43 protein-coding genes and 1 tRNA gene (2 of these 44 running past the window's edge) are annotated in these 57,671 nt (G+C 43.5%); 17 read left to right on the top strand and 27 right to left on the bottom strand.

The genetic code is table 11. The features are described from left to right. The 3 genes in view from PJIAN_RS07690 to PJIAN_RS07680 are tightly spaced (at most 15 nt apart) and all read right to left on the bottom strand, a layout consistent with a single transcriptional unit that may run on beyond the window. On the bottom strand, positions 1 to 100 hold the 5' portion of the coding sequence (locus tag PJIAN_RS07690; protein ID WP_068703732.1) for a PaaI family thioesterase. Its footprint begins 299 nt before the window's first position; the window shows 100 of its 399 coding nt (coding positions 1-100); its start codon is at positions 98 to 100; the stop codon falls past the left edge of the window. Between the two features lie 15 nt (positions 101 to 115). Then, entirely contained in the window at positions 116 to 685 is a 570-nt protein-coding gene (locus PJIAN_RS07685) for an indolepyruvate oxidoreductase subunit beta (protein WP_068703730.1), read from the bottom strand. A gap of 12 nt (positions 686 to 697) precedes the next feature. After that, entirely contained in the window at positions 698 to 2,293 is a 1,596-nt protein-coding gene (locus PJIAN_RS07680) for a thiamine pyrophosphate-dependent enzyme (protein WP_068703728.1), read from the bottom strand. Between the two features lie 485 nt (positions 2,294 to 2,778). Here PJIAN_RS07680 and PJIAN_RS07675 point away from each other — a divergent pair, with 485 nt between their 5' ends. Continuing rightward, positions 2,779 to 5,508, top strand: a complete 2,730-nt coding sequence (locus PJIAN_RS07675) for a DUF5916 domain-containing protein (protein ID WP_084252320.1) — start codon at positions 2,779 to 2,781, stop codon at positions 5,506 to 5,508. Here PJIAN_RS07675 and PJIAN_RS07670 read toward each other — a convergent pair whose 3' ends face one another. After that, complete coding sequence (locus tag PJIAN_RS07670; protein ID WP_068703726.1) at positions 5,509 to 6,366, bottom strand: ATP-binding protein; 858 nt, start codon at positions 6,364 to 6,366, stop codon at positions 5,509 to 5,511. It abuts the gene before it with no gap. A 138-nt stretch (positions 6,367 to 6,504) separates the two neighbouring features. Between PJIAN_RS07670 and PJIAN_RS07665 the strand changes: the two genes are divergently transcribed. The 3 genes from PJIAN_RS07665 (at position 6,505) to PJIAN_RS07655 (ending at position 8,719) form a co-directional block, all read left to right on the top strand. After that, positions 6,505 to 7,386, top strand: a complete 882-nt coding sequence (locus PJIAN_RS07665) for an AraC family transcriptional regulator (RefSeq protein ID WP_068703724.1) — start codon at positions 6,505 to 6,507, stop codon at positions 7,384 to 7,386. 143 nt (positions 7,387 to 7,529) lie between these two features. Then, entirely contained in the window at positions 7,530 to 8,243 is a 714-nt protein-coding gene (locus PJIAN_RS07660) for a pirin family protein (protein WP_068703722.1), read from the top strand. 20 nt (positions 8,244 to 8,263) lie between these two features. Then, positions 8,264 to 8,719: a DoxX family protein gene (locus PJIAN_RS07655; protein ID WP_068703720.1), complete on the top strand. Its 456-nt coding sequence runs from the start codon at positions 8,264 to 8,266 to the stop codon at positions 8,717 to 8,719. 61 nt (positions 8,720 to 8,780) lie between these two features. Here the strand turns inward: PJIAN_RS07655 and PJIAN_RS07650 are convergent, their stop codons facing one another. Next, a complete protein-coding gene (locus PJIAN_RS07650; RefSeq protein ID WP_068703718.1) occupies positions 8,781 to 9,332 on the bottom strand; it encodes a DUF1697 domain-containing protein in 552 nt (183 codons plus the stop codon). A 3-nt stretch (positions 9,333 to 9,335) separates the two neighbouring features. Then, complete coding sequence (locus tag PJIAN_RS07645; RefSeq protein ID WP_068703716.1) at positions 9,336 to 9,764, bottom strand: acyl-CoA thioesterase; 429 nt, start codon at positions 9,762 to 9,764, stop codon at positions 9,336 to 9,338. An 85-nt stretch (positions 9,765 to 9,849) separates the two neighbouring features. On the opposite strand from PJIAN_RS07645, the gene PJIAN_RS07640 reads away from it, so the two are divergent. Next, the gene (locus PJIAN_RS07640; protein WP_068703714.1) at positions 9,850 to 10,245 is read left to right on the top strand and encodes a DUF4258 domain-containing protein; all 396 of its coding nucleotides are present in this window, start codon (positions 9,850 to 9,852) and stop codon (positions 10,243 to 10,245) included. Positions 10,246 to 10,314: 69 nt separating this feature from the next. Here PJIAN_RS07640 and PJIAN_RS07635 read toward each other — a convergent pair whose 3' ends face one another. Then, the gene (locus PJIAN_RS07635; protein WP_068703712.1) at positions 10,315 to 10,902 is read right to left on the bottom strand and encodes a rubredoxin-like domain-containing protein; all 588 of its coding nucleotides are present in this window, start codon (positions 10,900 to 10,902) and stop codon (positions 10,315 to 10,317) included. A gap of 181 nt (positions 10,903 to 11,083) precedes the next feature. Continuing rightward, entirely contained in the window at positions 11,084 to 12,334 is a 1,251-nt protein-coding gene (locus PJIAN_RS07630) for a glycoside hydrolase family 28 protein (protein ID WP_068704646.1), read from the bottom strand. Positions 12,335 to 12,656: 322 nt separating this feature from the next. Here PJIAN_RS07630 and PJIAN_RS07625 point away from each other — a divergent pair, with 322 nt between their 5' ends. Continuing rightward, a complete protein-coding gene (locus tag PJIAN_RS07625; protein ID WP_068703710.1) occupies positions 12,657 to 15,638 on the top strand; it encodes an outer membrane beta-barrel protein in 2,982 nt (993 codons plus the stop codon). Between the two features lie 186 nt (positions 15,639 to 15,824). On the opposite strand, the gene PJIAN_RS07620 is transcribed toward PJIAN_RS07625, so the two are convergent. The 4 genes from PJIAN_RS07620 to PJIAN_RS07605 form a co-directional block, all read right to left on the bottom strand. Continuing rightward, positions 15,825 to 16,721 (bottom strand): hypothetical protein, encoded by an 897-nt coding sequence (locus PJIAN_RS07620; RefSeq protein WP_068703708.1) that lies wholly within the window; start codon positions 16,719 to 16,721, stop codon positions 15,825 to 15,827. Between the two features lie 4 nt (positions 16,722 to 16,725). Continuing rightward, on the bottom strand, positions 16,726 to 17,421 hold the full coding sequence (locus PJIAN_RS07615) for a hypothetical protein (protein WP_068703706.1): 696 nt from the start codon (positions 17,419 to 17,421) through the stop codon (positions 16,726 to 16,728). 139 nt (positions 17,422 to 17,560) lie between these two features. Further along, positions 17,561 to 18,478: a nitroreductase family protein gene (locus tag PJIAN_RS07610; RefSeq protein WP_068703704.1), complete on the bottom strand. Its 918-nt coding sequence runs from the start codon at positions 18,476 to 18,478 to the stop codon at positions 17,561 to 17,563. 202 nt (positions 18,479 to 18,680) lie between these two features. Continuing rightward, on the bottom strand, positions 18,681 to 19,211 hold the full coding sequence (locus PJIAN_RS07605) for a hypothetical protein (protein ID WP_153802516.1): 531 nt from the start codon (positions 19,209 to 19,211) through the stop codon (positions 18,681 to 18,683). Between the two features lie 315 nt (positions 19,212 to 19,526). On the opposite strand from PJIAN_RS07605, the gene PJIAN_RS07600 reads away from it, so the two are divergent. Next, on the top strand, positions 19,527 to 21,965 hold the full coding sequence (locus tag PJIAN_RS07600) for an endonuclease MutS2 (protein ID WP_068703700.1): 2,439 nt from the start codon (positions 19,527 to 19,529) through the stop codon (positions 21,963 to 21,965). Positions 21,966 to 22,111: 146 nt separating this feature from the next. On the opposite strand, the gene PJIAN_RS07595 is transcribed toward PJIAN_RS07600, so the two are convergent. Next, entirely contained in the window at positions 22,112 to 23,593 is a 1,482-nt protein-coding gene (locus tag PJIAN_RS07595) for an HU domain-containing protein (RefSeq protein WP_068703695.1), read from the bottom strand. Positions 23,594 to 23,887: 294 nt separating this feature from the next. On the opposite strand from PJIAN_RS07595, the gene PJIAN_RS07590 reads away from it, so the two are divergent. The 6 genes from PJIAN_RS07590 (at position 23,888) to PJIAN_RS07565 (ending at position 29,556) form a co-directional block, all read left to right on the top strand. Beyond that, entirely contained in the window at positions 23,888 to 24,415 is a 528-nt protein-coding gene (locus PJIAN_RS07590; RefSeq protein ID WP_068703692.1) for a nitroreductase family protein, read from the top strand. Positions 24,416 to 24,482: 67 nt separating this feature from the next. Next, positions 24,483 to 25,019, top strand: coding sequence for a GNAT family N-acetyltransferase (locus PJIAN_RS07585; RefSeq protein ID WP_068703690.1), 537 nt, complete (start codon positions 24,483 to 24,485; stop codon positions 25,017 to 25,019). 12 nt (positions 25,020 to 25,031) lie between these two features. Continuing rightward, positions 25,032 to 25,667: an endonuclease III gene (nth, locus tag PJIAN_RS07580; RefSeq protein ID WP_068703688.1), complete on the top strand. Its 636-nt coding sequence runs from the start codon at positions 25,032 to 25,034 to the stop codon at positions 25,665 to 25,667. A 204-nt stretch (positions 25,668 to 25,871) separates the two neighbouring features. Then, positions 25,872 to 26,276: a GxxExxY protein gene (locus PJIAN_RS07575; protein WP_068703686.1), complete on the top strand. Its 405-nt coding sequence runs from the start codon at positions 25,872 to 25,874 to the stop codon at positions 26,274 to 26,276. 183 nt (positions 26,277 to 26,459) lie between these two features. After that, positions 26,460 to 28,169 carry a (E)-4-hydroxy-3-methylbut-2-enyl-diphosphate synthase gene (ispG, locus tag PJIAN_RS07570; RefSeq protein ID WP_236714389.1) on the top strand — a complete coding sequence of 570 codons (1,710 nt, stop codon included), beginning with the start codon at positions 26,460 to 26,462 and terminating at the stop codon, positions 28,167 to 28,169. Positions 28,170 to 28,287: 118 nt separating this feature from the next. Further along, the gene (locus tag PJIAN_RS07565) at positions 28,288 to 29,556 is read left to right on the top strand and encodes an Nramp family divalent metal transporter (protein ID WP_101750736.1); all 1,269 of its coding nucleotides are present in this window, start codon (positions 28,288 to 28,290) and stop codon (positions 29,554 to 29,556) included. 37 nt (positions 29,557 to 29,593) lie between these two features. Here the strand turns inward: PJIAN_RS07565 and PJIAN_RS07560 are convergent, their stop codons facing one another. Beyond that, positions 29,594 to 31,306, bottom strand: a complete 1,713-nt coding sequence (locus PJIAN_RS07560) for a reverse transcriptase domain-containing protein (protein ID WP_068703682.1) — start codon at positions 31,304 to 31,306, stop codon at positions 29,594 to 29,596. A gap of 575 nt (positions 31,307 to 31,881) precedes the next feature. On the opposite strand from PJIAN_RS07560, the gene serB reads away from it, so the two are divergent. Together serB and PJIAN_RS07545 are read left to right on the top strand one after the other, a co-directional pair. Beyond that, a complete protein-coding gene (serB, locus tag PJIAN_RS07550; RefSeq protein ID WP_068703678.1) occupies positions 31,882 to 33,102 on the top strand; it encodes a phosphoserine phosphatase SerB in 1,221 nt (406 codons plus the stop codon). Continuing rightward, positions 33,095 to 33,586 (top strand): GNAT family N-acetyltransferase, encoded by a 492-nt coding sequence (locus PJIAN_RS07545; protein WP_068703676.1) that lies wholly within the window; start codon positions 33,095 to 33,097, stop codon positions 33,584 to 33,586. The genes serB and PJIAN_RS07545 overlap by 8 nt, the downstream gene beginning before the upstream one ends. A gap of 82 nt (positions 33,587 to 33,668) precedes the next feature. Here PJIAN_RS07545 and PJIAN_RS07540 read toward each other — a convergent pair whose 3' ends face one another. Beyond that, entirely contained in the window at positions 33,669 to 34,922 is a 1,254-nt protein-coding gene (locus PJIAN_RS07540; protein WP_068703674.1) for a glycosyltransferase family 4 protein, read from the bottom strand. Between the two features lie 29 nt (positions 34,923 to 34,951). Next, positions 34,952 to 36,910: a glycogen debranching enzyme N-terminal domain-containing protein gene (locus PJIAN_RS07535; protein WP_068703672.1), complete on the bottom strand. Its 1,959-nt coding sequence runs from the start codon at positions 36,908 to 36,910 to the stop codon at positions 34,952 to 34,954. Between the two features lie 618 nt (positions 36,911 to 37,528). Between PJIAN_RS07535 and rbp the strand changes: the two genes are divergently transcribed. Continuing rightward, positions 37,529 to 37,855, top strand: coding sequence for an RNA-binding regulator (gene rbp, locus PJIAN_RS07530; RefSeq protein ID WP_068703670.1), 327 nt, complete (start codon positions 37,529 to 37,531; stop codon positions 37,853 to 37,855). Positions 37,856 to 38,049: 194 nt separating this feature from the next. Here rbp and PJIAN_RS07525 read toward each other — a convergent pair. The 5 genes from PJIAN_RS07525 to PJIAN_RS07505 all read right to left on the bottom strand — a co-directional run bounded on the left by PJIAN_RS07525 (position 38,050) and on the right by PJIAN_RS07505 (position 43,308). Further along, positions 38,050 to 38,123, bottom strand: a tRNA-Asn gene (locus PJIAN_RS07525). 183 nt (positions 38,124 to 38,306) lie between these two features. After that, complete coding sequence (gene truA, locus PJIAN_RS07520; RefSeq protein ID WP_068703668.1) at positions 38,307 to 39,074, bottom strand: tRNA pseudouridine(38-40) synthase TruA; 768 nt, start codon at positions 39,072 to 39,074, stop codon at positions 38,307 to 38,309. A gap of 6 nt (positions 39,075 to 39,080) precedes the next feature. Beyond that, positions 39,081 to 41,930: a LysM peptidoglycan-binding domain-containing protein gene (locus PJIAN_RS07515; RefSeq protein WP_068703666.1), complete on the bottom strand. Its 2,850-nt coding sequence runs from the start codon at positions 41,928 to 41,930 to the stop codon at positions 39,081 to 39,083. 51 nt (positions 41,931 to 41,981) lie between these two features. Next, entirely contained in the window at positions 41,982 to 42,608 is a 627-nt protein-coding gene (locus PJIAN_RS07510; RefSeq protein ID WP_068703664.1) for a SagB/ThcOx family dehydrogenase, read from the bottom strand. 172 nt (positions 42,609 to 42,780) lie between these two features. Further along, on the bottom strand, positions 42,781 to 43,308 hold the full coding sequence (locus PJIAN_RS07505; protein ID WP_068703662.1) for a helix-turn-helix domain-containing protein: 528 nt from the start codon (positions 43,306 to 43,308) through the stop codon (positions 42,781 to 42,783). Between the two features lie 157 nt (positions 43,309 to 43,465). On the opposite strand from PJIAN_RS07505, the gene PJIAN_RS07500 reads away from it, so the two are divergent. Beyond that, positions 43,466 to 44,266 carry a GIN domain-containing protein gene (locus PJIAN_RS07500; RefSeq protein WP_084252319.1) on the top strand — a complete coding sequence of 267 codons (801 nt, stop codon included), beginning with the start codon at positions 43,466 to 43,468 and terminating at the stop codon, positions 44,264 to 44,266. A 75-nt stretch (positions 44,267 to 44,341) separates the two neighbouring features. On the opposite strand, the gene PJIAN_RS07495 is transcribed toward PJIAN_RS07500, so the two are convergent. The 6 genes from PJIAN_RS07495 to PJIAN_RS07470 all read right to left on the bottom strand — a co-directional run. Beyond that, positions 44,342 to 46,318, bottom strand: a complete 1,977-nt coding sequence (locus tag PJIAN_RS07495; protein ID WP_068703658.1) for a retaining alpha-galactosidase — start codon at positions 46,316 to 46,318, stop codon at positions 44,342 to 44,344. Positions 46,319 to 46,344: 26 nt separating this feature from the next. After that, positions 46,345 to 50,115, bottom strand: coding sequence for a DUF3857 domain-containing protein (locus PJIAN_RS07490; RefSeq protein WP_068703656.1), 3,771 nt, complete (start codon positions 50,113 to 50,115; stop codon positions 46,345 to 46,347). 255 nt (positions 50,116 to 50,370) lie between these two features. Then, positions 50,371 to 50,697 (bottom strand): cupin domain-containing protein, encoded by a 327-nt coding sequence (locus PJIAN_RS07485; RefSeq protein WP_068703654.1) that lies wholly within the window; start codon positions 50,695 to 50,697, stop codon positions 50,371 to 50,373. 338 nt (positions 50,698 to 51,035) lie between these two features. Further along, positions 51,036 to 53,228, bottom strand: coding sequence for a beta-glucosidase (locus PJIAN_RS07480; RefSeq protein WP_068703652.1), 2,193 nt, complete (start codon positions 53,226 to 53,228; stop codon positions 51,036 to 51,038). Between the two features lie 156 nt (positions 53,229 to 53,384). Further along, a complete protein-coding gene (locus PJIAN_RS07475) occupies positions 53,385 to 55,718 on the bottom strand; it encodes a glycoside hydrolase family 3 N-terminal domain-containing protein (RefSeq protein WP_068703650.1) in 2,334 nt (777 codons plus the stop codon). A gap of 659 nt (positions 55,719 to 56,377) precedes the next feature. After that, positions 56,378 to 57,671, bottom strand: partial view of a glycoside hydrolase family 94 protein gene (locus tag PJIAN_RS07470; RefSeq protein WP_068703648.1) — the 3' portion only. 1,142 nt of this gene lie beyond the right edge of the window; only the last 1,294 of its 2,436 coding nucleotides appear in the window; its start codon lies off the right edge, out of view; its stop codon occupies positions 56,378 to 56,380.

Here is a 57,671-nt window from a genome sequence, read left to right as displayed (position 1 = left end):
TGATTGTTGCTTTTGCGTGGCCGGGAGAGCACTCGATGAGCTCGATCCCGTTGCTCATAGCAAACTTGTCTGCTGTGAAATATTGCTGGTATTTATCCATAAAAATGCGATTAAATCAGATGGCAGCAGCCCCTAAACGGAATGCTTTGATGTTGAGTTGAACCACAGCTTCTCCTTTCGCGGAAAAATAACTTTCGATGGCTTTTTCAAGAGCATCTTTGCTGATGCCGATATAGTTGGCTGCGGCGCCGAGCATCACTGTGTTGAATGCTTTCAGATTTCCGGCTTCGCGCGCCAGATTTTCAGCATCCACGAAAATATGCTTCCCGGTTTTGGCTATTTCATCTTTAATAGCCTGCTCTTCGGGGTAATTATTGATGTTTTTGAATGGTTCGGTGGCAGTAACAACCATTCCGTCCGAAGCAAGAAATGGTAAGTAACGTAAAGATTCCATCGGTTCTATCGCAAGAATCAGGTTGGCTTTGCCTTTGGGAATTAGATCTGAATAGATTACGCTGTCTGAAATGCGAAGGTGCGACTCTACGGCACCGCCACGTTGACTCATTCCGTGTACTTCCGCCTGTTTTACTTGCAGTCCCTGTTGCATGGCAGCCAGGTCTATGATAGATGCGATGGTTAGGATGCCTTGTCCGCCCACACCGGCTATGATAATGTTTGTTTGCATGTTCTTAATCTTTTACTTTTTATTTTCCTGTCTTTTTTTTCGACTGGCGGTTTGCACGCATTCGCGTTGCGCAATGATTACTGAAACGCCCTTGTATTCGAGTTCTTCTTTCAGAATAATGACGTTTTCATCGTGATTTTTCTTCAAAGGAACAAAAGTGCGGATATGTGATTCTTCTACGCCAATCCCTTTGCATATCTCAGCAAGCTTACCTGTGCCCGCAGAATCCTGGCCTCCGGTCATAGCTGTGGTGGAGTTGTCGGAAATGATGAGGGTAATGGCTGATTTGTCGTTGACAGCATCTAACAGACCGGTAATTCCCGAGTGAGTGAATGTTGAATCACCGATAACGGCAACAGCGGGATGGAGACCGGCGTCGGCAGCACCCTTTGCCATTGTAACTGAAGCGCCCATGTCAACACAAGTATTAATTGCATTGAATGGAGGAAGCGCGCCCAATGTGTAACAGCCGATATCGGAAAAGACATGTTGTTCCGGGTATTCTGCGAAGATGGCATTCAGCGCATCAAACACATCGCGGTGACTGCATCCCTGACACAGCATAGGTGGACGTCCGGCTACGATGGAAGGAATAGTTCTGAAGGTGTCCGATTCGACACCCATTGCTTTTGCAACAACATCGGGCGATAATTCTCCGGTACGGGGCAGTGCACCATCTAAGCGACCGCGGAATTTTTTGTTGCCGAAATAACCTTTTAGGTACTCTTCGTATGCAGGATAACCTTCTTCTGCAATCAGAATATCGTCGTATTTGTCCGTAAATTCTTTAATCAGCTTGTCGGGCAAAGGATATTGAGAAATTTTTAGTACCGGAATATCCAGATTTTCGGCCTGTTTTACTTCCATTACGTAGTTGTAAGCAATTCCGAAAGCAATGATGGCCTTGGTTCCGTTTCCTGCAATGGTTTTGTTCAGAAACGATTGTTCGGATAGCGACGCCAAAGTAGTTTGCTTTTCAAGCAGTTGCTGATAGTTGTTTCTTGCGTTAGCAGGGAGTAGTATCCATTTCCGTTTTTCCTTTGATGGATTCAATATGTTTTCTTCACGCGGCGGTTGTTGTTTGACAACTGCACGTGAGTGCGAGAGACGGGTGGTTACTCTGAATAACACCGGAAGGTTTTGCTGTTCCGATAAATCGAAAGCGTAACGTATGGCATCGTAAGTTTCTTGCTGGTTCGATGGTTCGATGACAGGCAGGAATGCGAATTTTCCATAAACGCGGGTGTCCTGTTCGTTTTGGGATGAGTGCATGGAAGGATCGTCGGCCACTACGACAACCATACCGCCGTTCACACCGGTAATGGCAGAGTTCAAAAATGCATCGGCAGCAACATTGAGTCCGACGTGTTTCATACATACCAGACTTCTTTTGCCCGCATACGACATGCCTAAAGCTGCTTCATAAGCTGTTTTTTCGTTTGTTGCCCATGTTGAGTGCACGCCTTTTTGACGAGCGATGGGTGATTGCTGTATGTACTCCGTAATTTCAGTAGACGGAGTACCGGGGTATGCATAAACACCGGAAATACCGGCGTCAATGGCAGCAAGAGCTATTGCCTCGGCTCCTAAAAGAAGTTGTGTATCCATTGTATATAATAAAATAACGTTACGTTAGTGATGTTTATGTATGTAATTTATTGAATGATAGTGTTGAGTGTTGTTGTTTCAAGGGTTGAATATTAAGCTGCAATTTAGCCAATTTTGACGATATATAAAAGTGAAGCAAATAAAGCATTTGTATAAAAAGCTATCGGATTTTGCATAGTGCAATGCCAAACGGTTTTTTCTACTTGCTCATTAGTTGGATTTTAACCGGTTACTTGTCTTTGAAATGTTGCTTTATGCGCTCTTTTATTTTGGAATAATCTAAATTTGTGTGATTTACATTAGAAATAGTTCGAATTAATGGGCATTCGACAAATGTAATGGAGGTTGTGTACATGAGCTATTATAGCTGGTTAATTAACAATTTTAAAAATCTTCGTTTATTTACAATCTTTTGTTTAACTTTGGTGCTACAGTTTTTATTGAAAAATGAAAGTCAATATTTAATGGCATTTTGACAAAATACAATGACGTTTGTTTGTAAAGTGAATAAAGAGTTGAGAGCTGACAGAGCCAATTATAGTCCTGTTTTTTGTAATACACTAAAGAGAGACAGGATTCTTTGGCTATTACTGTTTGTTTTTGTCATTTCTTTACCTCAAATAGCAGCCCGAAATAAACAAACCCGGTCGTGGCAAGCGAAAGATTCTGTTTCAAAGCCAGTTGCAAAACCATTGCGCGAATATACCACTCACTACATTGCTCACAAACCTAAAATAGACGGGCATCTCAATGATTCGTGCTGGCAGGCTGGTGAATGGGCCGGAGATTTTGTTCAATGGATTCCCAAGGAAGGAGCAAAGGCCTCACAAGCTACTTATCTTAAAATTCTATACGACGATAAGAATATTTATGTTGGAATCAGGGCGGTCGACAATGAGCCGCGTAAGATTCAGCGCAGGGCTGCCCGTAGGGATGTGTTTTCCGGAGATGTGGCAGGCATAAGTCTTGATAGCTACCATGACAGACGTACAGGGTTTGAATTTGATGTGACCGCTGCAGGCCAAAAGTTGGATGGTATCAATACAAACCCATGGAATACGGATTTGACATGGAATGCTGTGTGGTATGCGAAAACTGCACAGGAAGATTCAGCCTGGACTGCCGAAATGGCTATTCCTTTTTCACAACTTCGCTATAGCCGTTCTAAAGATCAGGTTTGGGGACTTCATTGCTGGCGATGGATCAGTCGTTTCAAAGAAGAGAGTGATTGGGAGCCTCAAACATCTACCGGCCCGGGAATTTTGTATGCTTATGGATTGTTGAAGGGATTAAATAACCTTCCAAAATCCAAACGGTTTGAGATGATTGCATCGGGTCTTGGAAAAATCAACACATTCAAAAAGGATCCTCTGAATCCGTTTGCAAATAAGGGATATACATTCGGGAGGAATATAGGGTTGGACGCCAAAATCGGTTTGACAAGTAATTTTACGGTCGATATGACGATAAACCCTGATTTTGGTCAGGTAGAAGCGGATCCTTCCGAAATTAATTTGACGGCCTTCGAAACTTTTTTTACGGAAAAACGTCCGTTCTTTCTTGAAGGGAAGAATATTTTTGCCTTTGATGTGGACGATGTCAATCTGTTTTACTCGCGTCGTATCGGTCATGCACCATCGTATTCTCCTGATTTGGCCGATAATGAATACCTTAAAGAAACAGATAACGCAACAATAATAGATGCTGTCAAAATTTCGGGAAAAACGGAGAAGGGGTTAACCCTTGGTATTTTACAGAGTACCACATCAAAAGAAAATGAACAGTTAAGCACAGCCACAGGACAAAAATCTATTACGGTAGAACCTTTGACAAATTATTTTCTGGCTCGTGTGCAGCAGGATTTCAAACAAGGAAATACTGTTCTAGGCGGAATAGTGACATCAACAAACCGGTTTATCCGCAATGCACAACTCGATTTTCTAAACAAAAATGCTTATACCGGCGGCATTGACCTGTTGCATCAGTGGAAAGATAAAGAATTCTACCTTGATGGCAAGATGATTGGAAGTTATATCACCGGCAGTAAACAAGCCATGCAGGAAATGCAGCAATCTTCTGCCCGCTACCTGCAGCGTCCTGATATTTCCTATGCACATTATGACAGCACACGTAACTCTCTGTCAGGGTGGGGCGGTGACGTTAAAATTGGAAAAGGGAGCAAAGGTCTTTGGCGGTATTATACCGAACTTTCATTTCGTTCTCCGGGTCTTGAGCTGAATGATATGGGATATATGCAAACGGCAGATGTTATCCGACAAAATAATTATCTGGCTTATTTTGTCAACAAACCGGTATCCATTTTCAGGACTTACACATGTGTAGCTTTCCTGAATAATAACTGGAATTACGGGTTGCAATATTTGTCGTCATCGTTTACCGGAGCAGGGTATGCCGAATTTCTTAATAAATGGAGCATTAATAACTCTCTTACGTACACAACTGAGGCTCTGGATACTCGTATTCTTAGGGGTGGTCCCGCTATGTATGTTCCGGGCAACTGGCAGGAAAATTTTTATATTAAAACAGACGATTCTAAGGCAGCTTATTGTTCTTTGAATTACATTCGCAATTTTCCAAATAAACAAGGAAAAGGGTCTCAATATTCCACAACGTTTACAATTCAACCAATTTCGGCGTTGAAATTCTCTCTTAATCTGAATTATGCTTTGAATGATAATGTTTTGCAGTATGTAGGTTGTGCTTCGGACGGCGGTTGTGACAAACCCATCATGGCGTCGATTAATCAGAAAACGCTGGGAGCTACTTTTCGTGCCGATTGCAACCTGACGCCGGAATTATCACTACAATATTACGGTAGTCCTTATTCATCTGTGGGCAAATACTCTGCATTCAAGCATATTACAGATCCGTGCAATAAATCATTTGAAAAACGTTTTACGCTGCTGGATACCTCCAATTATAGCGACGATGCTTATCAAATAGACGAAAACGGGGATGGAAAAACCGATTATTCAGTCTCCAACCCCGATTTCAACTACTATCAATTCAGATCTAATTTTGTACTCCGCTGGGAGTATCGAGCCGGTTCTCAGCTCTATTTTGTATGGTCCAATGAAATTACCAACTACCAAAATCCCGGTCATGAGCCGGTAACTGCTATCTTTCGGGGACTTTCTAAAGGCACCGTTAATAATGTCTTTTTAGTGAAACTTTCCTACTGGTTTTCTCTCTGATCAGATCCAGCGTTCCGTTAGTTGCTCGCCCTGTACATTGAGAATAATTTCCTTCAACGGTACTTTGCGTTCGGCTTGTTGTAAGGCTATCTGAGCCAGTTGCGTTAGCCCTCCGCAGCAGGGCACTTCCATGCGTACCACAGTCAGCGTGTTGATATTCGATTCGTTGATCATAGCCGTCAGCTTGGAAATGTACGAATCTTTGCCATCGTCCAGTTTCGGACAGGCAATAGCTAAAACTTTGTTTTTGAGATATGCCGAATGGAAATTACCTGCGGCAAAGGCGGCGCAGTCGGCAGCCAGCAGTACATCGGCTCCCTGAAAATAACCGGCGTGAGGATTGAGCAGGTGCAACTGTACCGGCCATTGACGGAGTTGAGAGGCTGTGTCTCCCTGCGTGGTTTTTGTTTCAGTACCGGCAAATGTAAAGCTCTTCGAGCCCGGACAGCCCTGATGATGTCCGTGCGCCTGCATCATGGCGGCAGTCGGTTTGTTGCGGATCGAACTCAGATCGACCGGAATATTGTGTTCCTGAAGATATTTAATGCCCTCCTGCAGGTAGCCCGTTTCGCCGTGTTCTTTGAGGTGACGGAGGTGTGCCAGAATCGTTTTTTCACCTTTTGGGGCAATACGTTCCATCACAGCCGTTTCGCTGTAGGGTTCGGCTTCGCGTTCTTCCAGTTCGATGGCTCCCACCGGGCATTCCCCGATACAGGCTCCCAGTCCGTCGCAAAAGAGTTCGCTTACCATGCGGGCTTTCCCGTCGATCAGCTGTAGCGCGCCTTCGTGGCAGCCCGTAACGCATTGTCCGCAACCGTTGCACTTTTCTTCGTCTATTTTGATGATTGTCCGTTTCATTGTTATGAGGTGTTTTATATGTTTTCTGGTGCAAAGATAGAGTGCTTCGACGGTTGAAAAGTGTAACCAATATTACAACGGGAAGATTTTTGTGCTGGGTATCGTAATCCGGCAGAATCGTGCTATTTTTGCATTGCAATGGAACAGACTCCCGAAATAGTAACTCACTTGATCGACGATCATCTCTTCGAAACTTCCGGTTTCGCGCTGAAACGGATGGAAGACATCTATCGAAAGAACAACGGAGCTCCCGATGTGCCACACCGTCACGACTACTATTCCATTATTTTTATTGAAAAAGGAGAGGGCGAACATGTGGTCGATTTTACCACATACAAGGTAGAAAACCAGACTATCTACTTTTTGTTGCCGCAACAGATGCACCAGGTGATTATGAAGAGCGAACCGAAAGGGTGGGCTATCACATTCACCGAACAATTTCTGATTCGCAACGCCATTCCTGACAAAATGATTAACGACCTCTATCTTTTCAACGATTACGGCCAGTCGCCTCCGTTGCCCATCCGCGATGAGGATATGCCGGTCTATGTCGGTCTGGTGGAGCAGATGTTTCATTTTGCGCAGGCGATAGAGAACTACAAACTGGAGGCGGTCGGTTCGCTGGTGAAGTTGTTCCTTATTCAGAGCAACAACCACTGCTCCATGCACAAGCTGCATAATCCGCAAATGGTGGAGACCAGTAATCATTTGTTGCGCAACTTCAAAAAACTGCTCGATGAGCACTATGCTTCTTGGCACATGGTCTCCGATTATGCCGCGGAGATGGCAGTGACCGGCGACTACCTAAACAAAACGGTGAAAGCTCTTACCGGAAAGTCGGCCAAAGAGATGATTCAGAGCAAGCTGCTGACAGAAGCTAAACGTGCGCTCATCTTTACTCCGGTATCCAACAAAGAGTTGGCTTTCTCTCTCGGTTTTGAGGAAGCGGCTCATTTCAACAATTTCTTCAAGAAGATTTCGGGGCAAACCCCCTCCGAATTCCGCGCTTCGGTGCATTAGTCCTGATTTTTGCAATCATTCCCCTGATTTACGTACTTCGACCGCTTTTTTGCTGCCGTACCTTTGTCACATCAAACAACACGGAATACGGAACAAGCGGCTTCCAGGTCGCTTAGTATTACACCCGCTAAAATATCAGGACAATGAAAACAATACTTCATACGGCAACAAGCAGGGGTCATGCCTACCACGGATGGCTTAATACCTACCATACCTTTAGTTTTGCCAACTATTACAATCCGGAAAGGGTTCATTTCGGGGCGCTTCGGGTGCTCAACGACGATACCATTGCCGAGGGCGAAGGGTTCGATACACACCCGCACGATAACATGGAGGTGATTACTATTCCGTTGCATGGCGCGGTCGAACACAAAGACAGTATGCACAACAGCGAGATTATCCGTTCGGACGAGATTCAGGTGATGAGTGCCGGAACCGGGATTTTTCACAGTGAATACAGCAAAGACGGTTTTGGCGATACCTCGCTGCTCCAAATCTGGGTTTTCCCCAACAAGAAAAACGTGACACCACGTTACGATCAGATTTCGCTGGCGGATGTGGCGAAAAAAGACGAACTATATCAGGTTCTCTCGCCGAACCCCGACGATCAGGGTGTATGGATTCATCAGAATGCATGGTTTCATCTGGGAGATCTGTCGGAAGGGTGGACAGGTGAGTACACATTGAAAAATCCCGGCGATGGCGTTTATTTCTTCGTGATAGAGGGAGAAGCCGAGGTGGCAGGACAAAAACTCAACCGACGCGATGGCTTCGGGGTTTGGGAAACCGACACTATTGCAATCAAAGCAATCAAACAAACACAACTTCTATTGATGGAAGTTCCAATGTATTTTTAATCAATAAATAACTCAAAATTATGATCAAACAATTTTTTTCAACGAACACACAATCGTGGTCGTTGCTTATAAGTAGATTAGCCCTCGGGGCGGTGATTTTACCTCACGGCATGCAAAAAGCGTTAGGCGCTTTCGGTGGATATGGTCTGAGCGGAACCGTCGGGTTTATGCACGGACAGATGGGAATGCCGGTGATTCTGGCATTGATGGTGATCTCAGCCGAATTTCTCGGCAGTATCGGAGTAATTCTGGGTGCAGGTACCCGCTTTATGGCCTTCTCTATAGCACTTACGCTGGGTGGTGCCATGTTTCTGGGCGGACATGTCGACAACGGTTTCTTTATGAACTGGTTCGGCACGCAGAAAGGCGAAGGAATGGAATATTTTATTCTGGTGCTGGGTCTTGCCATTTCAATTCTCATCGGCGGTAGCGGTAAATTCTCCGTCGACAACTGGATAGCGAAGAAACTGAAATAACATTCCAACTATATTTTCCCGCACACGGGTAAGCCGGTTTTCTGGTTTATTCCGTGTGCTTTTATTTTAAATCGGCTGCCATTCCGGCCAGCTTGCAGGTTGTTGCCCAGTTGCGGGCAGTTACGGTGGTGCGGAGCTGCTTCTCGAAAAAGTTGGAGTGCCATTTGGTCTGTCCGTAGCCGTCGGGATAAAAGAAGTAAAGGGTCTTCCCAATAAAAGCAAAGCGGCTGTTGTCGTCAATTTTGGTTTGTACTTTAGCAAGGGTAGCGGCGTCGGGAATCGAACCTAAGAACATCACCACTAACTTATCGGGTGTCGCTTCTGCTTCTTCGGAAAAAGGGTTTTGAGCGACAATCTTTTGCATCTCTTCTTGCGTGCGGATCACAACAGGCACATCAAACCCGAAACGGTCTTCAATTGCCTTGCTGATGCGGAGAGAAAGAATGTTGTCGGTCTCGTTTGTTTGGGCAGAGAACAGTACATTTCCACTTTGTATATAGGTAGTTACCTGTCCGAATCCGAGTGATTCGTACAATGCCTTCAGATCGGACATTTTGATTTTCTTGTGTCCGCTGATATTGATTCCCCGCAAAAGTGAAAGGTAGATCGCCATTCTTTAGTGTTTGTTTTTTTCTGCGGCCGCCAGATATCTTTCCACGGCATCCTTAGGCCACGGGATGGGGCGTTTACGATTGACGTCATAAAAGCAACCCGACTGCCGGCCGGAGCAATGCACGGTTTCGCCGCTGCATATCTCAAACGCCATTACCCATTTCGAAGCACCCAGCTCTTCCATCCAGGCGTAACCGGTAGGCTGATCGAAAATGGAGAGCGGAGTTTTGTACTCCACCTCCGTTTTAGTGAGAATGGGAGAGCGATTTTCGGTCATCATCTCCTTGTAGGTGTAAAACTGGTCGAGGAAGATGTGGCGCATGTCTTCGAACCATTTTACATAAACAATATTGCTCACGATGCCCATGGCATCTATTTCATAGGCTTTGATATAGATATCGAGCGATATTTGCAGTACGCGATTGTTACTCATAACGGATTATTTGACAGGATGACGATTGTGGCTTCCAAAAGAAGTCCTAGCTTTGCAAAGATAAAATCTTAGCAGAACAATTCCAATGAAGAAATTACGAATCGGAGCCCTGTTTTTAATTCTTTCGCTGTTTTTTGCCTGTCAGTCACGACCAGCCGGACAACCGGCATCCGACAGCGGCGAACTGAATCGTAATCCTGCCAAAATAAGCTATTCCAAACATGCCCGTTGCCGGATGGAGTGCCGCAATATCGACGAAAAAGAGGTAGCCGACCTACTGCATCACGGTTATATTAACTACAAAAAGAGTAATCTGAAGGCCGACGATTGCCACAAGCGTTACGCTCTGGAAGGCTATGAGAATGGCGAAAAGTTACGCATCATCGTAGCTTCGTGCGGAAACGAAACCACCGTTATTACCTGCATCGATCTCTCGCACGATTGGCCCTGTCATTGCCCGGGCGATGAACGGCATCACTGATATTGAAAAAGGCATCCTGAATCACTCGGGATGCCTTTTTGCTTACATTCACTTTTTCTATTCTGATATTTATGCTTCTTTTGCCGGAACTTTTCCTTTTTTTACCGGATAAGAGCCCGGGAGAATTACGTCGAGAAGGTGCTTGCCCAGCAGGCCGAGACGCACCGCGAAGCCCAGACTGAAGATGCTGCAAATAAATCCCCACATATTGTATTCACCGTGATAGGAGAGTGCAAAGGTGAGTCCCGAGCTGATAAGTATCAGGCAACTGTATAGAATCTTTGCCTTCAGCAGCGGCGGAGTCAGCGATTTAAAACGGAATAATCCGTCGATAATGCCGGTCACGATCGAAGCGAGGATGGTGAGCGGATAGACATAGATTGTAAAAATCAGCACATTCGAAAATACTTCGTTCAACAGATTCGGGAAGAGCCATATAAAGGCCATCAATGCCGGAATCATAATCACAAATGTCTGTGAAAGGTGGATGGCAATGGGGTGCATATCGAGGCTAAGCACTAAAAGACGATTAGCGGCAACACGTTCGCGATATGGTTCAAAAGCCTTGCGGGGCATTCCACAAGCGGGGCATACATCGCCCAGTTTGTCGGCTTCCATCACGTATCCGCAAGGTTTACAACGTACAAGTTCTTTCATTAATTCTATCTGTTTTATTGGACAATATTTGAGTTAGTAACCCTTCCTTTTAAGATTTGTTCTTTTGGGTCACCAAATATGACTTCAAAGATAATGGTTTTTTAATTTAGGAAAATGATTTTTCACCTGTTTTTTTGAGGTCAGGTCCGTTTTATCCAATTAATGTAATGCGCGACACAGATTATTTTGTCACTAATGGTTTACCATTCACCATGACATTAACAGTTTTAATTCCCTGAAATTTGGTTATCAGCTCAGGTGTATCTGCCTTCGCGGTAATGTTTTTGAAGGTGAAACCCGCTACCTGATCGCTCGGGTTGCTTTCCATGATGCCGAAACTCTTACAGGTAACGTTGATGTTCTCCATTGTAATGTTGCGCACAATGCCGTAGGGTTTTTCGGTACTTCCTTTCATGTCGAAAAACTGTTTCCAGGGGCGCATTTCGATGATGTTGCCACACCGGCCGGTAATGTTGCTTATTTTAATGTTTTCGTAGGTTTGGTAAGTGTCGGGGCGCAATTTGATGCGCAGAATAGGACAATTGTTGTCCATCTTGCAGTTACGGACGATGATATTGCGTGCCCACAGACTTTCGCTGCCCAGCGTGAGGGTGCCGTGGGTGTCGCCGAAGGTGCAGTTTTCTACCAGCACATCTTCCACCGGACCGTTTTCGGGCAGATTTCGGGCATTCGGACCCTTGCCACCTTTGATGCAAACACCGTCGTCGTTCACCGAAATGAAGCAACCACGTACCACCACTTTTTTACAAACGTCGATATCCACGCCGTCGCTGCTGGGAGCCGGCACCGGTTTGAAGGGCGCTTTGATGGTACAGTTTTCGATCAGCACGTTGTTGCACTGGTAGAGGTGTGTAGTCCAGAAACCGGAATTGCAGAGCGTGGCATTGCGAATGATGACATTGTTGCATCCCCAGATAAAGAGCAGGCGCGGGCGGTGCACCTCCAGATTGGTACTCGATTTGCCTATCTTTTTCATATCTTCGCGGTGCGTCCAAAACTCTTTCCAGAACTTGAGTCCGTTGCCGTTGATGACTCCCGGTCCGGTAATGGTGAAGTTATTGACGTTATACGCATTGATCAGTGCCGCGTAATAATCGAGCTTTTGCCCTTCCATGCGCGAAGGAATGAGCGGATAGTCGGCAATATTGTCCGATCCTTTCAATACGGCACCGTCCTCTAGTCGAAGCGAAGTGTTGGCTTTGAAGAAGAGCGCTCCGGTAAGAAAAACCCCTTTCGGAATAACAATGGTGCCCCCGCCCTCGGCGTTTGCTTTGTCGATAGTTTGCTGGATAAAGGAAGTGTTGAGTTGAGTGCTGTCGGTGCAGGCTCCGAAATCGGTGATGCGGTACTCTTTGGCCTGTGAGGTTGCAATGGATGCAAATAAGCAAATGATTAATAAAAGCTTGTGCATGAATGAGCTTCTTTTGAAATGGTTAGTGAATAAAATAAATAATGCGTCTGTTGTTGATTTCTCCGGATTCATCTGTTGGGTCGGAGCCTGATCAAAAATATCCTTAAAGATACTAACATTTTTGCATATGCAATGGTCGAAATGGAATGCAGGTAGGGTGTTCAGGTAGATTTCTTCCTTCTATTAAAGGGAATTAAAATAAGAGAGGATGTTGATGTTGAAAATATTTTTTAATCAATAGCTTAAACTTTGTTAGCCTGTGATAGTCAATATATGAAAACCCACACCTTGAAAAATGCACAAAACCATTTAATTCAGAAAGATGAAGATTAAATTTTATGCAGCTTTAATTTTGTGTTTCGCAACCGTTGCTTTATCTGCTCAGGGGCAGCGAGAGTCCAGTTCCGGAGCATCCATAAGTGCGGTCAACGTTGCTACAGTTAGAGCAACGATTGTAGATTCGGTGAATAATCAGCCCATCGAATTTGCTTCGGTGAGATTGTTCAATTCAAAGACAAATCAACTGGCACAAGGCGCGGTGACAAATCAAAACGGGCGTATTGAACTGAAGAATGTAAAACCGGGTGGCTATTATCTTTTGATGTCATTTACCGGATATAACACGAAACGGTTGAACATACGGGAACAAAATTTCCGGAGAAGCGTTATTGACTTGGGTAATGTAAAATTAGGGGCTTCGAATGTGATGCTGGGAACCGTAACCGTAACCGGTAAGTTGCCCGAAATGGTTGTAAAGGAAGATACCGTGGAATATAATGCCGCCGCTTTCAAGACTCCCGAAGGTGCGGTGGTTGAAGATTTGATTAAACGCTTACCCGGCGTACAGGTGGATGCCGACGGCAAAATAACCACGGCTGCGGGTAAACAAGTGTCTAAAATAAGGGTAAACGGAAAGGAATTTTTTGGGAATGACCCGAAGATGGCCACTAAGAATCTAACGGCAGATGTTGTGGATAAAGTACAGGTGATTGAAAAGAAATCGGATTTGGCCCTGTTGACCGGAGTAGATGACGATGAGCCCGAAACTATTATCAATCTTACCATAAAAAAAGGAATGATGAAGGGTTGGATGGGTAATATTTCAGCCGGAGTTGGTCAAATCCTCAATAATAAAAACGATGAAGATCCCCGATATGTAGCTTCTTCCATGCTAAACCGATTTACCGACACCGAGCAATATTCTATTGTAGGAAACTCGAATAATATCAATGAAAGAGCTTTTACTGATCGCGGAAACAATGTAATGTCGGGTCGTGGAAGCAGTTTTGGTGGCGGTGGAACCGGTGGCGGAACCGGAGGAGCTGGAATTACAAGTTCATCTACTGTCGGGTTTAATATGGCAAAGGAAGTAAATAAAAAATTGAAAGTAGGTGGTAATATATCGTATAATTATGGGGATAACTATACCAATAGCCGCAGTTTTCGCGAAAACATTTTTACAGACAGTGTCTCCTATCGCCGAAGTACCTCGATTGCCCGTTCTTTTACCCACAATTTTTCGATAGGCGGTAAAATGGAGTATCAGATGGACTCGGTGACTACATTTATTTTTACACCTACCTTTTCGTATAATTCATCATTGGCTCATAACTCTTCTTATCAAAAGTCCATGGCCGGCGATAGAGATTCTACCGCGGTAAACGAAAGTAATTCCTCCAGTTCATTAAGTTCCAACGGTACCAACCTGGGTTTGCAATTGGACTTTTCGCGTAGACTTTCGGCTAAAGGGAGACGTATAAGTTTCAGCGGCTCATTAAATCTGAATGAGAGTAATGGTAACGGGACAAACAATTCAACTAATATCTTCTATCTCGCTACAGGGAAAAATACGGTGTTTAATCAGGAAAATGCCAACACGGCAAACCGTAATTCTTACAACATGAGATTTACTTATGTGGAGCCCATTGCAAAGAATTATTTTATTGATTTCTTGTACAATATACAGTTCAATAATACTATCAATGAAAGGGAAACTTATGATTACGATCCGGTGAACGGAACATACAGCGACCTGAACGCAAACTACAGTCGTAGCTCATCCGTGCATTCTATCAGTCAGAATATCAGGGTCAATTTGAGATCGGTGCATCCCCGTTATACGTACAATATCGGTATGTCTGTTTCTCCAAGTTATACACGTAATTTGGGTTATATCAAAGATTGGTTTGGCAATGGTCTGGATTCTGTCTATAATGAACCGCAGCCCCGCAAAACGGTCAATTACGCTCCTCAGTTTGAACTTACCTACCGTTTCTCAGGCGACCGGATGCTTCGTAAGTTTTTGCGTCTTCGTTACAATGGAAGAACCAATCAGCCTTCGATCACACAGCTAGATCCGTCGCAGGATGTAACCAATCCGCTGAATATCCGCAGTGGTAATCCGGATCTGTTGCCGTCGTTTAATCACAATATTTCACTTGAATATAACAGCAATAACAGAGCGTCTCAGTCGTCGTTCAGTACGTCTTTGACCCATACTTTTGAGCAGAACTCAATTGTCAATTATACAACCTATGAGCCTCGCACAGGTGTGCAATACACGAAGCCAATAAACGAAAACGGTACGTGGAGCAGCCAGGCCGACATTTTATTTGCAACCCCGCTCGACAAACAGATGCACTTTAACCTGAACCTGAGAACCGGAGCCAGCTATAGCAATCAGGTGGGTTATACTTTGTTGCAAAAGCAAAGCGAACGCAATGTGGCACATACAGCGTCCGTCTCTCCCAATTTATCGATAAGTTACAAGAACAACTGGTTTTATTGTCAGTTCCGGGGGCTGCTCCGGTATAGTTCCGCTAACTATTCGATGGAGGGAATTTCTCCGCGAAAGTCGACTACCTATAATATCTCGTACAACAATCAGATAACCTTCCCCTGGTCATTCTCTTTATCATCCGACATTACTTATACAGCCAATCGAGGGTTGAGTGCCGGATACAACCAGGATGAGGTGATGTGGAACGCTCAACTGAACAAGGCGTTTTTGCGTAATAATGCAGGCTCTCTCCGTCTTCAGTTCAACGACATTCTTCATCAACGGCTTAATCTGAACCGGAGCGTTACGACTAACTCCATCACCGATACCCAGTACACCGCACTTACCAGCTATTGTATGTTGACCTTCTCTTATCGTTTCAATAATATGGGGAATCGCCGGAGTGGCAACCGTTCTCGTTCCGGTTTCGACCCATCTCAGATGCCGGGAGGATTTGATCGTCCTGCCGGTGGAGGATTTCCCGGCGGCGGTGGATTTCCGGGAGGTGGAGGTAGGCCCCGGTAAAGGTCTGTTATAATATGGAACGGGAGGTGTGATTTGTAACATACCTCCCCTTTTTATCCAGTGTTGTAGTTTGGAATTCACTGTGGCTTTTAAAAGTAAGCAAAAGAGTTCATCGTGTATTTCTATTAATTTTGAGTGATAATTATGGAAATGATGATGCCACTGCTGATTTACTGGAATTCCTGTTTAATCTAGTTTGATTTCCCATATCCGGTATTTACCAAATGTCCAATTGAAAACGATTTCAGTATAATTTTTAGCAGTTTTAATTTTAGCGACATGCATAGGAGTTCTCCCCTCCATAATGCGTATATTTTCTTCGTATTGAGTAGAGTCGGTAGGGTTAACAAGCTCTAATCTTGCTTTGATAGTTTCGATCCTGCGGAACACCCCCGATGCGTCGCTGTCGATCTCCGAGTCGATTGCTCTTTCGAATGAATAGGTCTCGTTCTTCTCGTAAATTTCAATGTCAGGATCAAGCAAATTGATGATTTTCTTACGGTCTCCAGATCGTATAACGGCAGAGAATTGCTCAAAAGAAGGGATCATTGTGGCATCAACTCGAGGGAAGAATTTATCGGATATGTTCATGATTTTGATACTGCTCAATTGGTTCTGAGAATTGATTTCTACACTGTAATTTGTTCCCTCATATTCCCAACGGGTTCCATATTCTCCTGCATCTACTTTAGAGGATGGTTGTCCAAGTGTATGTTCCACTTCATCTTTGCTCATTCCCAAGGTCAATCCCTTGAATTTACAATCGTAACCCTTAGCTCTTCCGGTAACCTGTATAGACCAGATCACGTTGAGGTCGGCTTTGTCGTATTCAAAAGTCATGTAGACCGAAGTGTCCGGTTTAATGGCGTACATTTCATACTCAAATCCGTCTTCGAATTTATCCTTTTGCAGTAAATTTTTCAGTTCGTTTTTAGGCACTGTTCGGAATTGTTTGAGTCGGAATCCGTTTAAGTCGGTTTGAAACTCTTTGGCAAAAGCAGATGTAAATCCGATAAATCCTAATAATATCAGAACAAGGAATTGGATCTTAGTATTTGATTTGAATAAGTTTGAATAGGTCATGTTTTCAGATTTTAAATAAAGCTGTCTCTGTTTTTACCGAATCCTTTTCTTCTTCGGCTTCCGGACGAACCATGCGTTTCAGCATCTGGTCGAATGCTTTGTTGAATACCCACTGGTTACCAATATCTTCTTTGAATAGAATGCCCGATTCGTCAATACGAGGCGGATAGAATGCTCCGAAATAGTCGGTTCCTTCATCCACTATAAGGTAAATGGCTTTAGTCGCTCCTGTTCTCAGGTTGTAACGGCAGGCATAGGTTTTGGCGTTGTCTTTATTGATTCCCCAATAGTAAAGTTCCTGCCCCTCGACAGAAAATGCTGAAAAATAAGGATCGAAATAGGGCGGTTTCAGGTAATGAAACTTTTTGCCATCGTACAAAACCAACGCCGTCACGTTGCCACTCATCGCTTTTGTTTTGGAGTCGAACCGTCGGCCTGTTTCATCCGGTAAGGAGCGAGCCTGAGCGTAAACGATGGTGTCTTTTCCGATGTTAACAATGTTGCTATAGTAAAATGCTGTATCGAGTGGCTGGGCATACTGGTAGATGACCACATAGCTTCCGCTGGCAACCCCAAACTCGATTTGATGCGGCAACGAGAAGGTATATTGCGTGGCGTTTTCCGGTACCGGAATATCGCTTTTTTTACTGCCACAGGCTACCAGTAGCAGCACAAATAAATAGATCAGCAGTTTTTTCATGCGTTGTTGTTTTTGTCGTCCCTACGAGACTGAGTTCATATAGTTCGATGTCATTTTTATAAACCTTTCATCCCTAACGGGATTTTCGCTTGCCGTATCTTGATCGTTTAGTGCCGTTAGGCACGACACTATTACCAATTTATCTCCAATCGACCGATGCGAATGTGCGCTTCACTCCTTTTTTGTAATGGATGGCGGGATGTCCCATAATGACAAAAACACCTTCGCGGCTCGCGTAGCGGATACCGTGTTGTTCCCGAAAACGTTGGGCCGCTTTCCCATTCTGAATGAGCGGATGCACGGCTCCCAACATGCAGGTACCCAGCCCGAGGCTTTCGGCAGCGAGCATGGCGTAGGTGGCCGCTACCAATGGATCGGCCGGATCACTATAAGGAGATCCGTAAAAATAGAGTGCAACCGGCGCATCGTAATTGATCACGTTCTCGCCGTTCTTCATCCGTTCCGTGTACACTTTCAGACAGGGTTTGACAAATCCGCGAAACAGTTCGTTGTTGGCTTTACCCCAGAACGGGCGCATCAGAGCCAGAAACCAGCCCGAAGTGAGCCATTTCAGTTTCTCGAGATAAGCGGTGAAATCGGCGGCAAAGGCGTGGACTTTCTCCTTGGTGTCGAGCACAAGCACATGCACGTCGGAGGGAGGTAAGCCCATTGGAGCCGTTTGTGCGGCTACGATCACCTGTTCAATCAATGCCTTGTCGACCGGAATATCCTTGAACTCGCGGATGCTGCGTCTTCGGGTCAACAGGCTACGGAAAGAGGAGAAATCGCAGGCCGTCTCTTGAGCTGGAAGATCAAAAAGGTCCTCCTTACTCATGCAACGTCCTTCGATGGTGATAGCTTCTTGTGGACACACCATCATGCAATGCCCGCAGCCGATGCATCCGAATACGGCCGTGTCGGCCAACCGGACTTTCTTGTCAACTATTTCCAGACTGAAATCTTTACACACACTGACGCACAGGCCGCATCCGTTGCAAAGGTTTTCGTCGATTAGTACCCTGGCCTGTTCTTTGGTTCTGCTGGTTGGAATAGACATTGGTATTGTGTTTTGTAAGGTTATTATTATGTGTCGTCCCGATGGGACTATGTTTCTTTGGTGCGTATTAGTTTCTATAAGCCTTTCATCCCTAACGGGATTTTTGTTTGCTGGATTTTGCAGGTTCAGTGCCGTTAGGTACGTAAGGTTTATAGAACGAAATGCTTCATCAGAAATCGGAGTGCCTTTAGGTACGACGTGTTTATGCTACACCATTTTCTTTGTAATCGATGACCTTTTTATCGTTCAGATCGATTTTAATTTGGAAGAAACAATTTCCTCCGTCTTCAACCTGAACCCATTCTTGTTTTCTATAGGAAAACTCAGATGGGTTGCAAAAGCAATTAATATATACAATTGTATGGCTGTGTTTGTCCTTGACCGCAATATACTGTCTGCCGTATTTTTTCAGATCGATATAAAATTGATTTTTTAAAAATTGAATATGTTTATACTTTGGTGTGTTGTAGCGCTTTTTTAGACTGTCCAGTTTGGCCTTTCCTTTGATATTGTATTGATCAATGAAGATTTTCAAGATATGCTCACATTCTGAGATCTCAGATTGGTTGAGTTGAGAGAGCTGATAGTCCTTCTGGAAAATCCAATTTTTCTTTTCCTGAGTATTGAATATGGTAATGTCGATCAATTGTTGGGGCGTTTTATTCACTTGACCGCTGAAAACAATTGGACATACTGCTATCAAAAATATTGATATGTATAGAATCTTTCTCATCTTATTTTTTATCTTCCAAAGATCAATAATTTATTTCTAAATTACAACTATTTAAGTTAAATATTTGCGATGGAGGCAAAGCGTCAGCTGGCAATGTTCTGAAGAGACTGTCGTTTTCAAAATATTCCCGTATCAAATTGTTTGCGTATTTTTGTAGTCCGAAAATCTGAGCACACGGATTACACTGATGCCTTGGTAACATGGATCACATTTCATTATAAAATCAGTGTTTATCCGTGAAGAATTCCGTGTAATCCGTGTGCCCCGATTCCGATTCAATTGACACATTTTCAAATTAGCATATTGCCACATTAGATGATATATCCTTCAAATTTTGAGCATAAAGTGGGGTTCGACACTGTTCGTACCCTCCTGCAGGAACGCTGTCTTAGCGCTATTGGGCGCGAAGAGGTGGAACTGACCGTCTTTTCACCGGTTTACGATGAGGTGGTGCGCCGCCTTGCCGAGACGCGCGAAATGATGGACATCCTGATGGAGGAGTCTGATGCCTGGCCGGTGAGCTACTATTTCGATTTGCGCGAAATGCTCTCGCGTTTGCGGGTGGAGGGAACTTTTCCGCAGGAGTCGGAACTGTTCGACCTGCAACGTTCGCTGAGTACCATTCGCGATTTGGTGCAGTTTTTTGCCCGCCGTGACGAAACACGTTACGTGGCGTTGAGTGCTTGTGCCGAAGGTACCGCGCTTTTTCCCGAAGTGCTTAAACGGCTCGATGCCTTGCTCAATCCCCACGGATTGTTGAAAGACAATGCTTCGCCAGCATTGGCGCAGATCCGTCGCGACCTGTTTCAGGTGCAGGGCAGCATCTCACGTACCTTGCATTCTATTCTCAGAAAGGCGCAGTCTGAAGGTTTTGTGGAGAAAGATGCCGCTCCTTCGGTACGTGACGGCCGTCTGGTGATTCCCGTTTCTCCTTCGTTCAAACGGAAGTTGCGGGGTATCGTGCACGACGAATCGGCCACCGGGAAGACGGTCTACATAGAGCCTGCCGAGGTGGTGGAGGCCAACAACCGGGTACGTGAATTGCAATCGGACGAGCGGCGCGAGAAGATTCGCATCCTTACCGAGTTTGCTAACTACATTCGTCCCGATCTCGAAGAGCTAAAGGAAGCCTATCGCGTGTTGGGTATTTTCGATTTCATCCGTGCCAAAGCGCTTTTTGCACTCGATAATGGCGCCATTGTTCCCCGCATCGATAACGATTGTCGCGTGGAGTGGGAGCGTGCCGTTCATCCCCTGTTGCAACGCACTCTCAAGAAAGTGGGTAAGTCCATCGTTCCGCTCGATATTACGTTGAACGAAAAACAACGCATCCTGCTGATTTCGGGACCGAATGCTGGGGGTAAATCGGTCTGCCTGAAAACGGTGGGTTTACTGCAATACATGGTGCAGTGCGGTATTCCGGTATCGGTAAGTGATGCCAGCCGTTTCGGTATTTTCGACAAGCTTTTTATCGATATCGGCGATGAACAATCGATTGAGGACGATCTTTCGACCTACAGTTCGCACCTGTTGCACATGAAGCATTTTATCCGCAATAGCAACGGAAAAACCCTTTTGCTCATCGACGAATTCGGTACCGGTACTGAACCTCAGATCGGGGGCGCCATTGCTGAAGCGGTACTGCATCGCCTCAATACCAACGGTGCTTTCGGGGTGATTACCACCCACTACACCAACCTGAAACATTTTGCGGAGACGGCCGAAGGTATCGTCAACGGCGCCATGCTGTTCGATCGCCATCAGTTGCAACCTCTTTATAAATTACAAATTGGTATTCCCGGCAGTTCGTTTGCCATCGAAATTGCCCGCAAAATCGGACTTTCGGAAGAGGTAATTGCTGAAGCATCTGAAAAAGCAGGTTCGGCGCATGTCGATTTGGATAAGTATGTGCAGGATATTTTGCGCGACAAACATTACTGGGAAAACAAACGGCAGCAGATCCGCCAGAAAGAGAAACGGCTCGAGGAACTGACCGCCCGCTACGAAACCGATCAGAGCGAGATGAAGGCGCAGCGCAAAGAGGTGCTCAATAAGGCAAAAGCCGAGGCGCAGCAGCTGTTGTCGGAGGCCAATGCCACCATCGAAAATACGATTCGTCGCATTAAGGAGGCGCAGGCCGAACGGGAAGCTACCCGTGGCGCGCGTCAGGAGTTCGAGGAATTCCGTACCAGACTCGACGAAAAACCGAAGCACGAAAAACAACCCAAAGAAAAGCATAAACCCAAACCAGAGAAGCAACACAAAAAGCCTGAGCAACCGAAGCAAGAACCGATCAAAGCGGGCGATCGGGTGAAACTGGCTGGTCACGATTCCATTGGCGATGTAATTGAGGTGGATGGCAATAACGTCACTGTGGCGTTTGGAAATCTTAAATCGACCGTTAAAGCCAACCGTCTCGAACGGGTGAGTCGTAATAAAGAGAAAGAGATTGTCCGCCAGAAGGGTGCGTTGGGTAGTGATAGCGATGAGGTGTTGCGCCAGCGAAAACTTAACTTCAAACAGGATATCGACGTGCGCGGAATGCGAGGCGATGAGGCGTTACAAGCGGTGCAATATTTTATCGACGATGCCCTGATGATGGGCGTGGAGCGGGTGCGCATCCTTCACGGAACTGGTACCGGCATCCTTCGTCAACTCATCCGCCAATATTTGGGAACCATTCCCGGTGTGCGCCATTTTGCCGACGAACATGTGCAGTTGGGTGGCGCGGGAATTACCGTGGTAGATTTGTGATTTAGTACGCAGTTTACAGTGTTCAGTACACAGTCACGAATTGATCCCAAAGTTTCAGGGTTCAAGATTTCAGTAATCTGCAGATTAAGCAATTCAACGATTACACGATTCAACCTCACTGTGTACTGTCGACTGAGTACTGTGTGCTATTTTTGCGGTTTGTGGAATGCCCAGGCTTCAGCAAAGGCTGCATGTTTGTGTAGTTCTTTGACCTTGGCGTTAGCAGCTTCTTTGTCGCTGAATGATCCGGCAATGACCCGATAGAATTTCTTGTCTTTTACCACACTTAACGAAACTTTCTCTGCTTTCCCGGTTGCATTGGCGTATTGCTGTGCTTGTTGTAGCGTTACGTAATTGCCAACTACCACATACCACGAATCGTTAGTTAATTGCGGTATATTGCTGTTTGAAGATGTCGTTTTTTGAACTACTGGCTGTGCTGTAGCTTTCGGAGCTACAGTCGGCTTTGAAGATAGGGGGTAGTTCAACAAAACTGGATTGTGGAGTACCCATGCTGTTTTGAAGGCTGCGCGTTTTCTTATTTCTGCAAGCTTAATGTCAGCTTCTTTTTCTGACGAATAGGATCCTGCAATGATCCGGTAAACATTGTTTGTGCCGTAAGCTTCTATCTGCATTTTTTCGTTTGCTGATTGTTGTTGCGCAAATCTGAGAGCCTTATTTGGCGTTTCGAAATTTGCAACTACAATATGCCATGCTTTTTGTTGACCTTGTGGTTGTGCTTGAACGTTTATCGGATTTTTGGCTGCCGGTATAGCACTTTTGCTCAATCTTGTACTGTAAGCTATGCAGGTACTTTTGTATGCCGGTTGCTTTTGTAGCTCCCGTGCTTTATCAACGGCTTCTACTTTGGTTGGATACGAACCTGCAATTACATGCCAAGGCGCTTTGCATCTGTTTTTGGAGCTGTCAGATGCAAGAGGCGCTTTAGTTAGACTATCTTTTTTTAACTCATCAGTGTCTGCAATTGCAATAATGAGATGTTTGTGAGAGGAGTCGGTTAATACTGAATCTTTTTGGAAAAAAGCCAGCGGGTTGAGCTTCGCTAAATAAGGTGAAAAATGCATGTGAAGCAGTGGCGTCAGCACGGCTAAGCCTATCAATACGACAAAAACTGCTGCATATTTGTATAAACGACGCTTGGTCGTTGGAAATTGAAGTACAATCTGACTTGTTTCCTCTTCTTCGTGATTTACAGCTTTGAGCCGAATGTCGTAATTGCCGATGTTATCCGGTAGAAAATCATATGAGTCGGCCGATATGAATTCTGTTTGTCCGTTTTCGTTCAGGTGTAAGCTGCCGATTTTTCCCAGAGCTACAGTTTCTCCGTTTTTTAATCGTTTTTTTAATTCATCAACGTAGTCGCGAACAATTAAATTGGCTTTTCGGAAAGACACATTTTCAGACTGTTGAATAGAACCGGCAAGCAAACCGTCGTTGTAATTCAGGGCAGGATTGAAGACGATTTCTTTGCAGGGTGCAGTGATGAGGTTTCTGGATTCATCAATCTTAGCAGGGACATAATTCACTATAAACCCGCCGAATTCCGGAAGAATGGCGTAGTCGTGCTGAATGATGAGCTGTTCTAAATGTTGAAGTAATCCCTCCATGCAAAATGCCTGTTAATCGGTGTTTGGTAGCAAATATAACAACAAGGATTTTTGCGATGATGCTTGTTGTAAGTAATAATTGGCTACAGATTACAAAATTACGGATAATTTCAAATACATTGGTATGTTCTGCACATATTTATCAACATCTTTTCAAACATTATGAGATTGACGCCTGTCGTTAAAATATGTGGGTAGGAAAAACCGGTGATTAGCCTTATATTTGTATTGATGTTTTTTTACTTTATATTTTATTGCGATTTTTAGTTGTATATAATTAATATATAATCTATTATGATTGAAATTTCTGAACTTGTAAAATATCGTCGTAGTATCCGGAAGTTTTTACCTCAGGTTGTTGAACCCGAAAAAATTGATACGTTGCTAAAGTCGGCATTGATGGCTCCAACTTCCAAGAATTCCAGATCATGGGAGTTTGTGGTGGTGGATGATGCCAGATTATTACAGAAATTGTCGCTTAGTCGCCCAATGGGAAGCACTCTGCTCGCCAATGCACCTTTGGCTATTGTTGTGCTGGCCGATCCTTCCAAAAGCGATTGCTGGCTGGAGGATGCTGCCATTGCATCGGCTTTTTTGCAATTGCAGGCACAGGATCTGGGTTTGGGAAGTTGCTGGGTACAGGTTGCCCGTCGCCCTCACAATGATGATATTACTGCCGAACAATATATTCGCGAACTTTTGCAAATTCCGGGCGAACTGAACGTGGTAAACGTGATTGCTATCGGCTATAAAGACGAAGAACGCCGTCCGTACGACGAAGCAAAACTGGCATACGATAAAATTCACCGGAATCAATTTTGAAAAATGCATGGTTAATGGGAAAGAAATGCCGATTTTTCATTGACCATTAATCGTTTATCATTGTTCTATGGTTGTTTTTGATCGTGTAGTCAGTAGTGAACATCCTTATTGGCAATTTCTGGTGAGCTGCTATTTGGAGGCTTTTCCTGCGGATGAACGCCGTCCGTTACCCGATCTTGAAACATTGTTGCAGCGATCTAATTTCTGGTGCAATATTTTGTTGAAAGCCGATGAGCCAGTAGGTTTGTTTCTGAGCTGGCAATTGCCGCGGTTCCGTTATATCGAGCATTTTGCCATTGCGCATGCATTTCGGGGTCAGATTATTGGAAAAACGGCATTAAACAAATACCTGGGAATGAGTAATCTTCCGGTGGTACTGGAAGTGGAACCTCCGGTGTGTGAAATAAATAGTCGTCGTATTCGTTTTTACGAAAGAGAAGGCTTTGAACTCTGTGAGCAACAGTTTATACAGCCTCCTTATGCTCCGGGTCAAAATTCGGTGGAATTGCGGTTGATGGAGTGGAAAGGAACTTTACTCAAACAAAATTTCGAACAAGTAAAAAATGAGTTGTATCGCACGGTTTATGGTTGCGATATAATCTAAACAGGGAAGTAAATGACACCACAGGAACGTTGTAATCACCTGATTGAGTGGTTTCAAAAAAATATGCCTGTAGCCGAAAGCGAGCTACATTATACGAATCCTTTTGAATTGCTGGTGGCGGTGATTTTATCGGCCCAATGTACCGATAAACGGGTCAATATGGTGACACCGAAGCTGCTTGCCGATTTTCCGACTGCCGAAGCAATGGCCGCTACCACACACGAAGTAATCTTTGAATATGTAAAGAGCGTTTCTTACCCGAATAATAAAGCCAAACATCTGGTCGCTATGGCGCGTCAGTTGGTAGATGAATTTGGTGGTGAAGTGCCATCGGAGCCCGAAGAGTTGCAGAAATTGCAGGGCGTGGGTCGCAAAACGGCCAACGTGGTGGCTTCTGTTATTTTCAACAAACCGGCCATGGCCGTTGATACGCATGTATTCCGTATTTCGGAACGGTTGGGATTGACTACCAATTCCAAATCGCCACTCGAAACGGAAAAGACGCTGGTCTCGCTTTTTCCGCCGGAACTGATTCCGAAGGCGCATCACTGGCTCATCCTGCATGGACGCTATGTCTGCATTGCCCGCAAGCCAAAATGCGAAGAATGCGGCATCCGGCAATGGTGCCGATACTATACCAAAATATAAACTCAAAATAAACCATCAAGAATGAGAAGAAACGTAATCTTCTTAATGCCTTAATGGTAAAAATTATTATTGTCAAACTAAATATGTTATTGTATCAGGAGGAGAAATGAGAATCTGAAACATCTTAAATCATTAAGTCATTAAGAAACCTCAAGGTGAAATAGAATCTTCTTAATTGTTTAATGACGCTCAATTTGAAATCATATGACAAAGAAAGATATAACTCGGTTGTCTTACAAAATAGTTGGATGTGCGATTGACGTGCATAAAGCATTGGGACCAGGGTTGCTTGAAAGTATTTATGAGAAATGTCTGAAGTATGAGCTGGAGAAAAATGGACTGAAAGTAAAGCAACAGGTACATGTTCCAATATATTATGACGAGTTGGAGTTAGATGTAGATTTGCGTCTTGATTTGTTGGTAAATAATGTTGTAGTAGTAGAACTAAAAACGGTAGAAGCTATTTTGCCGGTTCATGAAGCTCAGGTATTGAGTTATATGAAGCTACTCGAAGCACCTCAAGGATTATTGATTAATTTTTTTACAGATAACATTTCTAAATCGATGAAACCATTAGTCAATGAGTATTTTGCTTCGTTACCTGATTGATAAACTTCAAAATACCTAAGGCATGAAAATATTAAGATCAAAGGAAGCATATATCTTAATTCTCTTAATGCCTTAATGGTAAAAATAAGCTCGCATGACACATCTTCTAGTGTCATAATTAATAATTTATAACTTGTAATTAAAATGAAATATTGTCCTGATTTATTCAATTATCGTCGTCGTATGTCACACGAAGTGACTATCGGTTCACTGAAAATGGGAGGTGTAAATCCTGTCCGTATTCAGTCGATGACTAATACCTCTACCCTTGACACAGACGGTAGTGTAGAACAAGCTATCCGTATTTTTAATGTCGGAGGCGAATTGGTACGGCTTACTGCTCAGGGTGTGCGCGAGGCTGAAAATCTGCAAAATATCCGCTTCGGGTTGATAGAACGGGGATATCGCCAGCCTATTTCGGCCGATATTCACTTCAATCCCGCAGCAGCCGAAGTAGCGGCTCAATACGTTGAAAAAGTACGGATCAATCCCGGAAACTTTGTCGATAGCGCCCGTACATTCAAAAAACTGGAATATGACGACGAAAGCTATCGTCAGGAATTAGAGAAAATTCGGGCGAAGCTGCTTCCTTTGCTCGAAATTTGCCGTCGCCATCATACCGCTTTGCGACTCGGAGTAAATCATGGTTCGCTATCCGACCGCATTATGAGTCGGTACGGCGATACTCCTGCCGGAATGGTGGAATCGAGCATGGAATTTCTGCGTATTTGTCGTGAAGAAAACTTCGACAATATCGTCATCTCCATCAAGGCATCGAATACGGTGGTGATGGTGCAAACCGTACGTTTGCTGGTTGCTACTATGCTCGACGAAGGTATGTCGTATCCGCTCCACTTGGGGGTTACCGAGGCGGGCGATGCCGAAGACGGCCGCATTAAGTCGGCGGTGGGTATTGGTGCTTTGCTGGCTGACGGTATCGGTGATACTATTCGAGTTTCGTTGAGTGAAGATCCGGAAAAGGAAATACCTGTTGCGTTGAAATTGATGAAGCATGTGGTCAATTGTGCTTGTCATCTGCCAATAAAGGCTGAAGTGGCCGGGGTGTTCAATCCATACGTCTATCAACGTCGTGAAGCGCTTTCTGTAGGCAATATCGGGGATGCTCATGTGCCTGTGGTGGTGGGCACCGGAAGTGATTTTGGCGATTTGAAACCCGATTATCTCAAAAGTCATTTGGCACTTTTTACGGCACAGCAAATTGAAGCGGCTATAGTTTCGCCGGTTCCGGTAAAATTTGTGCAGCTTACCTATCGCGATCTCAATGATGAATTGATTGAGCAGCTGAAATCCTCTGAAAACATTGTCGTTATTCTCTCTTCTGATCATGCCAATCCGGTGGGTGAAATGAGGGCTTTCTTTCATACACTGATGAACAAAGACTGTAAAGTGCCGGTTATTCTGTACCGCAAATATGTGGATGATGACAAGGAAAACTTTCAGGTGTCGGCGGCTGCCGATCTAGGTGTCCTTTTTATCGACGGCTTTGGTGATGGTATTTGGCTTGAAAATCCGATGCTTAACGACGATGAGGTAGTGGCTACTGCCTTTGGTATTTTACAAGCTTCGCGTGTCAGAACATCCAAAACAGAATATATCTCCTGTCCTGGTTGCGGTCGTACATTATTCAACCTGCAAACCACGATAGCGAAAGTAAAAGAAGCGACTAAACATTTTACCGGACTCAAGATCGGTATTATGGGGTGTATTGTAAACGGTCCCGGCGAAATGGCCGACGCCGATTATGGCTATGTGGGTGCCGGTAAAGGAAAGGTAAGTCTCTATCGCCGCAAGGAGTGCGTTGAAAAGAATATTCCCGAAGAAGAAGCCGTGGAAAAATTGCTTGCATTGATAAAGGAATGTGAAGGAAAGTAGTTAAGTACTCCGTATTCAGTACTCAGTGGGCTGTTCCTAAAAAATCGTGATTGGATAAATGATAAAAGATAATACTATTCGTCTTTATTCTTTTTTCTTTTCTCTTTGTTCTTGATTTATGTTGAAAAATTTATTCAGTAAAGTTGGTCACCATCCGGTACTGGGCGGGCTCGAAGTGCTAAAGTACATCGGTCCCGGATTGCTGGTTACCATGGGCTTTATCGACCCTGGTAACTGGGCTACGAATATTGCCGGTGGTGCAGGCTACGGATATATGCTGCTGTGGGTGGTGACGCTCAGCACGTTGATGCTGATTGTGTTGCAGCACAATGTGGCGCATCTCGGTATTGCTACAGGTTTGTGTCTTTCTGAAGCAGCCACCCTGCACCTGCGCCCGGTGGTTTCCCGCTCGGTTTTGGGTACGGCCATGATTGCTTCTGTGTCTACTTCGCTTGCCGAAATTTTGGGAGCAGCCATTGCTTTGCAGATGTTGTTCAACGTTCCGCTAAAGTTGGGAGCTGTTCTCTCAGCCATTGTTGTGCTTACTTTGTTGCTCACCAATTCTTATCGAAAAATTGAGCGCTGGATCATCGGTTTCGTTTCGTTGATCGGTATCTCGTTTATCTACGAACTTTCGCTCGTTAATGTGGAATGGAGCAAAGTGGCTGTGGGCGTGGTGACGCCTCAGATACCGCATGGGTCGTTACTCATTGTTCTTAGTGTGTTGGGAGCTGTGGTGATGCCTCACAACCTGTTTCTTCATTCGGAAGTGATACAGAGCCGACAACTGCATAAACGAGACGATGCTTCGATCCGTAAACTGTTGAAATACGAATTTGCGGATACCTTGCTCTCGATGTTTGTGGGTTGGGCTATCAACAGCGCTATGTTTATTATGGCTGCGGCTACCTTCTTTAAAATGGGTAAGCCGGTAAGCGAATTGCAACAGGCGCATGAATTACTGCAACCGCTGCTGGGTAGTAATGCCTCGGCTATATTTGCGGTAGCTCTTTTGATGGCTGGTATTGCCTCTTGCGTAACTTCCGGCATGGCAGGTGGTACCATTTTTGCCGGACTTTTTGCTGAACCCTACGATATTCGCGATAACCACTCCCGTTGGGGCGTGCTTATTTCGATTGTCGGGGCAGTATTGGTCATCTTCTTTATCTCCGATCCGTTTCAGGGATTGCTGATTTCTCAGATGTTGCTGAGCCTGCAGCTTCCTATTACAGTACTTCTTCAGGTTTATCTGACATCTTCCCGCAAAGTGATGGGAAAATATGCCAATGCTAAAAGAACTATTTTCCTGATTTCGGGTATCGCGGCCATCGTGATTCTACTCAATCTGACATTGCTATTGCAAACGGTAGGGGTGGTGAGCTGGTAATAGTATTGCAAGAGTGTTTGATTCGCTTGCAAGGTAGTTATTCTGTGGCGATTGTTGTAAGCAGTTCAAAAATACCTCTGAAATGTTCGAACGAAACGTTGTCAAAAGGAGGCTGTTGTTCTAAGATATATGTTGCAAAATTGTTTTTGGGAAGGGCTTTGTTTTTCCCTGTTTCTATGTCCATTACATCATGTTCTATAATTCGAGGATATGGGCATCTGATTATTCCAAGATTCGATAATTGCAATTTTTCATTGATTAAGTGTCTTCCTGTATCTTTACTAAATTCGTTATTTATAAAGAGGCGATAACCATTGTTATCTTTTCTTTGGATGATTTCGTCTTCATAAAGAAATTCAATGCAGATTTCATTGAAATCTCTGTGATCTGGTTTAGGTAAAAGAACTGAATAAACGTTGTTTCCCCAATATTTATAATTACTTTCATTGAGGCTTGCCTCTGAGTTGATTTGGTGATTATCTCTGTCAAATAAAAAAATAAGTTTGTGTTTGTTTGCGTCAAGAGCCTTGCTTTTGCACATTGCTAATAATTCAGCATTATTGATTTTAACTTGTTCACTATATTCTGTAATGTGTATATTCAAATCAAGAAACTCTCCTTTGTGTTGGAAATAGCGTAATGCGGCTTTAAGGTGTTTCCAATCAGTTTTCCCTTCTCCATAAATAACGGGTTTATTTTCATTATGAAAGTTTGAAAAGGCAACCGCTAATTTTATATCAGGATCTAATTCCCTTAATCTAATACACATTTTTCTATAGATGTCATCGTCTTTTCCTTTGATTGATCCTACAAATCCAATTTTACCCGCTATTTCATTCTTATAGGATATTTCGGGATTAGATATTATTTTATGTTTGGTATTATACTTACTAAAGTGTTCCTGAGCTGCAAGTGTAAGCCCATATTGTTCCCAAGCATGTAGCATAGCCCTTATATGTCTTACATATTGGCGTTTTACGTTGGGGAACTCATTTACGACTAACCCTGTTACTTCCTGATGGTTTGCATTAGTTGCATATCGTGTTTTATCTTGGTTGACTGTAAATCCATTACTAGTAATAATAGATGTCAGTTCTTCTGAGAGTACTATTTTATTATCGCTTATTGTCCCTAATACTTGAGAAAGTGGGCTTAAATTAGTGGAAAATGTAATGTCGTCGGCATATCTTGTATAACTGAAGCGCCCTTTTTGGGCTAAATCTACAAGTTGATTGTCTAACTTTCTACAAATAAAATTGGATAATATAGGAGATGTTGGAGCTCCTTGTGGAAGGGTGTTTTTATAACAGCATATTTTTGCCAATATAGTTGCTACTTCTTCATTAAACTTGAACGGATGTGACATGAAGAGCCCACGAACACGACCGAAATTAATGGAAGGAAAAAAGTCTTTTAGATCAATATTGATAAGTAGCTTTTTGTGGAGATGGTGAGATGCATTGCTCTTAATGTTCCTCTTCTTAAGATAAGCATGCACATTTTTCTTGCTTGGATAAATATCTAATAATATATAAGCTAGATTTGATTGAACATGCTTTATACCTACAGTGGGAGCCGCAATCATTCGACTCTTTCCATTCTTCTTTTTTATTTCAAATTCGGAGTATCGTCGTTCATCTGTGAGGTGATATAACAAATAGGCCAAGGTAGAATATTTGATGCCGAGAGACGCAGCCAATTCTCTTTTGTTTGTGCTTGCCAAAAAATTGTCTTTAGAGAGTTCTTCCATGGTAGATAAAAAAAGGTACCTACTACAATATTCATCTTTAAGTGCAGCGCAACGTAAAACACATCACAGCAACACGGAACTGAAGCACAATATGCTAAGAACAATATAATCGTCGCAGGAACACAACGAAATTCAATAGATTTATAGTAGGTACCTTATGTATTATATTATTTGCAAATGTATAATTTTTCTGGCATAATAATAAAATTTCATCGGCCGAACCCCCTTTCTGAGGTTCGGCTTTTTAGTGCGAATTAGTGCTTGTTGGTGATGCCGAACTGAGCCCATTGCTCTTTTATCAAAAGGCCTATAAATAAAGATAAGATTGCTTGAAAATATTGTGGCATCCGATCATATGAGCCGTACATGTTTGGCTTGAATAACAAGCAAATATATAAAGAGGCTTTTGAAATGACAAACTTAAAAATAAGGAATAATGATACTGTTAATTGCATTCGACTCTCTATATGTAGTATTTTTGTTCCTGTGTTTTTATTCACTATTCATTCATTTCATTTTCCTGTTAAAACTTTTTCCTTACTTTTGCAGCCGCAAATAGTATTAGTTTTACATTTATGACCACTACAGACGAAATTGTTCTGATCAACATTTCGGGAGAGGACCGTTCGGGTGTGACCTCGGCTCTTACCGAAATTCTTGCGCATTATGGCGCGTTTATCCTCGATATCGGGCAAGCCGATATTCATAACCACCTGGCATTAGGTATCCTCTATAGAACTCAAAGCAGTAACTCCGGCGAGATTATGAAGGAGTTACTTTTCAAATCGTACGAACTGGGGGTGGGAATCAAATTTACGCCTATCACCGAAGAACGCTACGAACGTTGGGTGAGCCTTCAGGGTAAAAACCGTTATATCATCACTCTATTGGGTCGCAAACTTACGGCAGTACAAATTGCCGAAGTAACCAAAGTCGTGGCCGATCAGGGATTGAATATTGATATGATTCAGCGTCTGACAGGTCGTATTCCACTGAAAGAAGATGTGCGTAGCTCTAAATCGTGCGTCGAACTTTCTGTACGCGGAACTCCCAGCAATAAGGAGGAGATGCAGAGAATGTTTATGGATCTGAGTACCCGCCTGCAACTCGATGTTTCGTTTCAGGAAGATGACATGTATCGTCGTAGCCGCCGCCTCATTTGCTTTGATATGGATTCAACGCTTATAGAAACCGAAGTAATCGACGAACTGGCCGAACGTGCCGGCGTGGGTGCCGAGGTGCGTGCTATTACAGAATCGGCCATGCGTGGTGAAATCGATTTTTCCGAAAGTTTTGCCCGTCGGGTGAAGCTGCTTAAGGGACTCGACGAGTCGGTGATGCACGAAATTGCCGAAAATCTGCCCATCACTGAAGGACTGGATCGCTTGGTGAGTGTATTGAAACGCGTGGGTATCAAAATTGCGGTGCTTTCGGGGGGATTTACCTATTTCGGAAACTATCTGAAACAAAAATATAACTTCGACTACGTGTATGCCAACGAACTGGAAATTGTGGATGGCAAACTAACAGGTAACTACGTGGGCGATATTGTGGATGGTAAACGTAAAGCCGAACTGTTGCGCCTGATAGCGCAGGTGGAAAAGGTGGACATTGCTCAAACCATTGCGGTGGGTGATGGTGCCAACGACCTTCCGATGCTGGGTGTTGCCGGGTTGGGAATTGCTTTTCATGCCAAACCCAAGGTGAAGGAAAATGCACGCCAGTCGCTTTCTACAATTGGTTTGGACGGTATTCTCTATTTCCTCGGTTTCAAGGATTCGTATCTGAATGAATAACACCATCACTCTCCGCAAAATTCAACCGGAAGATAATCGGGAGCTGGCTGAAATTATCCGTAGCGTATTGAGCGAGCATGATGTTGCCCGTCCAGGCACGGTGTTTACAGACCCAACTACCGATGCGCTTTATCAGCTGTTTCAAACTCCCCGCTCGGTCTATTGGGTGGTGGAAGTCGATGGTAAGCTGTCTGGCGGTTGCGGTGTTTTTCCTACTGAAGGTTTACCAGAAGGGTGTGCCGAACTGGTGAAATTCTATGTTTCGGCAAGCCAGCGTGGTACAGGACTTGGAAAATTATTGATGCAGAAATGCTTTGAATCGGCCGTGGAGTTGAGATATACGCAACTCTATCTCGAAAGTTTTCCCGAACTGGCCAAAGCGGTCGGTATGTATGAGAAAGCCGGCTTTCACACGATTCCTCACCCGTTGGGTAATTCCGGGCATACGGCTTGTACGCTCTGGATGGTGAAAGATCTCATATAATGAGTAACGAGTAATGAGAAACGGGAAGTTGCCTGTAAAAAGGAACTTCCCGTTTTTTATTTTGCGAACCGGAATCAGAGGCTTATCGCAGCACCTGATCGTAGATGGCTCTAACTTTCTTTCCGGCATCTTCCCAGGTAATCCGGTTTACTTCGGCACGACCTTCTTCGCGCAGGCTTTTGTACATCGCCGGATATTTTACGATGGAATAGATGGCATCTGCCATGGCGTCGATATCCCAATAATCCGTTTTGATGGCATGAGTCAGAATCTCAGCGCATCCCGATTGCTTCGAAATAATCGTTGGAGTTCCTACCTGCATGGCCTCGAGTGGCGAAATGCCGAACGGTTCCGATACCGAAGGCATAATGTAAACATCACTTTGAGCCAGCATATTGTGCACTTCTGGCCCTTTCAGAAATCCTGTAAAATGAAACCGGTCGGCAATTCCTCTCTGCGCCACCAAATGAATCATCTGGTTCATCATGTCGCCGCTTCCGGCCATTACAAAGCGTACGTGGCGTGTCTTTTGCAAAACGCGGGCGGCCGCTTCCACAAAATATTCGGGTCCTTTTTGCATGGTGATACGCCCGAGAAATGTTACAACCTTGTCTTTTCGCGGTTGTTTTATGAATGAATCGGCGTTGCCAAGCGGCTCAACGGCGTTATGTACTGTGGTCACCTTGCGTGGGTCGATATGGTACTTCTCGATGACTATCTGGCGGGTGAGGTTACTCACTGTAATAATGTGATCCGCAGTGTCCATTCCCCGCTTTTCGATGCCGTAAACTGTTGGGTTCACATTACCCCGGCTACGGTCGAAATCAGTGGCGTGCACATGTATTACCAGTGGTTTGCCTGTGATTTGTTTGGCGAAAATCCCGGCGGGATAAGTGAGCCAGTCGTGTGAGTGGATAATATCGAACGGATAGGCATGGGCAATAACACTTGCAGCCGCTTCGTAATTAGAAATTTCTTCCAACAGATTGTCCGGATAGCGCCCGGAGAACCCGATGCAGCCCAGTTCGTTGGTGCCGATACGGCTGTAGTCGTATCGGATGCGGTTACGCAGGTGGTAATATTCATCCGGATGCATAGAGCTTCCAATGCGTTCATTCACAAAATTCCATTCAACATCCCTCCAAACGACCGGGACATTGCAGGCTCCTATGATTTTGAGAAAACTCTGATCTTCATCTCCGTGCGGGCGTGGAATGACAAAGGTGATCTCCATATCCGACTGGAGAGCCATTCCACGGGTGAGTCCGTAACTTGCAGTTCCCAAACCACCAAGGATATGCGGAGGAAACTCCCATCCAAACATTAATGCTTTCATGTTATATTCTGATTGGAAGAAAATTAGACTTAAGATTTTGTTTGTTCTCCGGATTGCTCTATTGATTCCAATAGTTTGAGCGTACGTAGAATTTCAGCAACGCTTGTAGCAAACGACATCGCTCCGTGTCCTGCAAAAGGCGGATTCCCGTCGTGTAATTCGGAGAGTGTGCCAAGGCAAAGCTCGCTCATTTCACTTTCGAAACCGATTAACATGCGTTCAATGAAAGAAACTCCGCTTCGTTTGTAAATTTTGAGATAAGCCTCAGCAAACGAGCCGGTAAGCCATGGCCATACCGGTCCATTGTGATAATTTCGGTTTCGTTCAAGCATACTACCTACGTATGTCGGGCGGTAAAACGGACTCTTAGGACTTAGTGTGCGCAGACCTTTCGGTGTAAGCAATTCCCGTGTAGTGATATCCACAATTGATTTTTGCTGTGTTTTTTCTAACGGAGAATAGGGTAGCGACACGGCAAATATCATGTTGGGGCGTACTTCCCAGTCTTTGTAATCCCCATCAACATAATCGTGCAGATAGGTTCCGTTCCAAAACATGTGAACGAACGACTGACGTGTTAATTCAGACTGATAATCCAGCAGGTCGGCGGCATATTCATCCTTTTGAACGGTCGAAATTTCGGCTCCGAATTTTAAGGCATTATACCAAAGTGCATTGATCTCTACAACATAGCCGGTGCGGGGAGTTATCGGAGTTCCGTTTTCCATCGAATTCATCCATGATATGGCTGTCTGCGTTCCATTGGTATATAACAACCCGTTATCGTGCAAAAATAAATTTGGGTGATTTTGCTTGCGGATAAATGAAATAACCTTCAATACAGTTTCTCCGTACAGCTGGTTCGCCTTTTCTATTGAGACTGCCTTGGCATATTGTTGCACGGTTCGGATAAACCATAACAATACATCCGGAGTATCCAGCTCGTAAATGGCTTTTTCAACTGGCTTTTCAGAAATAAAATCGTTGACGGCAATGAGGGCTGTTGCCATTATCTTTTCAAAGGTAGATGCGTCTTCTATTGCAAGAGTACAGCCCGTTAGAGCAATGAACTCATCGCGTGCACGACTTTTGAACCATGGATATCCTGCTAAAAGGTAATAATCGCCGTTTCGTTTGAAATAGAATTGCTGTGCCGCGTTTTTTAAACTGTTGAAGAAACTGTTTCTGACAGTTCTTTTTTCTATTTCAGATTCAAAAAGGACAGCAAGATTTTGGGTTTCAATCGGAGATGTTCCTGCTGAAAAAATAATGCTTTCGCCTTTCTCTATCGAGAGTTCAAAATAACCGGGAATAAGTAAATCTTCTTTGTAATTGTACCCGCGCTCCTGTTCTTTTGGGTATTCTATGCCGCGATACCAGTCCGGATGATGAATAAATTCGTTCTGTTTCGACGTTTGCATGAAAAGGGTAGGGTAGCCATCGTACAGACACATTCCAATGCCGTTTTTAGTCTCGGTGTACGAAGTGTTTGCCTTGCCGTTAGCAACGCAGAGGTCATTCACGTTTCGGAATGCCAGAAATGGACGCAGGCGCAGGGTTGTTCGTGAGTGAGCATCAAGTAGCGTGTATTTGATCAAATAGCGGTTTTCATGCGAGATAAAGATTCTATCCTTCTCCAGAACAACGCCGCCGACTCTGTAAATAGTTCTGGCAGTGGCATCAAAGTGAAATTCGCGGATGTATTTGTGGCCATTCGGACTGAAATGGTTTTCTTCGTATTTGTGCACACCAAGATTAAATTCGGCACCATGCTGAATGATAGTTTCGTCAAGTGATGAAAGCAAAACATGGTTGTAATCATCTAAATCAGGGATGGGTACAACCAGTAATCCGTGGTATTTTCTTGTGTTGCAGTCTGTTATTGTGTTTGCGCTGTAGGCACCTGACTTGTTTGTGCGCAAAATTTCTTTCCGCAACGACTTTTGTAGATTCGTCAATAAGGTTTTGTCAAATTTCAGATAACTCATGGTGATGGCTTTTTTGAGTTTTGAAACCTATTAAGTCTGTTTTTTTTGAAATAAAAATGATTTTCTAAGGAAAACCGTTGCAAGTTATCATTTATTTCTAATAATCACAATGTTTTTTGCTTGTTGTTAAGCATAAAAAAACGAACGGGTATTTCAAAACAAATCCCTATATTAAGGGCTTTGCAGTGGATTAGGATGAGGTTCTCCTCTGTCTGAAGATAGTAGGTGATTTGTCTGATTTATGGTTCTCTTTTTACAGTATGCATTTGAGTTGTCTAATATGTTTGTGGTAATGATAAAAGATAGATTTTCTTTATTTATTTCACGAATAGTCATTTTAAAATGTTATTTTGAAATATAGAGTAACCGATTGTGGTTGTTTGTTATAGGCGTGCTTTTGGTTGTTGTTTTCAAATATAAATATCAATAGATTGGGTATAATTAATAATATTTAACACGTAATTTGTGTGTAATTTACCGAAAAAAGCAGTTGAGATATTGGAGTTAATAAAAAAACACTATCTTTGCGTTGATTATGATTGATAGCGATTTTGTTTTTTTACCAGGTTGTTTTCAATGGCATAATTATGTATTCATATTTTTTAATTATTTTTACAAATGAACATTTACATTTCGCACCTCAGCTATGGTGTTGACGACAACGGGTTAAAGGAAGTCTTTGAAGCTTACGGACAAGTAGATTCAGCTAAAGTTATCACAGACAAATTCACTGGTAAATCAAGAGGTTTTGGCTTTGTTGAAATGCCTGATGAAGCAGAAGCTAACAAAGCTATCGAAGCTTTGAATCAATCAGAAGTTAACGGTATGACTATTAACGTTAATATTGCAAAACCTCGCGAAGAACGTCCTCGTCGCGAATATAGCAATAACGGTGGTGGTAGCCGTGGTGGTTATAACGACCGTCGCAGCAACAACAGATGGTAATCTTATCTGATTAGATATAGGAAGGGGTATTCTTTACGGAATGCCCCTTTTTTTATGCTTGTGTGTTACGTGTGAGGGTAGGTGTATTGAGGAGTCTAAACAATAGTTTTTGGATTGTTCGTATCGATAATCCTCAATTTGTCTTAGTGGATAAAAATAAAAAAGCCACTCTTTTGGAGTGGCTTAATTTAGGGCTCTTCAGGTAGGACTTGAACCTACGACCCCCTGATTAACAGTCAGGTGCTCTAACCGACTGAGCTACTGAAGAAGGTTACTTTCCTTTGTTTATCGGCCTTTGCTGTGGTTGATGTCTCTCAGAAAAGTGATGCAAAGGTAAGGGGTTTTTTTGAAACCTGCAAATGTTTTGTCTCTTTTTTTGCAGAAAAATATGCCTTCTTTTTTTACGTCATTCTTTTTCAATATGTTAATTGCCTAATTTTTTTTCAAAAATTTATCGCGCACATTCGTCGGACTCAAAAATAGAGTCGGGATACGCTACATCCGTTAAATATAATCCGTGTGCATAAGCCGAAGAGCCGGCTTTACCTCTGTCTTTAGCCTCGATTATAGCTCTGAAATCTTTTTCGGTTAATTGGCCTCTTCCTACTTTGAGCAATGTCCCTACAATTGCCCGGACCATATTTCTGAGAAATCGGTTGGCAGTGATGGTAAATACCCATATATCTCCCCGTTTTGCCCAGTATGCCTGTATTATGGTGCAATTGTTGGTCTTAACGTCTGTATGGAGCTTGCTGAAGCTCGTAAAGTCGATATATTCGGGTAATACTGCCGCCGCTTGATTCATAGCTTCAAAATCGAGCGGACTATGCACGCGAGCTGCTGATTCGAGATGAAATGGATTTTTCTCCGGGGTTACCCAGTATTCGTATGTGCGGTTTATGGCGTCAAAGCGGGCATGAGCTCCCAGCTTGACCTTTTTTAGGTCCCACACGGAAATATCGTTAGGAAGGACACCATTTAGCTTCTTAAGGAACAATTCGGGTTGTTCAATCTCTTCTGCGTCAAAATGGGCTACCATGGTGCGCGCATGAACGCCGGCATCTGTACGGCCTGCGCCAATAACGTCGGTATGTAACCGCATTAGCAGAGAAATTGATTCCTGTAGCTTTTCCTGTACGGATACCCCATTGGGCTGTATTTGCCAACCGTGGTAGTGTGTGCCGTTATATGACAGCCAGATGAAATACCTTCTTTTCACGGGTAATTAGCGTGCTGGAATTTGCAATTGCTGACCGATATTGACTTCACCTGAGGTGATTTCATTCGCAGCTTTCAGATCGTCAACGGATACGTTGTGTGCTTTAGCTATAGAGAACAATGTATCTCCGGGCTTCACAACATATTTGATGTGTTTTGTAGTAATTGCTGTTTTAATTTCAGCCTTTTTGACCACGTTGGTTGAGTCAGGAATAAGACTTAAAACCTGATTTTCTTTTACGTCTGTGTTGTTCAGATGATTGTATTCTTTTAACTGGTCAACCGTAAGGTTCGTTTCTTTAGCAATGGTGAAGAGTGTTTCACCTTTGGAAACGGTATGGCTTGTTTTTACAGGTTTGGTAGATACTACGGGGGCAGAGTAGGGCTCTTCTGCAGCTACTGCTTCCTTGGTCGTTTTTCCTTTCGTTACCGGTCTTTTCTTTTTTGCAGATACAACAACATACTCTTTTTTTACAGTCTCAATGGTTAGCTTTTGCCCCGGAGTTACTTTGTTTTTCTTTCTTGAAATTCCGTTCCAGCTTTTTATCTGAGCCGGTGTGACCTGATAGAGTTCAGCTATCGACTCCAGTGTTTCTCCGTCTTGTACAACGTGAGTTTTGTTGACCTTATAACTGGTAGTCAGAGTATCAATCTTTTCGGTTGGTTGCGCACTTAATACAACAGGTTTTACGTCTTCTTTCTGAGCAGGAGCAACCTCCGGTTGTTGGGTTTTTGGTTCGTTTTGCACCACTTCTTTTGCTTTTGTCACCGGAGCGTTGGGATCAAGAGATAGTACGTCTCCTTCATGAACTTGGTTGTCTGTCAGGTTGTTCAGCTCTTTGATTTTGAGCGCTGATATGTGGTGTGATTTGGCGATAGAATAGAGGGTTTCTCCTTTTTCTACGACATGCGTCTTTTCCGATGGGTTTCCTTTTTGAACGGTAGAGGTCTCTGTTTCAGATGTTACTTTGGCTTCTTTTACAGGAACTTCTTTCTCTGTCATCTGAACTGTAAGATAGGTACCCGGCTTCACTTTGTTTTTTGAAATTCCGTTCCATTTCTTGAGCTGCGATACAGAAACACCAAACTTGTCTGCAATTCTGGATAAGGTCTCACCCTTACGCACTTTGTGAGATTTGCGTGATGTGACGGTTTTTGTAGCTTGTTCTTCTTCGTTTACAGTCTCTTTTTTAGAGGCTTTAGAAGTGGTCTCGGCTTTAGTTTCTTTTACCGGTACTTCTTTTTCTGTCATCTGAACAGTCAGATAAGTTCCCGGTTTTACTTTGTTTTTAGAAAGACCGTTCCATTTTTTGAGTTGTGATACAGAGACTCCGAATTTGTCGGCGATTCCAGACAAAGTATCTCCTTTGCGAACTTTATAAGTTTTGCGCGAAGTTGCTGTTTTTGTAGCTTGTTCTTCTTCGTTTACTGTCTCTTTTTTAGAGGCTTTAGGAGCAGCTTCAGCTTTGGCTTCTTTTGCAGGAACGTCTTTTTCTGCCAACTGAACAGTCAGATAAGTTCCTGGTTTCACTTTGTTTTTAGAAAGGCCGTTCCACTTTTTGAGTTGTGAAACGGAAACACCAAACTTGTCGGCAATTTCAGACAGGGTCTCACCTTTACGCACTTTATGTGTTTTGCGTGAAGTTGCTGTTTTTGTAGCTTGTTCTTCTTCGTTTACAGTCTCTTTTTTAGAGGCTTTTGAAGCTGTTTCGGCTTTAGTTTCTTTTACAGGCACTTCCTTTTCTATTTCTTGAACTGTCAGTGTTGCGCCCGGTTTAAGTTTGTTGCCAGATAGTCCGTTCAGGCGTTTGATTTTTGCTGTAGTGGTGTGATATTTTTCGGCGATTTCAGACAAAGTTTCACCTTTCTTTACTTTGTGGGTTTGTCGTGAAGTAACTGTTTTTGTGGCAACACTTTCCTGTGATTCGTTTTTGACAGAAGCTGATCCGCCGGGGATTTGAAGTTTATCTCCGGGTTTAATTTTTTCTCCATTGTTAGAATTGGCTTTGATCAGATCGTCTTCAGAAATATGATATTTCTTTGCGATAGTATAAAATGATTCTCCTTTTTTTACAGTGTGGGTCTTGCCTTCAGATGCAATTTGTTCCTTTGCGTGTTTTTTATCAGTGTTGCTTGCTAATTCTTTGCTTGAACTTTTTTGTTCCGACTGAATGGAAAGCTTTTGTCCCGGTTTTATTTTGTTACCGTTAATGTTATTCCATTCTTTCAGTTGCTCTTCCGAAACATTGTATTTCTGAGCAATTGTATATAACGATTCCCCTTTTCGTACTTTGTGGGTTTTGCCTGTTGATGCATATTGTACGTTGTCGTCAAAACCAGAAAACGATTTCACCTGAACGGGATCAAATTTATATAATTTCTTATCGGCTATTACAGTACATCCTGTAACGTAGCGTTTTGCATAATATCCGGAATTGCTGTTGTCGATGCGAACGCCGCCACCGTTGGCCGAATGGATGAAATTAAAGCTGCCATCAGGATTTTTGTCCAGAAAGATACCAACGTGACCAATGCGAGATTTCTTGTTGTTGTGGCCTTTGAAAAATACCAAATCTCCTTTTTTGAGGTTGTCGATGTCCACTTCTTGCCCATTTGCTACCTGCGAACCGGAAGATGAATTGAGTGACATGCCGAATTTGCCGTATACATAGCTTGTGTAGCCGGAACAATCGAATCCGCTTGGGCCTTTTGATCCTGAACGATATGGCGTGTTGATTAACGTTTTTGCATAATGCACCAACGAATCGCGCAATGTGACGGAATTGGACGATTTCCCTTTTGCAGAAAGTGAAACAGTATTTATTGAGATGAGTAATAAAAAGACTAAATAGCGCATTGGGTCAGATTGTTTTTAGCGACTTGCAAATAGCCGCGTATGAGTTTGAAATTACTTTTTAGGGTAACCGATGGTTTGAGCCAGCGTAATCATCTGGTCATCGGTCAGGTTCATTATCTTTGCCAGTTTTTCCTTGACAATGCTTGCGCGTACAACTGTTGAAAGCCCTTCTGACGCGCAAAACAAATAGATATTTTGTGAAATGAAACCGCTGTTAGCATAAGTTGCTTCAATCAGTCCGCTTTCACTTTTTGAATTGATCTTGGATTTGTTGCACACAAATACCAGGTTTAAAGGAGCTTCGCCTACATAGGATTGCATGCCTGTGTCTTTGCGATAATCTCCGGCTACAATAAGCACAAGATTACTTTGTGCTGCATCGTATTTGTAAATTCCTTCTTTTGTAACGACATACAAATCGATTTCCTGACGGTCCATCGAAGAAGGAGCAGTTCTCTTCTTTTCCCGGTTAAAACCCCATGCCGCCCACAACAAGTTGGAAAGCGTTTGGTTTGAAATATTTTTTTCAGAATCAAACTGACGGGCAGACTGACGCAGATTTAATGCATCCATCAACGGTTTACCACCTGTACGAACAGGTTGTGGAAGTTGAATATTTTGGGCTGACAACAAAGAGCATGAACATACAAAGACAGCAGATAATAGCAGTGTTTTCATTTTTGGTAGTAGTTAGTTTTTGGTTAAACGAACCGTCCGTATCATTGGTTTACGGAGGTAAATACAGCCTTGTATGTTAGGCGTAAGAGTAATCGTTTTGGTTAAAAAACGACTGAGGGCTCCCTGTTTTGGAAAAATGATGCAACAAATATAATAGTTTTTTCTTGCCCACCTATAGTTTGAACTGGAAGCCCGGGGTAGATTTAATTTTTTTTGGCGAACACCCGTATGCTTTTTTAAATGCTGTACTAAAATGTTGAAGAGAGGAAAAACCGAGCTCAAAAGCAATCTGAGTCATGTTTTTTTCGCCTAAAGCAATCATGTTGACAGCTTTTTCAAGGCGAAAACTGTTCAGATAACTGTAGATGGTATCGCCAAACAGTTCTTTGAAGCCGTTTTTGAGTTTGAAGCTGTTAATTCCTGCAATTTTTGCAAGTTCATCTATTGTCGGGGGCATTGTCAGGTGATCCAGCAGGTATTGACGGGCAAACAACAAACGGCCTTTGTCGTAATCGTTGTGACAAAACCGGGTTTTTGAAATTTGTGGCTTTTGGAGACAAAAAACACAAAGTTCTTCGGATTCGAAAATTGATAGAGCTGCCTGCTTTTTTGTCCAGAAAGTCAGAAGCTGCTCAATGCTTTCGGTGTCCAGTTTGCTGTCATTCAAAGAGTAAGTCTGGTTGTTGATTGTAATTGTCATTGCGTCTTTTGAAGCTATGTGCAATAAATAATATAAAATAATATCCTGCAAATATAAAAACAATTTCTTTATATATAAATGAACATCGTATATGGTGGTTTATCTTTGTCGGATTAACATATACAACTGAAGACTCTAATACCAAAATTCTATTGAGATGGTGACATTTAAAAAACTCAGAAGAATATTTAATGAAAAAGGCAGCGGAAACGTTGTCAGTAAAACGATAGCGGTTAGTCCCTTTTTACAACTTCATCTTTGCACGCAGTGTAACGTGGAAATCGTTCAGTCGGACGAAGAGAAGGTGGTGATTGAAATGGACGACAACCTGATTGACGGCGTGCGGGTGGACAATTCTATCAAAACGCTTTTCGTAACGCAGGATCTTCGCCAAAAAATTCCTCTCTTTACTTACGGCAAAATCACTATTTATTGCCATGCACTCGAAGCTCTTTATGTGACTTCACATGCAGATATTAAAACGGTGAAACCTCTCGAATCCAAATATGCAATGGTAATCAAGACGGTTTCTCACGGCGATGTGTTTCTCGAACTGAAAGCTCCTTCAGTAAAAGTGATGTCGACGAATCATGGCGATTTCACATTGAAATGCGAAACCAACGATTTAGTCATTAACAATGCCAGCAAAGGCGACCTGAATCTGGATTTGAAAGGTGCTGCCGTTGAAATCAACCACAAAGGAAGAGGCGATATGGTTTTGACCGGTTCGTGCGATTCTCTGTCCATCTGCAACGAAGGGCATGGTGATATTTCCGGTACTGATCTTGTGTCCAAAAATGTTAATGTCAAAAGTATAGGTCATGGCGATACGACAGTATTTGCATCTCATACCATTAAAATTCAGAATCTTGGACATGGGGATGTTGCCTATTGCGGTGATGGTGAATTAGAGGATTTGTCGCATACCGGACACGGCAAAGTACAGCATAAAGGATAATCCACTATTATTATAAAACAAAAAGCTCCGTGATAAACATTTGTCACGGAGCTTTTTGTATACAATACTTTCTTTTTATTCAGCCCTTACGATGGCTGCCCAGCCTCCGCCTTCGGCCAAATGCACTGCCAGATGCGACTGGTCGGAGATATTCAAAAATTCCCGTTTATAGTCGTTACCGTTATTGTTAGCATTGATTCCGTCTTTGAATACTTCGGCTTTCCATTTGCCCGGGCCGAGGAATGAGAAATCGATGGTGATGTCGCGTTTATCCCAATTGTTGATGGCTCCTATATACCAGTTATTGCCTTTCTTACGCGCGATGACCGAGTAATTCCCGACTTCTCCTCCGAGTGCGATGGTTTGATCGAATGTAGTAGGTATCTGCGAAATGAATTTGGTACATTCCGACTCTTTTTCGTAGTTGCTGGGGCTATCGGCCAGCATACAGAGCGGTGCTTCAAACACAACGTACAAGCCGAGCTGATGGCAGCGGGTGCCCTGACTCATGGGTTGTCCGACAATTGGACGGAAACTGTCTTTTGATGCGTTGCGCATTGCTCCCGGAGTGTAATCGAGCGGACCGGACAACATGCGGATATATGAAATCAACACGTCGTTTTGGGGCATATCCGGATTGTTCCATTTGAGTTGTTCCATACCATACACACCTTCAAAATTAATCACATTCGGATAGGTTCGTTGCAATCCGGTTGGTTTATAAGCTCCGTGAAAATCAATCAGCATGTGGTGTTGTGCTCCCAGTTGCGCCACTTTATAGTAGAAGTTTACCACCTTTTGATCATCACGATCCATAAAGTCGATCTTGAAGCCTTTGACGCCCATTTTGGAATAGTGTTCGAACACCTGTTCCATGTTTTGGTTCAAAGGAACCCATCCGCACCAAAGGATAACGCCAACATTTTTAGACTTGGCATAATCGATTATAGCAGGCAGGTCAATTTCGGGAATGGTATTAATCAGTTGGCCTTTGGCAGCCCATCCTTCGTCGAGCAATACGTATGAAATGTTGTATTTGGATGCAAAATCGATATAGTGCTTGTAGGTTTCGGTATTGATGCCGGCTTTGAAATCGACTCCTTCAAGATTCCAGTTGTTCCACCAGTCCCACGCTAATTGTCCGGGTTTAATCCATTCTGTATCCTGCACACGCGACGGCGCTGCCAGTTTATAAACCATGTCGTTGTTCAGTAAATCCTTGTCTTCTTTGAAAATAATCAACGCACGCCACGGGAAAGATCGATTGCCCTTCGTTTTGGCAATAAAATCGCCGCCTTTGGTCACCAAAGATTGAATGTTGTTATATCCGCCCTGTTTTTCTTCGAGAGGGAAAGGTGCAAAATCGCTTACAAATCCCTGTTTGGTCGATTTGTTCAGGCGGAGAAACATGCCCGGGTAATCTTCAAGATCGGCTTCTGTGATGGCACATTTTATCTTGTTTTTCAACTCAATCAGAATGGGGGTGTAAGTGGGTTTGTCCTCCATTTGGCCGATATTGAAATGTTTGTATGTGTTTTCGAACGAACATTGATACACATTGTTGGCTCCCGAATTAGCATATGGAATGTAAGCTGCATAGTTGGCGTCAAAATTGAAACGGGCATCTTCGTTACTAACAACTACTTCTCCCGCCCGGTTGAGCACCCAACGATAAGCCACGCCATCGTTATATGCTCTGAAAAGCAATGAATAGTAGTCTTTGAAATTGATAATCAGTTCGTTGTAGTTGTCGGTTATCTCTTTCTTTTTATAAACAGGCGCTGAGATAATGTTGTTGACGGTGTTTATTTTACTCGTCTTTACGGACGGGTTGACACCCAAAGGAGCTTCGCCCTGCAATGTGAGTGAAATAACAGATGGCATGATAACCGTCTGCTTATTGCAGTCGACTGTCCAGGAAATTGTTTTGTCAACACTGACTTTCAGTGTGATGGACTTGTCCGGTGATTGCACTGCAAATTCTTTTGCCGAAATTGTTGTTACACAGGCAGCACAGAGCAGAAGCGAACATAAAAAAGAGAAAGGTTTCATTCAGAGTTTGTTTTGTACTTAGCAGGTTATTTTATTGCATATTGTTTGTTGTCGGCTTCGCTTACGAGGTTCATGAATTCCTTGAATTTCGGATATTCAGCAATCGTTACCGTTTCTGTTTTTCTCATGAAAGTGCGGTGTGCTATAACAGTTCCGACGGTCTTCGTGTCGTAGGTAAGGCTATAACGGGCATTTGCGCATTCAAGGTTTACGTTCGCAGGAATTTCGACGAATTTTTTTTCCAGCGGCAACTTGATGGTAAGCGTTTCTGTAGTAATATCTTCCATATGATATTGCCAGAGTTCCATCGGATATTTGCGGGTGTCTTCGGCAACCATTTCCAGAGAACTGATTTTGTCTGTCCATGGTAATTGCATGATTTTCATTCCGGCAACATCTTGCAAGCTGTTTTTGATCTCGATATTGCAGTCATACACGATGCTGTCGTTCAGGTTTTCAAGGTTTTTGAATTTCGGGTTGGTTACCTTGATGGGCACGCTAAAGTCCGAAGCTACCGACTGAGTGATTTTCTTCAGTTGTTCCTCTGCGCCAAGATCACGGTAGGTATCTCTGAGGTAAGAAGCGTCGGCGGCATAATGAACCGAATGGCGCTGTACCTGCATGTCTTTATTTACCAGCGTGATTGTGTTGTCGCGATTGATCCGGTTTTTAGGACGGAATTGCATTTCCATCGACATTAATTTATCACCGAAAGCTTCAGTGTCATAAGGGATCGGCAATATGTTCGAATTCAGATCGACCGTCAAAGCTGCTTTGAACGGAAGTTTGTTGTCTGTGAGTTCCAGATAGTATACTTTGTTGTCAATGTCCAGTCGGGCAATGCAGTGATTAAAGTCGATGGTCGGAAGCACCAGTCGGTTGTATCCGTTGTCGCGTGTGGAGATCAGTACCAGATTGGCTTTGATTTCGCTTTCACGGCAGAGAGAGACAAACAGCGTTGCCACATCTTTACAATCGCCCAGACGGGTTGTAATGGTGCGCGACGCTTTTTGCGGCACGTAGTTGCTGTGCAAAAAAGCCACATTGGAGTAGGAGATATTTTCCAGAATGTAGTTGTAGAAAATGCGGGCTTTTTCCATCGCACTTGCATTCTCTTTTCCTTTCAATAACTGACTGATGGTTTGTTTTAGTACAAAATCAGATTTGAGCTTGTTTGTAGTCAGGTCTTTGTACCAGTGGCTGATGTATTTCCAGTCGGGAATGCTGCTGATAGAGAGGGTAGGAGCCACGTCCACCAGTTCGCTCATGTATGGTTCGCTTTTGATGGCGGGCATGTTGCGCGATTCCCACTGGTACAGCTTCATGTCTTCCACGTCGCTGATGGCCGGTTTGATGTCGCCGTTCGTTACGAGCGATTTGAACTCTTTGTTTTTGGGAACAAGAATGCTATAACGATTCAGTAATGAAGGAATGCTATACTGCATCAGGAACTGGTCATAAAAATGCTTGGCAATTTCGCCGGTAGAGAAATCCTGTACGCGATAATCCAAATGAAGTACGTCGTTCACTTCCAGATTAGTAAATACAATATGGTCGTTGTCTTCATTTGTCTCGGCTTTCACTTTGTTGCCTCCGGCTTTGATAACCTCTGCTTTATCGAGCAACAACTTCTGCGTGTTGCCATTATAACCGATGGAATATTCTTTCCACGTTTCTATTCCCGCCTGATTCAGAATTTTAATAGCAATGTCGTAGTGATATTCTTTGGCGCCTTCAGGATACACCACCAGTTGCTGGTCGTTAAGCAGAATGGCTGAATTATCTTCAGGATATTCTTTTGACGAAGGTGCTTTGGCGATAATTTCTGTCAGGTCGTTCTTCGGAAACAGTTCGCCAACCTCTTTTTTGTTTTCCAGTAAGCGCAACTGAGCTCTTGAGTCGTAAGATGTCGGGCCATAATAGATCGACTTGCGAAAGCTTTCTTTGGCCAGTTCCGGCTGATTCAGGTTTTTGTAGATGTAGCCACGATAATTGAATACACCAGGCAGATACGGAGCCAGTTGAAGCATGCGATCTGTCACTTCCAGCGCATCTTTGTAACGTTGCATTTTGAAATAGACCCCGGCAAGATTGTCGAGATAACCAATGGCATAGGGCATGTGGTCGATGCGCTGGCGTAAAACAGTAAGGCTCTTTTCCTGATTGCCCTGATCGGCATAGATTTTCGCAAGCGTTTCCATTGCTTTGCCGTTGAAATAGTTGTTGCAATAATCTTCTACTATGGAAGTAGCGGCTTTTGAATTTTGCGACACGTTATTTTCAATGACATAACGAAGATTCATGTAATCGGCATTATCGGGATATTTCTTATAAAGCGTTTTCGACATCTCGATTACGTCTTGAGTCCGTTTTTGCTGCGAGGCAATATTCAGTTCCCAGGCTTCGGTGGTAGTATTGCTTCCGTACAGATCTTTTGCTTTCTGACAAATAGCCAAAGCATCGTTATATTTCTCCGATTTGAAAGCATCGTTTACGGCTTCGCTCAATGCAGTAAATGAGTTAGGATCATCTTGTTTGATCTTTTCCATCTCCTTGCCATAATCGGTCTGATTTTTGGCACGGGTATATGCTTCTGCTAGGCGGTAGGCAATCAGAGACGATTTTGGATATTTTTCTTCGAGTTGTTTCAGTATGGCTGTAGCTTCGTAAGCTTTATCGTTGCGCAGATAAGTTTCGGCAAGGGTAAGATAATTCAACGCATTGTCCGGCTCTGCCTTGATTTTTGCTTTCAATGTCTCTTCCGCAAAGAAGGGCAAAGGCTCGGAAATGCTTCCCGATGCCGGTTTCGTATAGGCGGCATATTCGGCAACATTGGTTAAGCCTGCTATCGGAAGAGCATTAGCATCCGTGATGCGAAGCATGAAGTTGGCTGCTTCAATTTCACTTTGTCCGATTTGCACCAGAATACGGTTCACGCCCTGATTAAGTTGTACTTTGTAGGCATAAATATCCAGATCGCAGTTTCGTTCTTCCGGTACGGACGCAACCTGAACGTCATTTACCCATATTTTCAGAGAGCCGGAAGTACCTGTCCGCAGGTACACTTCCTGTGCTACGGGACTGGTAACGAACGATTGGGCATACATTACCGTGTTGTTCAACTGAAAATAATAGTCGAAGTAAAACCATCTGTCAGGCTTGTTGTACGACGGTGTGTACCAATGGATATCGGCATCCACACGATTTTTGAGGACATCTTCGGTTTTGGGCTTGGTAACAGCTCCCCAGTCTTTGTTGAAGCCGCTGCCTGAGGTATTGTCGAATGTTCCCAACACCTGCCAATGATCTATTGTTCCTATTTTGTCGAACAATTCCTGCGCTTTTTTTGTCTTGTTGCAGGCAAAATAGTGCTGTCCGAGCTGATGGTATATCATTGCCTTGAGTGTGCCGTTCATTTTGGGGTCAGCAACAATCTTCTCCAGAAAATCGACACGCGAAGGTTGAAGCAGATTGCTCGATTCATACAGAAATGGCATCGAAGAGAAACCATAAAAGTAAGCGTATGGATCAGAGCTAATCTCGTAAAACTTCCGGAAGTCATCGAATGCATTATCGTTTTTCATCTCCTGCCAGTCGAGCAGGGCAAGACTTAGAAGCGCGTCTGCTTTCGAAGAAGGATTCTCTAATGCCAGCGTGAAGAAGCGCCGGGCTTCGCTACGATTGTTATTTCCAAAGGCTTCCCATCCTTTTTGATAATTGCCGGAAACAGCGGCGAAAGAATTTAGGCTCAGCAAAGAGCCGAAAAGAACCAGACAAAGAAAAATCTTTTGCTTCATGGAGGTTGGTGTTGAACGTTGATATTGAGATTTTTGTGCAGAGATTTTGCATTATTCTATTTTATACAAAGATGAAAATAATATTTTGGTTTTCAAATTAGTTATGTAAAAAAACAGACGTTTTGATGAAATGAAAAAATATGCTGAAAAATATAAATATCAGAGAGTTTTATATTGTTGTCTCTCCACTTTAATCAACAAAAAAGCGCCGGAGAGAATTGTCTCCCGGCGCTTACTTTATTTGCTTCGAAAATATTATCCTTTGATCATTGTCAGCAGCATTTTGAAGGCTTCCACAGCCGACAAAGCATGAGGATGATTGGCTGGCATGATGATGCATTCTCCTTTTTTGACCCGGTGAGGATGGCCGTCGATACTGATTTCTACTTCTCCGTCGAGAACCTGAACAATTGCATCAAAAGGAGCGGTATGTTCGGTGAGACCCTGGCCTTTGTCGAACGAAAAGAGAGTGACATTGCCTGCCGCACTTTTAATAATCTGTTTGCTAACAACGCCGCCAGAGGTATATTCCACAGAGTTTTCCAAAGGAAAGACTACTGCTGTTTCAAAAGGTGTACTCATTTTTGTAATGTTTTATGATTGATACAGTTTGTCGTTATTTGACATGACAAAGATACTATCGGAAATGACCATAAAACTGTAATCAATATTACATAAGTGACTGAAAATTAAAAATGCCGTCTCAAAAATTGAATTCTCTATTGATAAATTAACAGGCTATTTCTTTTTTTACCCCTAAATCCCCTAAAGGGGACTTCTACGCCAATAACAACAGCAGATTTATAGCCCCTTCAGGGGTTTGGGGTAAAAATATCAGCTTTCGAATCATAAGTTATTATAATTCCAATTTCCCTTTTGATACAGCCTCTTCTGAAAGCGTTATAGATGCAGCTTAGATGTTACTGTATTTTCACGTCTATTTTTCCTTTTATGTCGCGCGACGAGCTGCCTACCAATAATTGATATGCTCCTTTTTCGACATTCCATCCGTGTTGAACTTCATCATAAAAAGCAAAACTGCTTACCGGAATTTCCATCGTCACTGTTTGACTTTCTCCCGCTTTGAGGAAGACTTTTTGAAATGCTTTCAATTCTTTCGTGGCACGGGTTACGGCTGATTTAGTCTTGCTTACATAAAGCTGAGCTGTTTCGGCACCGTCAACTTTACCGTTGTTTGTCAGTGTAAAGCTTACTCGTATTGTCCCGTCTTGTGTTACATCAGCTTTATCGACAGTAGGTTTTGAATAGGCGAAAGTGGTATAGCTCAACCCATAACCGAAGGGAAATAGCGGTGCAATGTTTTTCGTGTCAAACCAACGATAACCAACCAGAATGTCTTCTTTGTAAAGTTCGTTGATGCTGTCGCCGGGGTAGGAGAGTTTGCCGAAAGAATGAGCAGCATTGTCTTCCAGTTTTTTAGGGAAAGAGAATGGCAATTTACCCGATGGATTTACTTTTCCGGAGATGACATTCGCCAAAGCATTACCGGCTTCGGAGCCTAGATACCATCCTTGCATAATAGCAGGAACTTTGTCAACCCAGGGCATTGCCACTGCGTTTCCGCTCAATAGTACCACAGCCGTGTTTTTGTTGGCTTTTACCAACGCGTCGATTAATTTGTCCTGACCGAAAGGAAGATCTAACGATTTGCGGTCTCCTCCTTCACAATCCTGAAAATGGTTTTTGTTGAGTCCTCCAACGAAAAGTACGATATCCGCATTTTTGGCAACTTCCACAGCTGCTGCCACAAGCGAGTCGGCATTGAGCTTCGATCTCATTTCCCGGCCATACATTGACGGACCGGAAGCATATCCCATGCTGTAAACAACGTGATCTTTGCCATACGCAGCGGTTAAACCGGCCAGCGGAGATACTTCGTAGGATACTTTCAGGGATGAAGAACCGCCACCGATCACAAGGCTGCGTGTCGCATTTTCTCCAATAATGGCAATTTTATTGTATTTGCCTGTTAGCGGGAAAAATTGCTTGTCGTTTTTTAATAATACAATACCTTCTTCTGCAATTTTGCGTCCGGCTTCACTGTGTTCCGGTGATACGAAACGACCGAAAGGACGGTTTTCGCTCATGGTGGTGTGGAATACTAACCGAAGAATCCGACGGGCTTTGTCGTTGAGTAAAGCCATGTCGTATTTACCTTCGTTAATTCCTTTCAGGAATGGATCGGCTAAATAATAAGATGAATAGGAGAATTTTCCTTTGGTAGTTAAGCCATTGGTATAAGTTCCCATTTCAATGTCGAGTCCGTTTTTGATGGCCTGATCGGTATTGTGAGTTCCGCCCCAGTCGCTGATTACCACACCGTCAAATTTCCAGTCTTGTTTCAGAATCTTGTTCAAAAGCAGGTCGTTATGGCAGCAATGTTCGCCTCTGAATTGGTTGTAGGAACCCATGATCGACCAGGCCTTACCTTCCTGTACGGCAGCTTTGAATGCCGGAAGATAAATTTCGTACAACGCACGATCGCTTACATTCACATTGATATGTCCGCGCCATTCTTCCTGATTGTTCAGCGCAAAGTGTTTTACACAGGCAGCGACACCAATGGACTGTACACCCTGAATATAAGGCACTACCATGCGTGATGACAGATAAGGATCTTCTCCCATGTATTCGAAATTTCTTCCGTTTAACGGGGTGCGATAGATATTCACGCCGGGGCCAAGCAGCACGGTTTTATTCCGGTAGCGCGCTTCTTCGCCGATCGATTTGCCATAAAGCAAAGATAGGTGAGGATTGAATGTGGCCGCCAGACAGGTAAGAGCAGGGAAAGCGGTACAGGAGTCATTAGTCCAATGGGCTCCATCCCATTCATCCCAGAAAACTTCTTCGCGGATGCCGTGAGGTCCGTCATCGGTCCAAACTTCGGGAATACCCAGACGGGGAACCCCTTTTGAACTGAACTTTGATTGTGCATGGCATAAGGCTACCTTTTCTTCGGTAGTCATCAGCGAGAGAGCGTTTTCTACCCGTTCTTCGATGGGTTTCGTTACATCGAGGTAAACGGGCGTTTTTTGTTGCGCAGAAACCATCAGAGAGGCTCCGAGTGCAATTGTGACGAGAATAGATTTCATCTGTTTATGATTTACTTTTAAGGATCAGATGAAACTTCATGACAAAATGTAATTGTTCCTTTGTATGTCGAAAGCAATAGATTTTGTCATGGGCGTTTCATGAACTAATATGAGAATTTGAATGTTTTTGTTGTTAAATGGCAAATAATTGGTGTGTTATTTTAAGTAGCTCTCCCAAACCTTTGTTTCATCAGCATTGATGGATAATTTTTGATTTCCGCAACGGACGGTGAAACTACCGGCTTCTAAACGCCATTTGTTGTCGAGTCCTACAAAAGCAAGTTCGGATGCAGGTACCTTTAAGGTGATCGTTTTTGTCTCTCCCGCAAGCAGACTTACTTTCTCGAATGCACGCAGGCGTTTGTTGTCGGGTGTAAGCGATGCTACATCGTCGGAAACAAATAACAAGACTGCCTCTTTACCTGCTATTTTACCAGTATTTTTTACAGTGACGGTAAATTCAAGTTCGTCGTTTGCGTTGAAGTGAGCCTTGTTGATTTTTAGGTTCGAATATTCGAAAGAGGTATAACTCAACCCGAAGCCGAACGGATATTGTACAGCGTTGTTGGCATCGTAGTTATAGGCTCCTTCCATTACCTCACGATTTTCCGACGGTTTATAGTCGTAAGTAGTCAGCAGGTTGGTATATTTCGGATAGGTGTAAGGTAATTTTCCCGAAGGATTGACATCGCCATACAGAATATCGGCCAACGACAGGCTGCCGTAGCTGCCTGGCAAATAGGTATGAACAACGGCGTTTGCGAGCGGTTCGATATCGGAAAATATTCGAGGACGGCCTTCGTTGAGGATCAAAACTATGGGTTTGCCGGTTTTGGCAAGTTCACTAATCAAAGCTTGTTGATTTTTCGACATCTCCAGAGACGTGAGATTACCCGGTGTTTCGCAGTAAGAATTCTCGCCGATACAAGCCACGATAACATCGCAACCTTTTGCAGCAGCAACAGCTTTGTCTATTTCGGGGCTATTTTCGTCGTAGTATTTGCCTTTCTCGTTGTAAGTCACTCCGGGTTCGTATACCACATGATCTTTGCCGGCTTTTTGTTGCAAGGCTTCCAGAATGGTAGCACCTGCTTTTTCATGTTCCGGAGTCTTGTCTCCCTGCCAGTTGCGGCTCCAACCACCATTCAGACTGCGCTTTGTATCTGCATTCGGTCCTGTCACCAAAATGCGGTAAGCCTTCTGCAGTGGCAATAAATAGTTTTTGTTTTTCAGTAGAGTAATTGCTTCGTCAGCAGATGATTTTGCCAGTTGCTGACTTTGAGCTGATCCGAAGTTTGTATAGTCCGTACTTTTCCATGTCGGTTTACTGAACAAGCCTAAGCGGTATTTCATACGCAGAATACGACGGACGGCATCGTCGATACGGCTCATCGACACTTTGTTTTCTTTCACCAGTGCCACCAAATCTTTGCAATAATTTTCGTCGTAAGGAATCATTGCCATATCGACACCGGCATTGATAGAAATCATAATCGCTTCTTTGTCGCTGGAGGCAATCCGGTCGCGTTTGTAAAGGTTGTTGATGTCCTGCCAGTCGGTTACCACCACGCCATCGAATTTGAGCTCATCTTTCAGAATGTCGGTGAGAATGTGATGGCTTGCATGAACCGGTTCTCCGTTGATAATGGCCGAATTTACCATCACAGACAATGCTCCTGCTTTAATGGTAGCGGCATACGGTTTCAGGTGGCGTTCGCGCAGCTCGTTTTCAGGAATCAGCGCCGGAGTACGATCCTGTCCGCTGACCGGAACACCGTAGCCCATAAAATGTTTCAGGCAGGCGGCCACATTGTACATGCCAACGTGGTTCGGATCGTTGCCCTGATAGCCTTTTATGCAGGCGACACCCAGTTCGGATGTGAGGAATGGATCTTCACCGTAGGTTTCCCAGATACGCGACCAGTTGGGGTTACGTCCCATGTCGAGTACAGGAGAGAAGTTCCACGGAGTAATGCTGGCACGAACTTCGTAAGCGCTCACTTTTGCCCCTTCGTACACCAGTTGTCGGTTAAACGTGGCAGCCATCGCGATTTCCTGCGGAAAAAGTACCGAACCTTCTGTATAGTTGGCTCCGTGAATGGCATCAACGCCGAAAATCATAGGAATGCCATTCGCTTTCATTGCTATTTCCTGCAATTGATTGTTCAGTTTATCCCATGTGGCAGTGTTTTGGGCAATACCGGCCGGTGTATTCAGTAACGAACCGGCTTTCAGGTCTCCCAAAATGTGAGTTACTTTGTCAATATCTACTTCGACAGGAAAATCGGGAACTCCGGGTATTTTGCTTTTCAGTACGGCATCAACACTGAATTGAGCCATTTGTCCTACTTTTTGTTCCAATGTCATCTTCGACATTATTTTCGAGATCTGAGATTCGTAGGGAGAAACCTCTTTGACTGGAATAAAACTCAATGATATTGCTCCGAAGATAAAAATGCCGGCACTGAGTAATAAATTTTTGTGTCTCATTTGTTTTGTGTTTTCTGAATTAGTTTCATTGGTTCTGTTGGAATTTTCTTACTGAAAATCGGATACAAAAATATCAGATTTTATCTGTCAACAGAAATGAAACCCCTCTATTAATACTCTACAAAAGTCGTTGAGAGAAAATAAATGTGGTTGGTTTTTAGTGAGTTGGTAATTTGATGTTATTCTACAGAACGATCAGGGCCAATTACATCAGGCAATGATGTTTGCACAAAGTACATCCATATCAATAGAAAAACAGCTTGGCTTAAATATACCATGTGAAGTTTTAGCCTTGACGACTATCAGATTTAGACCGATTATTCCAGATTGTTTTTTCTCAAATATCAGGGGGGTAGCCCTATTGTCTTGGTAGAAAATCTACAGAAGAACAAAGGAGAGGGGCATAGCCCTGACGTCTGAATGGAAATAACATGTGTATTTTGACTCTGGTGTAAAGAAGAAATCAGAGCTACGCTCCTCTGTATTCATTTACTATTATGTTCTACCAAGAAGTCAGGGCTAACGCCCCTATAATCAAAATTTAACTTCGATGGTATTTGCTTTCATCTTTCTTCCTTACACATTAGGTAAAATATTAGATACTCATTAGCCTTTTTCTTTCAGGTTTCTCTCACTGGGAAACCTGAAAGAAATTAGCATTAAAGCGTTACTTCTATCTTGCAGACAGTGCCTGCCGGTATCACAGGAACTATGTTACCAGAAACAGCTTTTCCATCGATGACAAGCGATTTCACTCCCTTCATATTTCCGTTCGGATTTTTTACCGTGATTTCGTAGGTTGCACCGCGGAACTGGCGGGTGACGCTGTATTCGTCCCATTCGGCAGGGATACACGGATCGATGCGCAGGCCGTCGTATGTGGGCTGAATACCGAGAATGTATTGCGAAATAGCGTAAAAATTCCATGCTGCCGTACCTGTAAGCCACGAGTTTTTGGCTTCGCCGGGCTTGAAGGCATCTTTACCGGCTATCATCTGGGCATAAACGTAAGGTTCTACCTTGTGCAGGTCGCTGATATGCTCGGTGTACGACGGACAGATTTTGCGGAAATATTTCCACGCACGGTCGCCTCGTCCCTGCACGGTTTCACCAATGATGATCCACGGATTGTTGTGGCAGAAGATGCCGGCGTTTTCTTTGTAACCTTCCGGATAACTGGATATTTCGCCGTATTCGATATAGTATTTTGAGAATGCCGGATTGTTGAGTACAATGCCATGTTCGCAGTCGAGGCGTTCTTTTACCGAGTCGAGTGCTTTGGTTACCAGACCATCTTCGAGACCGATACCGGCCATGGTACACCATCCGTTCGATTCGATAAAAATTTTACCCTCTTCATTTTCGTTCGAGCCGATTTTGTTGCCGAAATAGTCATAAGCACGCAGGAACCATTCGCCATCCCAGCCGTGTTGCTTCACAGCCTCCACCATTTTGTCCACATGCATTTGCGCACGGGCGGCTTCTTCGTTTTTACCTAATTTTTTGCACAATTCCACATAATCGTTGCCGTAAATAACAAACAATCCGGCAATCATCAAACTTTCGGCTTTGGAACCTTCAGTTTTGTTTTCTGTGGTTTGGAAACTTTCGTTCGGATCGTTGGAGAAGCAATTCAGGTTTAGGCAGTCGTTCCAGTCAGCACGGCCGATTAGTGGTAATCCGTGAGGACCGAGATGATTAATCACGTGGTCGAATGACACGATGAGGTGCTCGAATAGCGATACCTCAGAACCGGGCACATTGTCAAACGGTACCGGCTCGTCCAATATAGAAAAATCACCCGTTTCTTTGATATAAGCCGTGGTACCAAGAATCAACCACATCGGGTCGTCGTTGAAGCCCTGTCCAATTTCGTTGTTCCCTTTTTTTGTCAATGGTTGGTATTGATGGTAGCAACCGCCGTCGGGGAATTGGGTAGAAGCAATGTCGATG

This window comes from Paludibacter jiangxiensis (genome assembly GCF_001618385.1).
GTDB lineage: Bacteria > Bacteroidota > Bacteroidia > Bacteroidales > Paludibacteraceae > Microbacter > Microbacter jiangxiensis.
Note: the sequence above shows the minus strand (reverse complement) of the source record. Positions and strands in the feature narration are given on the sequence as shown.

Excerpts from the sequence above, each read along its gene's own strand:
- PJIAN_RS07515 (WP_068703666.1), bottom strand. The coding sequence starts at position 41,930 with ATGCGCTATTTAGTCTTTTTATTACTCATCTCAATAAATACTGTTTCA.
- PJIAN_RS07610 (WP_068703704.1), bottom strand. The coding sequence starts at position 18,478 with ATGTCTATTCCAACCAGCAGAACCAAAGAACAGGCCAGGGTACTAATC.
- ispG (WP_236714389.1), top strand. The coding sequence starts at position 26,460 with ATGTCACACGAAGTGACTATCGGTTCACTGAAAATGGGAGGTGTAAAT.
- PJIAN_RS07640 (WP_068703714.1), top strand. The coding sequence starts at position 9,850 with ATGAAGAAATTACGAATCGGAGCCCTGTTTTTAATTCTTTCGCTGTTT.
- PJIAN_RS07675 (WP_084252320.1), top strand. The coding sequence starts at position 2,779 with ATGACGTTTGTTTGTAAAGTGAATAAAGAGTTGAGAGCTGACAGAGCC.
- PJIAN_RS07490 (WP_068703656.1), bottom strand. The coding sequence starts at position 50,115 with ATGAAGCAAAAGATTTTTCTTTGTCTGGTTCTTTTCGGCTCTTTGCTG.
- PJIAN_RS07590 (WP_068703692.1), top strand. The coding sequence starts at position 23,888 with ATGATTGAAATTTCTGAACTTGTAAAATATCGTCGTAGTATCCGGAAG.
- PJIAN_RS07545 (WP_068703676.1), top strand. The coding sequence starts at position 33,095 with ATGAATAACACCATCACTCTCCGCAAAATTCAACCGGAAGATAATCGG.
- nth (WP_068703688.1), top strand. The coding sequence starts at position 25,032 with ATGACACCACAGGAACGTTGTAATCACCTGATTGAGTGGTTTCAAAAA.
- PJIAN_RS07535 (WP_068703672.1), bottom strand. The coding sequence starts at position 36,910 with ATGAGTTATCTGAAATTTGACAAAACCTTATTGACGAATCTACAAAAG.
- PJIAN_RS07650 (WP_068703718.1), bottom strand. The coding sequence starts at position 9,332 with ATGGCGATCTACCTTTCACTTTTGCGGGGAATCAATATCAGCGGACAC.
- PJIAN_RS07600 (WP_068703700.1), top strand. The coding sequence starts at position 19,527 with ATGATATATCCTTCAAATTTTGAGCATAAAGTGGGGTTCGACACTGTT.
- PJIAN_RS07500 (WP_084252319.1), top strand. The coding sequence starts at position 43,466 with ATGGTGACATTTAAAAAACTCAGAAGAATATTTAATGAAAAAGGCAGC.
- PJIAN_RS07585 (WP_068703690.1), top strand. The coding sequence starts at position 24,483 with ATGGTTGTTTTTGATCGTGTAGTCAGTAGTGAACATCCTTATTGGCAA.
- PJIAN_RS07480 (WP_068703652.1), bottom strand. The coding sequence starts at position 53,228 with ATGAAATCTATTCTCGTCACAATTGCACTCGGAGCCTCTCTGATGGTT.
- PJIAN_RS07575 (WP_068703686.1), top strand. The coding sequence starts at position 25,872 with ATGACAAAGAAAGATATAACTCGGTTGTCTTACAAAATAGTTGGATGT.
- PJIAN_RS07495 (WP_068703658.1), bottom strand. The coding sequence starts at position 46,318 with ATGAAACCTTTCTCTTTTTTATGTTCGCTTCTGCTCTGTGCTGCCTGT.
- PJIAN_RS07605 (WP_153802516.1), bottom strand. The coding sequence starts at position 19,211 with ATGAGAAAGATTCTATACATATCAATATTTTTGATAGCAGTATGTCCA.
- PJIAN_RS07510 (WP_068703664.1), bottom strand. The coding sequence starts at position 42,608 with ATGAAAACACTGCTATTATCTGCTGTCTTTGTATGTTCATGCTCTTTG.
- PJIAN_RS07685 (WP_068703730.1), bottom strand. The coding sequence starts at position 685 with ATGCAAACAAACATTATCATAGCCGGTGTGGGCGGACAAGGCATCCTA.
- PJIAN_RS07595 (WP_068703695.1), bottom strand. The coding sequence starts at position 23,593 with ATGGAGGGATTACTTCAACATTTAGAACAGCTCATCATTCAGCACGAC.
- PJIAN_RS07660 (WP_068703722.1), top strand. The coding sequence starts at position 7,530 with ATGAAAACAATACTTCATACGGCAACAAGCAGGGGTCATGCCTACCAC.
- PJIAN_RS07505 (WP_068703662.1), bottom strand. The coding sequence starts at position 43,308 with ATGACAATTACAATCAACAACCAGACTTACTCTTTGAATGACAGCAAA.
- PJIAN_RS07475 (WP_068703650.1), bottom strand. The coding sequence starts at position 55,718 with ATGAGACACAAAAATTTATTACTCAGTGCCGGCATTTTTATCTTCGGA.
- PJIAN_RS07670 (WP_068703726.1), bottom strand. The coding sequence starts at position 6,366 with ATGAAACGGACAATCATCAAAATAGACGAAGAAAAGTGCAACGGTTGC.
- PJIAN_RS07645 (WP_068703716.1), bottom strand. The coding sequence starts at position 9,764 with ATGAGTAACAATCGCGTACTGCAAATATCGCTCGATATCTATATCAAA.
- PJIAN_RS07615 (WP_068703706.1), bottom strand. The coding sequence starts at position 17,421 with ATGAAAAAACTGCTGATCTATTTATTTGTGCTGCTACTGGTAGCCTGT.
- PJIAN_RS07630 (WP_068704646.1), bottom strand. The coding sequence starts at position 12,334 with ATGCACAAGCTTTTATTAATCATTTGCTTATTTGCATCCATTGCAACC.
- PJIAN_RS07620 (WP_068703708.1), bottom strand. The coding sequence starts at position 16,721 with ATGACCTATTCAAACTTATTCAAATCAAATACTAAGATCCAATTCCTT.
- PJIAN_RS07560 (WP_068703682.1), bottom strand. The coding sequence starts at position 31,306 with ATGGAAGAACTCTCTAAAGACAATTTTTTGGCAAGCACAAACAAAAGA.
- PJIAN_RS07625 (WP_068703710.1), top strand. The coding sequence starts at position 12,657 with ATGAAGATTAAATTTTATGCAGCTTTAATTTTGTGTTTCGCAACCGTT.
- PJIAN_RS07540 (WP_068703674.1), bottom strand. The coding sequence starts at position 34,922 with ATGAAAGCATTAATGTTTGGATGGGAGTTTCCTCCGCATATCCTTGGT.
- rbp (WP_068703670.1), top strand. The coding sequence starts at position 37,529 with ATGAACATTTACATTTCGCACCTCAGCTATGGTGTTGACGACAACGGG.
- PJIAN_RS07655 (WP_068703720.1), top strand. The coding sequence starts at position 8,264 with ATGATCAAACAATTTTTTTCAACGAACACACAATCGTGGTCGTTGCTT.
- PJIAN_RS07665 (WP_068703724.1), top strand. The coding sequence starts at position 6,505 with ATGGAACAGACTCCCGAAATAGTAACTCACTTGATCGACGATCATCTC.
- PJIAN_RS07680 (WP_068703728.1), bottom strand. The coding sequence starts at position 2,293 with ATGGATACACAACTTCTTTTAGGAGCCGAGGCAATAGCTCTTGCTGCC.
- serB (WP_068703678.1), top strand. The coding sequence starts at position 31,882 with ATGACCACTACAGACGAAATTGTTCTGATCAACATTTCGGGAGAGGAC.
- PJIAN_RS07635 (WP_068703712.1), bottom strand. The coding sequence starts at position 10,902 with ATGAAAGAACTTGTACGTTGTAAACCTTGCGGATACGTGATGGAAGCC.
- PJIAN_RS07485 (WP_068703654.1), bottom strand. The coding sequence starts at position 50,697 with ATGAGTACACCTTTTGAAACAGCAGTAGTCTTTCCTTTGGAAAACTCT.
- PJIAN_RS07565 (WP_101750736.1), top strand. The coding sequence starts at position 28,288 with ATGTTGAAAAATTTATTCAGTAAAGTTGGTCACCATCCGGTACTGGGC.